The organism is Spirulina subsalsa FACHB-351 (assembly GCF_026130165.1).
Classification (GTDB): domain Bacteria; phylum Cyanobacteriota; class Cyanobacteriia; order Cyanobacteriales; family Spirulinaceae; genus Spirulina_A; species Spirulina_A subsalsa_A.
The window spans coordinates 1-48,257 of the sequence record NZ_JAIHOM010000030.1 but is presented as its reverse complement, the minus strand read 5'-3'; the positions used below and the strand labels follow the sequence as shown (position 1 = coordinate 48,257).

Annotated in this window: 31 protein-coding genes and 1 pseudogene; 18 read left to right on the top strand and 14 right to left on the bottom strand. The window is 46.6% G+C overall.

Features of this window, described 5'->3' with window-relative positions:
- Positions 1-150: 150 nt before the first annotated feature.
- The 3 genes from K4A83_RS08000 to K4A83_RS07990 all read right to left on the bottom strand — a co-directional run bounded on the left by K4A83_RS08000 (position 151) and on the right by K4A83_RS07990 (position 3,268).
- The gene (locus K4A83_RS08000) at positions 151-651 is read right to left on the bottom strand and encodes a hypothetical protein (RefSeq protein WP_265263952.1); all 501 of its coding nucleotides are present in this window, start codon (positions 649-651) and stop codon (positions 151-153) included.
- Entirely contained in the window at positions 564-2,573 is a 2,010-nt protein-coding gene (locus tag K4A83_RS07995; RefSeq protein ID WP_265263951.1) for a GAF domain-containing protein, read from the bottom strand. Before K4A83_RS07995 ends, K4A83_RS08000 begins: the two co-directional genes overlap by 88 nt.
- Positions 2,574-2,692: 119 nt before the next feature.
- The gene (locus K4A83_RS07990; protein ID WP_265263950.1) at positions 2,693-3,268 is read right to left on the bottom strand and encodes a DUF4126 domain-containing protein; all 576 of its coding nucleotides are present in this window, start codon (positions 3,266-3,268) and stop codon (positions 2,693-2,695) included.
- 679 nt (positions 3,269-3,947) lie between these two features.
- On the opposite strand from K4A83_RS07990, the gene K4A83_RS07985 reads away from it, so the two are divergent.
- The 4 genes from K4A83_RS07985 to K4A83_RS07970 all read left to right on the top strand — a co-directional run bounded on the left by K4A83_RS07985 (position 3,948) and on the right by K4A83_RS07970 (position 10,265).
- Positions 3,948-5,267, top strand: coding sequence for a Glu/Leu/Phe/Val family dehydrogenase (locus K4A83_RS07985; RefSeq protein ID WP_265263949.1), 1,320 nt, complete (start codon positions 3,948-3,950; stop codon positions 5,265-5,267).
- 662 nt (positions 5,268-5,929) lie between these two features.
- Positions 5,930-8,473 carry an ATP-binding protein gene (locus K4A83_RS07980; protein WP_265263948.1) on the top strand — a complete coding sequence of 848 codons (2,544 nt, stop codon included), beginning with the start codon at positions 5,930-5,932 and terminating at the stop codon, positions 8,471-8,473.
- A 4-nt stretch (positions 8,474-8,477) separates the two neighbouring features.
- Positions 8,478-9,848 (top strand): hybrid sensor histidine kinase/response regulator, encoded by a 1,371-nt coding sequence (locus K4A83_RS07975; RefSeq protein ID WP_265263947.1) that lies wholly within the window; start codon positions 8,478-8,480, stop codon positions 9,846-9,848.
- A gap of 15 nt (positions 9,849-9,863) precedes the next feature.
- Positions 9,864-10,265, top strand: a complete 402-nt coding sequence (locus tag K4A83_RS07970) for a response regulator (protein WP_265263946.1) — start codon at positions 9,864-9,866, stop codon at positions 10,263-10,265.
- Here K4A83_RS07970 and K4A83_RS07965 read toward each other — a convergent pair.
- The gene (locus tag K4A83_RS07965) at positions 10,235-12,265 is read right to left on the bottom strand and encodes a diguanylate cyclase (RefSeq protein WP_265263945.1); all 2,031 of its coding nucleotides are present in this window, start codon (positions 12,263-12,265) and stop codon (positions 10,235-10,237) included. The two genes, K4A83_RS07970 and K4A83_RS07965, sit on opposite strands and share 31 nt — an antisense overlap.
- Before the next feature lie 50 nt (positions 12,266-12,315).
- Positions 12,316-12,591 carry a DUF7219 family protein gene (locus tag K4A83_RS07960; protein ID WP_265263944.1) on the bottom strand — a complete coding sequence of 92 codons (276 nt, stop codon included), beginning with the start codon at positions 12,589-12,591 and terminating at the stop codon, positions 12,316-12,318.
- A gap of 397 nt (positions 12,592-12,988) precedes the next feature.
- Between K4A83_RS07960 and purC the strand changes: the two genes are divergently transcribed.
- The 6 genes from purC (at position 12,989) to lpxB (ending at position 19,820) form a co-directional block, all read left to right on the top strand.
- Positions 12,989-13,735 (top strand): phosphoribosylaminoimidazolesuccinocarboxamide synthase, encoded by a 747-nt coding sequence (purC, locus tag K4A83_RS07955; RefSeq protein ID WP_265263943.1) that lies wholly within the window; start codon positions 12,989-12,991, stop codon positions 13,733-13,735.
- 54 nt (positions 13,736-13,789) lie between these two features.
- Positions 13,790-16,204: a BamA/TamA family outer membrane protein gene (locus tag K4A83_RS07950; RefSeq protein ID WP_407809946.1), complete on the top strand. Its 2,415-nt coding sequence runs from the start codon at positions 13,790-13,792 to the stop codon at positions 16,202-16,204.
- A complete protein-coding gene (lpxC, locus tag K4A83_RS07945; RefSeq protein ID WP_265263941.1) occupies positions 16,204-17,031 on the top strand; it encodes a UDP-3-O-acyl-N-acetylglucosamine deacetylase in 828 nt (275 codons plus the stop codon). The genes K4A83_RS07950 and lpxC overlap by 1 nt, the downstream gene beginning before the upstream one ends.
- Before the next feature lie 32 nt (positions 17,032-17,063).
- Positions 17,064-17,576 carry a 3-hydroxyacyl-ACP dehydratase FabZ gene (gene fabZ, locus K4A83_RS07940; protein WP_265263940.1) on the top strand — a complete coding sequence of 171 codons (513 nt, stop codon included), beginning with the start codon at positions 17,064-17,066 and terminating at the stop codon, positions 17,574-17,576.
- Positions 17,577-17,828: 252 nt separating this feature from the next.
- Positions 17,829-18,650: an acyl-ACP--UDP-N-acetylglucosamine O-acyltransferase gene (gene lpxA, locus K4A83_RS07935; protein WP_265263939.1), complete on the top strand. Its 822-nt coding sequence runs from the start codon at positions 17,829-17,831 to the stop codon at positions 18,648-18,650.
- A 6-nt stretch (positions 18,651-18,656) separates the two neighbouring features.
- The gene (gene lpxB, locus K4A83_RS07930) at positions 18,657-19,820 is read left to right on the top strand and encodes a lipid-A-disaccharide synthase (RefSeq protein WP_265263938.1); all 1,164 of its coding nucleotides are present in this window, start codon (positions 18,657-18,659) and stop codon (positions 19,818-19,820) included.
- 82 nt (positions 19,821-19,902) lie between these two features.
- On the opposite strand, the gene K4A83_RS07925 is transcribed toward lpxB, so the two are convergent.
- Together K4A83_RS07925 and K4A83_RS07920 are read right to left on the bottom strand one after the other, a co-directional pair.
- The gene (locus K4A83_RS07925) at positions 19,903-23,007 is read right to left on the bottom strand and encodes an efflux RND transporter permease subunit (RefSeq protein ID WP_265263937.1); all 3,105 of its coding nucleotides are present in this window, start codon (positions 23,005-23,007) and stop codon (positions 19,903-19,905) included.
- 20 nt (positions 23,008-23,027) lie between these two features.
- Positions 23,028-23,660 (bottom strand): efflux RND transporter periplasmic adaptor subunit, encoded by a 633-nt coding sequence (locus K4A83_RS07920; RefSeq protein ID WP_265263936.1) that lies wholly within the window; start codon positions 23,658-23,660, stop codon positions 23,028-23,030.
- A 147-nt stretch (positions 23,661-23,807) separates the two neighbouring features.
- On the opposite strand from K4A83_RS07920, the gene rppA reads away from it, so the two are divergent.
- The 3 genes from rppA (at position 23,808) to K4A83_RS07905 (ending at position 27,338) form a co-directional block, all read left to right on the top strand.
- Positions 23,808-24,500, top strand: a complete 693-nt coding sequence (gene rppA / locus K4A83_RS07915) for a two-component system response regulator RppA (protein ID WP_265263935.1) — start codon at positions 23,808-23,810, stop codon at positions 24,498-24,500.
- A complete protein-coding gene (rppB, locus tag K4A83_RS07910) occupies positions 24,500-25,930 on the top strand; it encodes a two-component system sensor histidine kinase RppB (protein WP_265263953.1) in 1,431 nt (476 codons plus the stop codon). Before rppA ends, rppB begins: the two co-directional genes overlap by 1 nt.
- A gap of 175 nt (positions 25,931-26,105) precedes the next feature.
- A complete protein-coding gene (locus K4A83_RS07905; RefSeq protein WP_265263934.1) occupies positions 26,106-27,338 on the top strand; it encodes an acyltransferase family protein in 1,233 nt (410 codons plus the stop codon).
- Between the two features lie 175 nt (positions 27,339-27,513).
- On the opposite strand, the gene K4A83_RS07900 is transcribed toward K4A83_RS07905, so the two are convergent.
- Positions 27,514-29,937 carry an ATP-binding cassette domain-containing protein gene (locus tag K4A83_RS07900; protein WP_265263933.1) on the bottom strand — a complete coding sequence of 808 codons (2,424 nt, stop codon included), beginning with the start codon at positions 29,935-29,937 and terminating at the stop codon, positions 27,514-27,516.
- A gap of 234 nt (positions 29,938-30,171) precedes the next feature.
- Here K4A83_RS07900 and K4A83_RS07895 point away from each other — a divergent pair, with 234 nt between their 5' ends.
- The 5 genes from K4A83_RS07895 to K4A83_RS07875 all read left to right on the top strand — a co-directional run bounded on the left by K4A83_RS07895 (position 30,172) and on the right by K4A83_RS07875 (position 39,482).
- Entirely contained in the window at positions 30,172-31,380 is a 1,209-nt protein-coding gene (locus tag K4A83_RS07895; protein WP_265263931.1) for an RNA-guided endonuclease InsQ/TnpB family protein, read from the top strand.
- 123 nt (positions 31,381-31,503) lie between these two features.
- Entirely contained in the window at positions 31,504-33,138 is a 1,635-nt protein-coding gene (locus K4A83_RS07890) for an ABC transporter substrate-binding protein (RefSeq protein ID WP_265263930.1), read from the top strand.
- 78 nt (positions 33,139-33,216) lie between these two features.
- On the top strand, positions 33,217-34,134 hold the full coding sequence (locus tag K4A83_RS07885; RefSeq protein ID WP_265263929.1) for a VWA domain-containing protein: 918 nt from the start codon (positions 33,217-33,219) through the stop codon (positions 34,132-34,134).
- Positions 34,135-34,328: 194 nt separating this feature from the next.
- Entirely contained in the window at positions 34,329-37,604 is a 3,276-nt protein-coding gene (locus tag K4A83_RS07880) for a tubulin-like doman-containing protein (protein WP_265263927.1), read from the top strand.
- Between the two features lie 117 nt (positions 37,605-37,721).
- Complete coding sequence (locus K4A83_RS07875) at positions 37,722-39,482, top strand: serine/threonine-protein kinase (RefSeq protein WP_265263926.1); 1,761 nt, start codon at positions 37,722-37,724, stop codon at positions 39,480-39,482.
- Positions 39,483-39,506: 24 nt separating this feature from the next.
- On the opposite strand, the gene K4A83_RS07870 is transcribed toward K4A83_RS07875, so the two are convergent.
- The 6 genes and pseudogenes from K4A83_RS07870 to K4A83_RS07845 form a co-directional block, all read right to left on the bottom strand.
- Positions 39,507-40,943 (bottom strand): serine hydrolase, encoded by a 1,437-nt coding sequence (locus K4A83_RS07870; RefSeq protein ID WP_265263924.1) that lies wholly within the window; start codon positions 40,941-40,943, stop codon positions 39,507-39,509.
- Positions 40,944-41,027: 84 nt separating this feature from the next.
- The gene (locus tag K4A83_RS07865) at positions 41,028-42,653 is read right to left on the bottom strand and encodes a protein kinase domain-containing protein (RefSeq protein ID WP_265263923.1); all 1,626 of its coding nucleotides are present in this window, start codon (positions 42,651-42,653) and stop codon (positions 41,028-41,030) included.
- Between the two features lie 264 nt (positions 42,654-42,917).
- Positions 42,918-45,998, bottom strand: coding sequence for a tetratricopeptide repeat protein (locus tag K4A83_RS07860; protein ID WP_265263922.1), 3,081 nt, complete (start codon positions 45,996-45,998; stop codon positions 42,918-42,920).
- Between the two features lie 2 nt (positions 45,999-46,000).
- On the bottom strand, positions 46,001-47,347 hold the full coding sequence (locus K4A83_RS07855; RefSeq protein ID WP_265263920.1) for a hypothetical protein: 1,347 nt from the start codon (positions 47,345-47,347) through the stop codon (positions 46,001-46,003).
- Between the two features lie 2 nt (positions 47,348-47,349).
- Positions 47,350-47,538, bottom strand: a pseudogene (locus tag K4A83_RS07850) (RNA-guided endonuclease TnpB family protein); the annotation flags it as partial.
- A 254-nt stretch (positions 47,539-47,792) separates the two neighbouring features.
- Complete coding sequence (locus K4A83_RS07845) at positions 47,793-48,095, bottom strand: 30S ribosomal protein PSRP-3 (RefSeq protein WP_017303187.1); 303 nt, start codon at positions 48,093-48,095, stop codon at positions 47,793-47,795.
- Positions 48,096-48,257 lie beyond the last annotated feature (162 nt).

Below are 48,257 nucleotides of genomic sequence, written 5' to 3'. Positions count from 1 at the left end.
CATTATAACACACTTAATAAAACTGGCAAGGCTCATTAAGTGCTGACGCTTCGCGGGTTACATACTGTTTTTCTTTTCATCCCCGTCCTAAAGTATCGGGGCTTTCAAGAAAACATGATCGGTAAAATGTGAGGTTCTCCCCCGCTAACCCTACGGGTATAACGGGCGACCCCTGCTGACTTTAGGTTGGGTTATGTTGAGGAGAATTCCACTCTTTTCTTGACTCAATAAGAAACCCATTCGCTGCCAGCGTTCTTGATGGTATTGGGGGAGGTTTAATTCAGCCTGAAGTTCTTGTTTTTGCCGAGGTGTCAGGTAGCCTGTCATTTGTTCGGCGATCGCTAAAACCGGATGAGGAGTCCACTGCATTAAGGCTAACAGATCGGTCATAATCGCGATCAAGCGGGGTAAGTCCTGGAATCGCTCCCCCTGCTGTTTATAGCGTGTTATCCCAGTGATGTGATAAAAGGACTCTTGGGGCAGAAATCCGGTTAAAACTTGCCTGAATTGGTGATGACAACACTCCCGGATCAGTTGCTGGTAGTAGGTTAAACTCCAACCTTTTAAAAAGACTTGGATGGCAAATAATAACAGGGGTTGCTCTTCTTGTCGGATCTTATTTTGCAGGAAACGAAACCAGAGATATTCCATTCCCAGACATTCGGGAGGATGAAAAAATTTCCGCAGTTGGGTGAGGTGGTAGGTTTCATCGGCACAAAATAGGGTATATTGTACCCGCTCATCACAGTTGGGGGACAGTTGCGCCATTTTCCCCATATATTCCCGGCCGATTTGTTTAAGACAATAGATTTCTGTGAGTCACAATCACAGAGGGCCCGCAGTTGCTCGTAGCGTAAACTGTGCAGGTGGAAGGGAGAAAACCCCTCATGAATACTCGATCCCACATACACCATGTGATCAATGCCATCACTGACTTGTAAATCGCAGTAGTGGGGGAAAATGTCCTGCATTCGGCTTTGCCATTTGTCCCAAGTTTCCCGTAGGTGGTGGTTGAGTTGATTAATCTGTTGGTCGTAGCGATCGCGGGAGGTATAAATACAATGGTGTTCATTCCCGCAAGCCTCCAGATACTCCCTCACTTGGCGTTCTGTCTTTTCCCCACATTGGCGGAAATAATCAAAATAAACCTCAATATGTTGGCGCAAATACTGTAAGGCCGTGGTTTCATCCTCTACTTGGATTCCCCCTTGAAGCCGTTCCAGATAAGCCAACAAATCCAGCTTTAATTGTTCTAAAAAGGCGATCGCCTTAAACTCCAGTGCCGACTCCACCAACTCCAGCGCCGACTGAAATTGAGCCACTAAATCCTCTTGAATCGCTCGATTGCGTTCCTGAGAAGATCCCCGAATATCCGACATCCCATACAAAGGATACACCTGAGCAAAAACAATCGGTTCTGAAGCCATGCCTAAACTCCGGCGTTCCGCTTCCTGACGAAACCGCCATTCTACCGAAGGATGAACACGAGCCAATTTCTCTCCCGTCGCCTCACGCAGGGCCATCCGCAAGGCAGGAATCAACTCCTCCGCATGACAAGCGTCAATTTGCTCAAAATTATTAGCGCGTTGACTTCCCATCGCCACCACCCCTAATAATTGTCCCGCTTTCCCCTCCTCCATCTCCGACAAGGGTAAACGCAGGGGAATGAGCAACAAGGAACCACATCCCTTGTCTAGTAAATATTCCTCTAATACAGTGGGATGATCTTGCTCCAAATTAGGGACATTCCACACCCGATTCCCTTCTGCTGCGCGCAGAAAATGGGAGCCGGGGAAATCATCCAAACTGTCGAAATCATGGGTATCCAGTTGCTTCCGATTACAGATCAAAAACTGCACTTGTCCCTGTTGTAGACTCAAAATTGCCAAGGTTTCCGCGTGGAAGAGCGATCGCATTTGATCCCCAAAGGCACAAAATGTATCCTGTTCAAACATCGACTCACAGGAGATCAACAAATCCATTAACCGCCTAATCGTTTCCTGACGGGTAATCTCAAACCCTTCCCACAACAATTGTCCCCGCACCCGATAATTAGACCATTGAATCCGTTCTTCTAACAACTGAGACGGCAAAGAAACCTGATTTTCCCAGTCAATTTCCCCAAACTCATCCAACTCCGGATCAATCCGTTCAACCCGTAAATGTTCCGAACGCAACCAAAACTGAATATAGTGCTTTTCCTCCGTCACCTCATTGTAAAACGTCACCACATGAGGCTCATCCGATAATCGCCATTGAGGGGGTTCAATGCCATAAATATCCCGCAAAATTAAGGGGAAAATATGACGACGGTATAATGCTTGTTGGGTTTCTATCTCAAAATCCGCAAACAAATCAAACAGGCAAAAGTCTTGATCTCGAAAATCCCCCCCCTCCTCCGCGATGCCACTCCAATAACAGAATTGATCATTCGCGTAAAGAATCTTAAAATTGTGGGGATCGAGAACCGCTTGTAAAAGCTTGCTTTGTTGTTCCGTCTCAGTTAGCCAATATTCCATAATTGCATCGGGGGATTTCTCTAGCTTAGGGAGAAAATGCTGTATACTCGCCATAATAGTTGATTTTTTGCCTTAAAACAATTAATACACTGACCCAAGTCAGATCATCCATCATCTTGTTATTGCCACAAATTGTAATCTAAATTTCTCCCCACCTTCTGCTATTTGATGAACTAAGGTAACGGTCGCTCTTCTCCCTGACTACGATACCAACGATACCAAGTGCTAGAACTTCGCACACATAACCACAAGAGAAACATAGCAATTAATCCCCCTTGTTGGGGTGCATTCAGCGCAAAAATAACCAAAAAAATCGATAATAAATCCTCTAATAGTGCCACCCACACAGGCAAACCCCGCAGACGGAAAAACCAACCCACTTGGACTAATTTCAACACAAAGGCAAATAATCCGCCCAAAATCCCAATCAACCATAAGATATCAACATCTAAGGGGGTTAACTTCATAACCGTCACCGCCATCAATCCCCCAACAATAGGACTAAATCCCAGTTGAATGAGTTGTAAGACCCGTTGTCCGAGCAGTTTTTTCGACCCGAATAATTCAAATAAAGACCAACTGGTTAAGACCCCAAACACAACCGCCGGGTCAATCGCCGATAAAATGGGCATATTGTCCCAAAGTTCCTCGGTGCGCAATAAACCAATTAGCAGTAAAGGCAGACCAATTCTGAGTCCGGCGGCCGCGGCGGCCGAAAGCGCGGCTAAAACTCCGATAAATATAACCATCGTGCGGATAACCTAATGCAACGGTTAATGCACCCCGATATTCTGAGATAAGATTAAGCATTTCTACTTAGCTTGAATCCAGAAAGCGGTTCAGAAAAAGATGTCACCAACTCGGTTGCTTTTTTCTATTCTCACCTTATTCTTGGGCAAAAGGACTAGGGGACAGAAAAATTTCCGTTCCTTGGCAAATTGTAAATAAATATTAAGATGTAGCCAATTATACTGTTTTATTGTGTTTTACTAAAAAGTAGGCAGCACAACAGATTTTCAGTTCTTTGAGATGCAGATGGGAGGTCGGCAATCACTGCACCCCAACCAATGCACCCGTAGCAGAATTGGGAGAACGAATAATTAATAATTATTAAGTATTCCTGACTCCCCTACAAGCAAACTTTCTCAGCAAGCCCTAGGGATTGCAAGAGATATCCTTGCACTATAGCAACTTGCTGAGGTGAGTGGCGAGGGTGTGTCATGGTGTTTTTTATTACATCATTTAGTCAATAGAAAATAGGTAAGGAATGCTACATTGTAGTTAAGAAAAGACTAAAGAATTCGTAACCTTGATTAGACTGCTTTTAATATTAGGTAATTATCCTAATTGTTGGGGAGAAAATACGTGATATCTATTTGTTACAAAAGTATAGACATTTGATATTGACATTTACAAATAGAGGTAGTTATGACCATTGAATTAGCAACGAATAAACCTATAGTATCCCTCTTGGCAGATGCTAGTAGCCGCTTAGAAGAAGCATTAAAATATGTCACAGTTTCCGAAGATGCACTCTGCCGCTTAAAATCCCCTAAAGCGAGCTTAAGTGTGTCGATTCCGGTACGAATGGATAATGGGTCTTTGCGCGTGTTCCAAGGCTACCGGGTGCGCTATGATGACACTCGCGGCCCCGGTAAGGGGGGAGTGCGTTTCCATCCCAATGTGTCCCTTGATGAAGTGCAATCTTTAGCCTTTTGGATGACCTTTAAGTGCGCATTGTTAAATTTACCTTTTGGGGGGGCTAAGGGAGGGGTGACACTAAATCCCAAGGAGTTATCCCGTCATGAGTTGGAACGTTTGAGTCGGGGATATATTGATGCGATCGCCGATTTTATTGGCCCCGACATTGACATTCTCGCCCCCGACGTTTACACCAACTCCATGATCATGGGGTGGATGATGGATCAATACTCCATTATTAAACGCCAAGTTTGCCCCGCCGTCGTCACCGGAAAACCCCTCATGATGGGAGGCAGTCAGGGCCGAGAAAGTGCCACCGCTTTAGGTGCCTTTTATAGCATTCAAACCATCCTACCTAAATTCGATCAAGTCCCCAGTAATACCACCGTCGCCGTTCAAGGATTTGGCAACGTCGGGGGAATTCTAGCCGAATTATTAGCCAAAGCAGGCTACAAAGTCGTTGCCGTCAGTGACTCCCAAGGGGGAATGTATCGCCAAAAAGGCTTAGATATTCCCACCATTCGCCGCTATAAAGAAGATCATCAAAGTCTCACGAATTTTTATTGTCAAGATACCGTCTGTAGTATCGATGAACACGCCGCCATCACCAACGAGGAACTCTTAACCCTTAATGTTGATGTCTTAATTCCAGCCGCCTTAGAAAACCAAATCACCGCCGCCAACGCCGAGCAAATTCAGGCTAAATATATCTTTGAAGTCGCCAATGGCCCGACGACTTCCGCCGCCGATCAAATTCTGGCACAAAAAGGAATTCAAGTCTTCCCGGATATTTTAGTCAATGCTGGAGGCGTGACGGTGAGTTACTTCGAGTGGGTGCAAAACCGCAGTGGCTTATATTGGTCAGCGACGGAAGTTCAAGAACGTCTGAAAGAAAAAATGATCGAAGAAACCGAAGCCACTTGGCAAATTTGCCAAGAATTAGGGACTTCTATGCGCACCGCTGCCTATGTTCACGCCATTAACCGCTTAGGAGAAGCCTTAGATGCCAAAGGGACACGGGATTATTATGTCAATGGCAAACATTAATCACTAATTTTTCTCAAGATTAATCCCTATAGAAACCCAGTTTCTCTCCTCATACTAGGAGATAGGGAAATTGGGTTTCTGCCTAGAATCCCTTAGATTCCTTTGTTCAAGAAGTTGTACAAATCCGCCATAGCCAATCATCAATATTCTTTGAATTTATTTTATTAATTTTTGTTTCAAATTATAAATATTTAGTAACATATCAGTTGACAACTATCTCAGTTTAATACTAGGATCGGGTGTTGTCCTCCGGAAAGAATTTGGGATTAACCCCAAGATAGAATCAAGAAAAGATTAATTTAAAAATGTGGCACAGAAAAAGGTGATACAATAAGCTGATATTCTCAGTTTATTTGTCCCTAATTTGTCCCTAAGTTTTACGACAGTCTGGAGCAGCTGACTTCCGGGGAGCTTTTTTGCATTAATCTGAAGTAAATCTCAAGGGTTTTCTCTGAAAAGATGAAATTAAAGATAGATTCCAAATGTTGATCTATTAGCGCATCAAGCTTTGTTATTTTCATCCTTTAAGGACATTTTTGTGAGCGATAACTTCAGTTTTTTAGAGATCAACTGGCTATTATTGTTAGAATCAAAGGCAACCAATTTTACTCAGGGGCATCTAGGTTTAGTTAGTCTTAATTCGTTCAAAAATAAGTTAAGTGATGAACAACAAAACTTTTCGCCCAAGTTTTAAATCCATTTTCCCCAAGCCTTATTTACTGCCTATTTTATTTCTGTTGACCTTGGCAGCATACTTAGGCAATGATTTATTAAAAATTAACTTATTTTTAAGCATTGATTTTCTTTTCGGAAGTGTTGCCGTTTGGCTGATTATTTGGCTGTTTGGATTACCCATTGGGGGAGTGGTTGGCTTTCTTGTGAGTCTCAAAACATGGGTCGCGTGGGGTCATCCCTACGCGGTGATTATTTTCACGTTAGAAACGGTGATAGTGGGTTACTTTTGGCAGCGCAATAAACAGAACCTACTCACATTAACGGGTTTGTACTGGCTGTTGATCGGGATGCCCTTAGTGTGGTTATTTTACCGCATTGTAATGGGTCTGGGGACGATTTCCGCTTTGATGATTTTGTTCAAACAACCGCTTAATGGGATATTTAATGCTTTAGTTGCCATTTTTATTATTAATGCCATTGAAGCACTGGATAAGAAAAAGATTGTCTCTTCGGGCAGATATGACTTATCGTTCCAGAACGTCCTGTTTAATTTGTTATTCGCGTTTGTGGTTGTTCCCGCCTTACTGTTAATCACTTGGACAGCCGATAATACTTACCAATCTATGCAGGAAAATGTTCAAGATCGAATTGATACCCAAAAGGTCGTGATCTCGAACTTGATTTTTGATTGGTATGAGACAAAATCAGAAATTTTAGGGGTTGTGTTAAACAATGCTGAAAATGGGGCAAGTTCTGATCTCACTAGCCCTTATTATGCCGACTTTAAAGCCATTGAAGTGGTCAATAATGGGGAAGGAGCTTTAAATTGTGCCACGTTACCCAATATTCGATTTAACCCAGATACTTTGGAATTGTTCATCAAGGTAGCTCATCAGGGATCAGCCGCGAATTCCTGTGTAGTAGGGATTGTTGACCAAGAAACCCTAGGGGAACAACTGAATAGTGTCTTAGCGAGTGATGTGATTCAGTTTATTTTGCGTAAACCGACGGGAGAAGTGATTGCTTCTTACCCCGAAGATGAGACATTAGTGGCACTAGATGAGGGGGAAATTATTAGCTTAGAGTCTGGACTCTCCCAGTGGTTAACAAAACAACAGTTACCCATTATGGCGCGGAATGCTCAGTCCTTTTATTTCAAACGAATGCAAATCCGGGAAGATATTCCTTGGACGTTGTTTACCTTTGTCCCAGCGCGCAGTTATATTGATGGGTTGCAATACCAGTATCTGGTAAGTTTGGGCGTGTTGTTGGGCATTTTTGCGATCGCCCTACTCATGTCCGCCCTCGTCAGTCGCACCCTAGTTAAGCCCCTCAGCCATCTCGCCACCGAAACATCTAACCTCCCCGACAAACTCGCCTCGAATCAAGGTTTCAGCTTACCTCAAAGTCCTGTAGTGGAAATTGCCTCCTTGGGGACAAACTTCCAAGACATGGCCGATAAACTCGCCCAACAGTTTCAAGATTTGCGACAAGTCAACCAACAACTAGGCGAACAAAAAGAAGAACTGAGTATTACCTTAACCAACCTGCAAAACACGCAAGCCCAACTGGTTCAATCAGAAAAAATGGCCGCATTGGGTCAATTAGTCGCTGGGATTGCCCATGAGATTAATACCCCCCTTGGTGCCATTCGTTCCTCCATTGAAAACATTGATGATTTCCTCAAAACTCACCTACTAGACATTCCCCAATTTTTCCAAAACTTGAGTCCAGATCATCAAAAACAGTTTTTACAACTCCTCGAACAAACCACTCAACAACCTCTTGCCATCACCAGTAAAGAAAAACGCCAAATCCGACGTAAACTGATGGCACAACTGGACGAGCATAATATTCCCAACAGTGATAGTATTTCTGACACTTTAGTAGATATTGGGATTTACGAAAATATCGACCCCTTCATTGAGATGTTGAAAGATCCCCAACAGGATCATCTCCTGCAAATGTCCTATCAATTTTCGAGCTTACAACGCAGCACCCAAACCATTGTCACGGCAACCGAACGGGCGGCTAAAATCGTTTTTGCTCTCAAAACCTATGCCCGCCATGACTATAAAGGGGAACTGCTAAAAGCCAATATTATTGATGGTTTAGATACCGTCCTCACCCTTTATCACAATCAGTTAAAACATGGGGTGGAAGTCGTGCAGAAATACGAACAAGTTCCCGAGATTCTCTGTTATCCCGACGAATTGAATCAAGTCTGGACTAACCTGATTCACAATGCCCTGCAAGCGATGGGGTATAAGGGAATCCTGACCCTAGAGGTAGGAGTGCGCGATCGCCATATTCAAGTCAACATTACCGACAACGGCCAAGGCATCCCCCCAGAAATCCAAGAGAAAATCTTCCAGCCCTTTTTCACCACCAAATCCTCCGGAGAAGGCAGTGGATTAGGCTTAGACATTGTTAAAAAGATCATAGACAAACACCAAGGAATGATTAAAGTCACCTCAGTTCCGGGAAACACCACATTTCAAGTGATGATTCCCCTTGAGCCAGGAGAATAATCCTATGCCTAAACCTGTAATCCTCTGTATTGATGATGATCACACTATTGTAGATAGTTTAAGGATTCAACTCAAGAAGTCACTCAATCAGGATTACTTCATTGAAACGGCTGAATCCGGGACAGAAGCCCTTGAAGTAGTCACAGAACTACTAGAGGATAAACATACCATTCCTCTCGTGATTTGTGACTACACCATGCCCGATATTACCGGGGATAAACTCCTCCATAAAATCCATGATTTATCCCCCCGCACCCGCAAAATTATGTTAACAGGTCAAGCAAATCTAGAAGGAGTTGCCTATGCCATTCAGTATGCCAATTTATATCGCTATATGTCCAAACCGTGGGAAACCGCCGACCTAATTCTCACCGTACAAGAAGCCCTTAGTCGATACTGGCAAGATGAAAAGCTGATTCAGCAAAACCAGCAACTGACCAAAATGAATCAAACCTTAGAAAAACTGAACGGCGAACAAGCTTATTTAATTGAAAAACTACAAGAAAAAGAGAAAATTTTAACCACCACCCAAGTCCAACTCATTCAACAGGAAAAAATGTCCAGTCTGGGGCAATTAGTCGCCGGAGTTGCCCATGAAATTAATAATCCCATTTCCAGTATTACTGGCAATTTATTTTATATCAAAAACTATTGTTCTGATTTACTAGCTCTCTTTCAACTTTATCAAAAAAATTACCCAGACCCCATTTCTGAAATTCGGGATTATATTGAAGAAATTGACTTAGATTATATTAGTGAAGATTTACCAGAACTGATTCACTCCATGCAGCAAGGAGCGAAACTGCTCGAACATATTAGTTCTTCTATGCGCATTTTTTCCCGTTCAGATTATAAACAGCAAAAAGTAAAATTTGATGTTAATAAAGGGCTAGATAGTACGCTTTCTATCCTAAAGAATAGAATTAAAGGCACTCCAAAACGTCCAGAAATTTTGATTACTCAAAATCTTTGCGAGAACGCTAGTATTAGTTGCTTTCCCAGTCAAATTAATCAAGTCTTTATGAACTTACTCGCCAACGCGATTGATGCCTTTGACGAACGCAATCAGAACAAAACATCCGGGGAATACACTGCTAGTCAGGACGAAATCCTGATCAGCACAGCTTTACATCCTGACACCAGCCTACTGGAGATCCGGATTAAGGACAATGCGGGGGGAATGTCCGAGGAAGTGCAGCAAAAAGCGTTAGAATATTTATTCACCACCAAGCCTTTAGGGAAAGGGACAGGGATTGGTTTGTCCATCGTCAAACAAATTATTGAGGACAATCATCACGGACACCTGAGTTTTGTTTCCAACCTAGGGGAGGGTACGGAGTTTATTATTACCTTGCCGATTCACGCTGATTCCTAGGGAGTGTTCCTGCTCATGACTAAACCGATTATTCTATGTGTTGATGACGAAGCTGTTGTTTTAAACAGTTTAAAAATCCAACTCAAAAGTGCTTTTCAAGATCGTTACCTATACGAAATGGCGGAGAGTGCGAACGAAGCCTTAGAAATCATAGAAGAATATCGTAGTGACGGAGTAGATGTTATTGTAATTGTTTCTGATTGGCTAATGCCCGGGATTAAAGGGGATGAATTCTTGATTCAAGTTCATGAAAAGTATCCCAAAGTCGTTAAAATTTTACTCACAGGGCAAGCCGATCAAAGTGCCATTGAACGGGCCTGTGAACAAGCAGAATTACACTCCTACCTTGCGAAACCCTGGAATAGTGAGGATCTGATTACGGCCATTCAATCTGGACTCTCCACTCGCGATAATTGAACCACACAATTCCGCCCTGAGTTTTTGGCTTCATACAAAGCCAGATCCGCTCCTTTAAAGAGTTTGCGAATATCTAAATCGTGAGGAGAAGTCGTAGCCACTCCAATACTCACCGTAATCTGGATAGAATTACAATGTACTGAAATTTTTTCTTGGGCAATGATCTCACAAATATTTTTAGCCCGATAGGTCGCCTCTTGTAGTCTAGTGTGTGGCAGTAAAAGGGCAAATTCTTCCCCCCCTAATCTGCCTAAAAGATCATAAGGTGTGGCTTGAGATTTGAGCAACTCAGCCACAGATTGTAAGACTAAATCGCCGACATCATGACCAAAAGTGTCATTGACTTTTTTGAAAAAGTCAATATCTATTACGAGGAGAGAGACATCATCAACGGCATTATTCAGTTCTTCTCTACCCCGTTGGAAAAAATAGCGACGGTTATAAAGTCCAGTCAGTTCATCTGTCATGGCGAGTCGCGATAATTGTTCCTCTAGTTGCTTGCGTTGGGTAATATCAATTAAGGTAATAAAAAGGCAAAGATTGCCATCAAAATTGATTAAAGTGCCTGATATATTTGCCCAAAAAAATTTTCTTTTTGAGTCGAATAGCTTTGTTTCAAAATCTTGTATAAATCCCTGCTTTTTTAAACTTTTAAGGATGCAATTTCGGTCTTCAGGGTAGACATAGAAATTTTGTGTTAAATGACCAATAGCTCGATTAGGTTTGACTTTAAAAGTTTGAGCAGCTTTAGGATTAATATAACAAATTTTCCCGGTTTCAAACTCAGAAATCACAATGGGGAAAGGAGAACTTTCAACCAAGAAACGATATCTTTTTTCTAAAGCGCGTAAACTACGCTCCGTTTCCATTCGTTCGTTTACTTCCTGTCGAATGCGATTGTTGAGTTGATAGAAGCGTAGGGCAATCCAAGAAACAAAACCTAAAATGCTCAAAATAGTAATGAAAACTAAATAAACCCAGGTGAGATTCGGTTGAGGATAGCGTTCATAGATAAATCCGGCGAGTGAGCTATAGCCCTTGCCAAATCCGAGATCATGATAAACTTTCAGGATATAGTGCCAGCGTCCGGGGTTCATATAGCCAATTTCTACGACATCGGAGAGGATAAGGCGCTTACTTGCTTCAGCTTCATACCTCAAATGCGCTCGACTGTGGCGGGGACTATATTCTGTATAGATTAACTCAATAATTTCCTCGGGGTGTTCGAGGGCATATTCCCAGCCTTTTAAAGAAGCATTCAGGAAGGCTTTCACGCGCTGGGGATAGCGTTTAATTTGGGCTTCCGTGGTAAATAAGGTATCACCATAAAAGTCAATTCCTCCCACCCGAGGATTAAAGATAATGTGGGGGATATTTACTTGGTTTAAAAAAAAAGGTTCATCAGTAGACGACCCGGACATAGCATCGACGCGCCTGTTAATTAAGGAAAGGGGGGTGAAACTATGGGGAACTTGAATGAGTTGGTCTAGTGCAATCCCTTCAGATTTTAAATAGGCGATGAGTTCGGCGGCATGATCCTCAATCATGACTCGTTTTTCGACGAGATCATGAATATGATCTAAGTTGGGTTGACGACGGGCAATGATTACGGAGGGGGAATGTTGGTAAATGGCGGCGAGGGCGACAACGGGATGGCCTTGATTGCGTAGGAGGACTAAATCAGAGCCAGCTACGCCGAATTCTGCCTCTCCTTTTAGGACGGCTTCGACGGGGGAGCCATTCTCCGGGATTTCTCGCATCTGGACATCTAGCCCCGCTTGTTCATAATAGCCTTGGGCTTTGGCGGCGTAGTAGCCCGCAAACTGGAACTGATGCCGCCATTTGAGTTGGAGGGTGACGGTTTCTAGGGGGGAAGGGGAGGGGCTTTTGGCGAGGGTAGGCTGAGGACTCCAAGGCAAGGAGAGAGGCAGAGACAAGGTAGCTGCTACCCCAAAGGCGATCGCACAGGATAAAAACAGAACAAAGCAATATTTCAGCACGTTGACACTCCCACCGTTAAGCTTCCATCACAGTCAGCGTTGGGAGGAGGTCAGGAATTATCACCAATCCCTAACTCCCGTTTACTTTGCCGCAGTTCCTTCCATAAATCCTTAATCCGTTGATAGGCTTCCTCGGTCGAAATCTTACCCGCCGTTTCCAGATTGCAAATAAAATTCACCCGTTGGGCAAACTCCTGCAAATTCGCATTAAACACTAACCGTTCCGGTGTAAACTTGCCATGATAAGAACTCCGAGGATATAAAAACTGCTCTTTATTCGTAGGTTGATCAGGATTTGAGGGATTAGGAGGATGGGAATTAGACATTGCGCTACCACTTATAGACCATTGGGGAACATTCAGCACTACTTAGGGCTTGCTGAATAACTCGGGAGTCGGGAATCCGGGGATTTGCGGGAGTCGGGAGTCGGGCATCGGGGAATCAAGAATTATTCCCTATTACCTATTCCCTATTCCCTATTCCCTTGTTGAGTCTAGCGTTGGGCTTATTCAGCAGACCCTACTTACTCATTGTATCGACAAACTTCCAGTTGATTCTGTTTCCCGGTTGTGGGAGAAGTCCCCTCTGTCTTGACACGATCTTCCGATAAATCTATGTTTAGAGGGGATTCAATTCGGGGAATCCACCGAACCCAGTTGCTACCCAGCAAAAACCGAAGTTCCCTAACCCAGATTCCCCATCTGCCATGAGCGAGGAGAAACTATGTCTCAAGCCCCTAAAGAACAACTGTATGAAGGGAAAGCCAAAATCCTCTATCCCACCGACGACCCCAATATCCTTATCTCCTACTTCAAAGATGATGCCACCGCCTTTAACGCCCAAAAACGGGGGCAAATCCTCGGCAAAGGAGAAATCAACTGCACCGTATCCGCCGCCCTCTTCCAATACCTAGAAAGCAAAGGGATTGCCACCCACTACATCGACCAGCCCACCCCCAATCAGATGCGCGTGCGGGCGGTTAAAATTCTCCCCCTTGAAGTAGTCGTCCGCAACATCGCCGCCGGGAGTTTGTGTAAACAAACCGGACTCCCCCTCGGCAAGATTCTCCCCACCCCCTTGGTGGAATTTTATTATAAGAAAGATGAACTCGGGGACCCTCTACTCACCCTAGAACGTCTGCAAGTGATGGAACTGGCTACACCCGAACAGGTGGAACAATTGATTGACAAAGCGTTACAAGTCAATGAACACTTAACTCAGTTCTTTAAGGGTTGTCGAATTCAGCTAGTTGACTTCAAACTAGAGTTTGGACTCGATTCTACCGATCAATTGTTGCTGGCCGATGAAATCAGCCCAGATACTTGTCGTTTATGGGATCAACAAGAAACCGACCCCAATAAACGGGTGATGGATAAAGATCGATTCCGTCACGATCTCGGGCAAGTGGAAGCGGCCTATCAACAAATTCAGGAACGGGTGCTAGCGGCCGTTCAAGCCAATTGTCCGTAAATCTTGCAAAATCACGTTAGTTGGTGTGTGGAAGTGCTGAAAACATTTAAAAATATGCGCTTATCTCCTCTTTTAGTTGTTTTTCTAACAACGTCAGCCCCCTTGGGTTTAGCGCGTACTGCTTTGGGGGAAGTAGCCACTTGGACCGAGGGGAATCCAGATTCCCTGACCCAAGCCGATAGTCCCTCAATGGTTGCCCTAGAGTCCTTGGATTGGTCATCCCTCGTTTCCGTGGCTTCGCCCCTCACCGATGTCAATGGGGCCCCTCTGAGTGAAACCCCAAACTGGGGGAATCCAGAGCAGTCTGTGGGCATCTGGGATGAGCTTCTATCTCATCAGTTGCTCTCTCAGGAGTCCCCCGAGGAAACCCCCCTCTCGGTTGCTGCCGCCACCCTACCGATTCCGGCTTCCCTCGCCAACAACCGCGCCCCCCAGGGTTTGGAACAAGACAACGGGGAGCTAGCCCAAACGGAAGTCAGTGAGCAACCGGGGGAACCCCAGAGTTCCGAGACCAGGGTACAGGGGGAGATGTCCCCCACCGAGGACCGTGGGGAAACCATCATAGCCGGGGAGATGATGATTCCCCCCGCCGCCGTGACAGCACCCACCGCCTTGGACTTAGCCCAATTACCCCCTTCTCCCCTCGACCAACCACCTCCAGCCGCCCCCCCGGCTGAAGGAGAACCGAGGGTATTAGTGGCGGAGGTGGTAGTCGCGGGGGATAACCTGACCCCTGAACTGGAAGATGTGGTGTATAACGCCATTCGCACCCAGCCCGGTCGAACTACGACCCGTTCTCAACTGCAAGAAGATGTGAACGCGGTCTTTGCCACGGGGTTTTTCGCCAATGTGACTCAGGTTCCTGAAGATACGCCCCTAGGGGTACGGATTACCTTTCAGGTGGACGTGAACCCAGTCTTGCGGCAAGTGGTGTTACAAACCCTACCAGAAGGGGCCCAACAGCGAGCGGTTCCCCCAGAGGTGGTTGATGAGATTTTTGGCGGTCAGTATGGGGAGACTCTCAATCTGCGCACCTTGCAAGAAAATGTGATGGCACTGAATCAGTGGTATCAAAGCAATGGTTATGATTTGGCCCAAGTGTTGGGCAGTCCCCAAGTGTCTCGTGATGGGGTGGTGACATTGCAGGTGGCTGAAGGGCTGATTGAAGATGTACAAGTTCGGTTTTTGAACGAGGAAGGGGAAGAGGTGAGCGGCCGGACTCGTCCCTTTATTGTCACCCGAGAAATGCAGATGGCCGCTGGGGGGATCTTCCAGCGTGATATGGCTCAGGCGGATTTACAACGGGTGTTTGGCTTGGGCTTATTCCAAGATGCGCGCTTGAATTTTGAGCCGGGGACTGATCCGAGTCAGGTGATTGTCAATGTGGAAGTGCAAGAAGGTAATACCGGATCTGTGGCGGCTGGGGTGGGGATTAGTTCCGCCAGTGGCTTCTTCGGGACGGGGAGTTATCAACAGCGCAATGTGGGGGGCAATAATCAAGATTTAACGGCGGAGTTGCAAATTGGGACGCGGGAGTTCTTGTTTGATGTGGCTTTTACGGATCCGTGGATTGCGGGGGATCCTTATCGCACGTCTTACACGGTGAATGCGTTCCGTCGGCGGACGATTTCCTTGATTTTTGATGGGGGAGATCCCGAAATTCGTTTACCGAACAATGACCGCCCTCGGGTGGTACGGACGGGGGGCGGGGTGAATTTTGTTCGTCCTTTGGCTCCGGATCCTTTTACTCGGGCGGACTGGACGCTTTCGGCGGGTTTCCAATATCAGGCGGTTTCTATCCAAGATGGCAATGCGGATATCAGTCCGGTGGATAGTTTGGGTAATTTGTTGTCCTTCTCGCCGAGTGGTCGGGATACGATTGTGGCGTTGCAGTTGGGGGCAATTTATGACCGCCGGAATAATCCCTTACAGCCGACTTCGGGGAGTTTGATTCGTTTAGGGATGGATCAAACGATTCCTATTGGGTCGGGTCAGATTTTCTTTAATCGTTTACGAGGAAGTTATAGCCGCTATATCCCGGTGGATTGGTTTAATTTAAGCCGAGATCCTGATGCACCCCAAACGTTGGCTTTTAATATCCAAGCGGGAACGGTTTTAGGGGATTTACCGCCCTATGAGGCCTTTAGTATTGGGGGGGCGAATTCGGTCCGGGGTTATGAAGAGGGCAATGTGGGCAGTGGTCGCTCTTATTTGCAGTTGACGGCGGAGTATCGTTTCCCCATTTTGTCGTTTATTGGGGGGACGTTGTTTGTGGACTATGGGACGGATTTGGGCAGTGGGTCGTCTGTTCCGGGGAATCCGGCACGGGTGCGCAATAAGCCGGGGAGTGGTTTGGGGTATGGGGTCGGGGTGCGGATTCAATCGCCTCTGGGTCCGATTCGGGTGGATTATGGGTTTAATGATCAGGGGGATAGTCGTTTGCATTTCGGTATTGGGGAACGGTTCTAATGGTTCAAAGGACGATTCGAGAGGCTTTCTCCTGTGGGGGGGTGGGTCTGCACAGTGGTCAAAGGATTGGGGTGCGGGTCTGTCCGGCTCAAAGGGGGGGGCGGTATTTTGTGCGGGTGGATCTGCCGGAACAGCCTGTGATTCGGGCTACGGTGGGGGCAGTGTGTCAAACGAGTCTCTCGACGGAGTTGGGTCAAGGGATGGCGAAGGTGCGGACGGTGGAGCATCTCTTGGCGGCTTTGGCGGGCTGTGGGGTGGATCACGCACGGATTGAGATCGATGGGGGGGAGGTGCCGTTATTGGATGGGTCGGCGGGGGAGTGGGTCAAGGCGATCGCACAAGTGGGATTACAGGAGTTACCGGAAGCGGAAACCCCCAGCCCCCTAGTGGTGAAGCAACCCATTACGGTACAAGAAGGGGAGGCCTTTGTCACGGCACTCCCGGCCCCCCGTTTGCGCTTGACCTATGGGATTGATTTCACCTACTCGGCCATTGGCAATCAATGGTATAGCTGGAGTCCGGAGCAAGAACGGTTTGAGGAGGCGATCGCACCGGCCCGGACTTTTGGCTTTGCCGATCAGGTGGAACAATTGCGCCAAGCCGGATTAATCAAAGGGGGTACTTTAGAAAATGCCCTCGTTTGTGACGAAACAGGCTGGTTAAATCCCCCCTTACGATTTGCAAATGAACCCGCACGTCATAAACTTTTAGATTTAGTGGGAGACTTAAGTTTATTGGGCTTATTTCCCCAAGCTCATATTTTGGCTTATAAGGCAAGTCATAAATTGCATATTCAACTGGCTCAAGCCCTCCTCGCCGAGGGCTGAAGGCTTTACCGATTACCTATTCACAATTACCCATGACCATCCTAACCACCGAAGAAAAGAAAACTGCTCCTATTCCTGCTGTGGAAACCGCCCCGGTTGAAGATCCAACCCCTACCACCATCGAAGTGGAAGAAATTCGCCAACTCCTGCCCCATCGTTACCCCTTCGCCTTGGTGGATCGCATTATTGAGTATATCCCCGGCAAACAAGCCATCGGGATTAAGAACGTTAGTATTAATGAACCCCACTTTCAAGGTCACTTCCCCGATCGTCCAATTATGCCGGGGGTGTTGATTGTCGAAGCCATGGCTCAAGTGGGGGGCGTAGTATTAACCCAACTGCCCAGTCATCCGGGGGGCTTATTTGTGTTCGCGGGCATGGATAAAGTCCGTTTTCGCCGTCCGGTGGTCCCCGGCGATCAATTAGTGATGACTGTGGAACTCTTGCGCGTCCGAGGGGGTCGTTTTGGCAAAATGTACGGCCGGGCCGAAGTAGAAGGTCAGGTTTGTGCGGAAGCGGAGATGATGTTCTCCTTAATTGATTAAGACCCAAGGGCGCAAGCCTTACCCAAGGGCGCAAGCCTTACCCAAGGGCGCAAGCCTTACCCAAGGGCGCAAGCCTTACCCAAGGGCGCAAGCCTTACCCAAGGGCGCAAGCGTTGCGCCCCTACAATCTGGGAAAATTTTCTCAATTTCCCGCTTTTGTTGCCCGGCTTGTGTCAAGATATCTTCATAATTTGTATAATTTGTCATTTCTCCTAAATCATTTGGTGACGTGAGATTGCCGGAGTTGTCCCGTTGAAAACACTAATTCATCCCACTGCTGTTATTCATCCCCAAGCAGAACTGCATCCTACCGTTCGAGTTGGTCCCTATGCCGTGATTGGGGAACAGGTGACGATTGGCGCACATACCCACATCGGCGCTCATGTGGTGATTGAAGGCCCCACAAACATCGGCGTAGATAATCGGATTTTTCCGGGAGCCGCCATCGGATTAGAACCCCAAGATTTAAAGTATAAGGGAGCCGCCAGTCGTGTTCGCATTGGCGACGGCAACCAAATCCGGGAGTATGTCACGATTAATCGAGCGACCGACGAGGGCGAGGAAACGATTCTGGGTAATAATAATTTACTGATGGCCTATGTTCATGTTGCCCATAACTGTGTGTTGGGGGACAATGTTGTGATTGCCAATGGGGTAGCTTTGGCGGGTCATGTGGAAATTGAATCTCGGGTCGTGGTGGGGGGTGTGTTAGGCATCCACCAATTTGTTCATATTGGGCGATTGGCTATGTTGGGGGGGATGAGTCGAGTAGACCGGGATGTGCCGCCCTATATGCTGATTGAGGGGAATCCGTCTCGGGTGCGATCGCTTAATTTAATTGGTCTGAAACGGGCGGGCATGAACAAAGATGAGATTGCCTTACTCAAGAAAGCTTTCCGGGTGCTTTATCGTTCCTCCTTGCCCTTGACCGAAGCCCTTGAGCAACTGGATTTACTGGGAGATGACGAACATCTCCAACATTTACGGCGTTTTCTCCACCTCTCCACAGGTGCCAAGCGTCGAGGCCCCATTCCGGGGCGGTCTAAAGGTCGGCACTCTGTTGAGAGTGAATAAAAAAGAATGCGTATTTTTATTAGTACCGGGGAAGTCTCAGGGGACTTACAAGGTGCTTTACTCGTCGAAGCCCTGTATAAACAAGCCCAGCACCGAGGTTTGGATTTAGAAATTGTGGCCTTGGGAGGCGATCGCATGGCCGAAGCAGGAGCCGAGATTATCGCCAATACAGCCCAAATCGGCTCCATTGGGTTATTCGAGTCCATCCCCTTCGTTTTACCCACCTTACAGGCGCAAAAACGGGCTAGACAGGTCTTCCGAAAACAGCCCCCGGATGTCCTAGTTTTGATTGATTACCACGATCCCAATATTGCCCTCGCCCGTGTTGCCCGGAAACAACTGCCCAATCTCCCTATTTTTTACTACATTGCCCCCCAGAGTTGGGTCTGGGCGCCTACGCTGCGTTCTACTCAAGAAATTGTCACCTTAACCGATCGGATTCTGGCCATATTTCCCCAAGAAGCCGACTTTTTTAGGGAACAGGGGGCAAATGTCCAATGGGTCGGTCATCCCATTGTAGACCGAATGCAGCAAGCCCCCAGTCGGGAAGAAGCCCGCCAACGCTTTGGTTTTACACCAGAGCAAAAAGTGGTGACGCTCCTCCCAGCCTCCCGTTGGCAAGAAATCAAGTTTTTGCTTCCCCCGATGTTAGAGGCCGCCCAACACCTTCAGGAGAAAATCCCCGATCTGCAATTTTTACTGCCCCTGTCGTTGAATATTTATGAGGGGAAAATCGGCGAAATCTTGGCAAAATATGACCTAAACTTGAAAGTTTTGCAAAATCAGACCTTAGATGCGATCGCCGCCTCCGATCTCGCCATTACCAAATCCGGCACCGTGAACTTAGAGATTGCCCTCCTACAAGTTCCCCAAGTGGTGATTTATCGGCTGCATTGGTTTACCATGTGGCTAGCGCGTACCTTTTTCCGTTTTTCCATTCCCTTCATGTCCCCCACCAATTTGGTATTAATGCGGGAAATTGTGCCGGAATTATTACAAGAAGAAGCCACTTCAGAGCGCATAGTTCAAGAGTCGTTGGATTTCTTACTCAACGACCAACGACGGGCTAAAGTGGTGCAAGACTATCAAGAAATGACCGCCGCACTGGGAGGAGTTGGGGCTTGTGAGCGGGCAGCTGAGAATATTTTAGGGGAGTTTAATAGGGAATAGGGAAGCAGGGGAGAGGATTCCCGACACCCGACACCTGATTCCCGACACCCAATTCCCTATTCCCCAAGTTATTCAGCAAGCCCTAGGTGGGGGATTTTCGGGGGATTAACCACTTCCCAAACTGGGCATATAAGGCTGGAATCACTAATAATGTCAAAGCCGTAGAGGTAAATAGTCCTCCTAATACGACGATGGCAAGGGGTTGTAGAACTTCATTCCCGGCCCCCTGTGCGATCGCTAACGGTAACATTCCCAGAGCAGATGTTAAAGCAGTCATCAGGATAGCGTGCAGACGTTCTAGAGAGCCTTGAGCGATCACTTCTTTTAAGCGCATCCCTTGCGCGAACTTCTGGTTATAGTTATCCACCAAAAGTAAACCATTGCGGACAGCCACCCCAAACAGTGTAATAAACCCGATCAGAGAAGCGATAGAGATCACCCCCCCTGTTAAGAGAATCGAGACAATGCCACCCACTAAGGCCAAGGGAAGATTGAGCATAATGGCCAGAGTTGCCGGGAGAGACTTAACCGAGAAGAACATCAAAATAGCAATTATAATCGCTGCCAGAATGCTATACCAGACCAGGTTATTGGTGGCTTTTTGTTCCGCTTCAAACTGTCCGCCATATTGAATGAAGTAGCCACCGGGTAATTGAACATTGTGGTCAATGGTCGCTTGAATATCCCCGACAACGCTGCCTAAGTCTCGTTGGGCAACATTAGCGGACACTACAATTAAACGAGACACATTTTCCCGATTCACCACATTAGCCCCCATACCATACTCAACTCTAGCCACAGCACTGAGGGGAATCATTTGTCCCGTGGGGGTAGACAGGGGAATCGCCCCAATGGCATCTAAATTATTCCGCGAGGCTTCAGGCAAACCGACGGTAATATTAATCAGTTGTTGATTTTCCGGGACTTGGGACACCACTTGACCATTGAGGGCGGTTTCCACCACCTCAGAAATGGCAGCCATGGTTAAACCATAACCAGCCGCCGCCTCGCGGTCATAATTAATTTGAACTTGGCGGATAGGTAATTGAGGTTCTAATTGTAAGTCCACAACTCCTGCAATAGGTTTGATGAGATCGCGGACTTGTTCCCCAACTTGACGCAACTGGACTAAATCGGGGCCAAAAATTTTGACCGCGATCGCACTTCTGACCCCCGACAAAACTTCATCCATGCGGTGAGAAATAAAACCGCCAATATTAGGCGCGACACCCGGCAATTGCAGAAATTTGTCCCGGAGTTGTTGAACAGCCCCCTCTCGGTCTTGTAGGGCAAGATCACTCAATTCCACATCCACATGAGCCATGTTGACCCCAGCCCCATCAGCATCCCCCGGAGCGCGTCCAGCGCGGACTTGTACCCATTCATAGAGGGGATTATCTTGCAGGGACTGAGCCAGAGTCATTCCCGCCCGATTGGTCATCTCCAAAGAGACACCCGGAAATAAAACCATAGAGTTCACCATAGATTTTTCCTGAAATTCCGGGAGGAAAACCCGTCCCAAGTAAGGCACAACGGCTAGAGTAGCCACTAAGGAGGCTAAGGCTAATCCTAAAATCAGTTGGGGAGTTCTTAGAGACAAATTGAGCAGAGGGCGATACAAACTTTCTGCCCAGCGTGAAATAAAAGTGCCTTCTTGGGGGAGTTTATGATGAGCCAATAAAATGGCACAGAGGGCGGGAGAAAGGGTCATGGCGACCAGGGTAGAGGCGGCAATAGAGAGCAAATAAGCCCAACCCATCGGGGCGAAAATTCTCCCTTCTACCCCCGTTAAACTAAAAATGGGGGCAAAGACGACGATGATAATAACTGTGGAAAAAATGACGGCTAAACGTACTTGAACCGAAGTGTCATAAACCACTTGAAAGGGGGGTTTTGGGTTTTCTTGGATTTGATTCTGTCGTAAACCGCGATAACAGTTTTCCATATCCACAATGGCATCATCGACGACTGACCCAATCGCCACCACTAAGCCCCCCAAGGTCATGGTATTAATCCCTAAACCGAAGGCTTTCATGAACATTAAGCCAATCAAGAGGGATAAGGGAATAGCACTCAGGGTAATGATAGCGGTGCGCCAATTCATTAAAAAAAGCAACATAATTACCGACACGATGATGATGCCTTGCATCAGGGATCCGCTAACGTTGCCAATGGCAGAATCAATAAAGTTTGACTGGCGGAAGGTGCGTTGAACTTGAACATCGACGGGAAAGGTAGACTGTAGGGAGTTCATCACCGCTTCCACGGCTTGGGTGACGGTGGGAGTATCTACATCCGGTTGCTTGTTAATCATCAACACAACGGCAGGCTGTACATTCAAGCTGGCATCTCCCCGTTTAAGTGCCGCCCCCGTTTTGACTTCGGCCACATCTTGGAGCAAAATCGGTTCGCCATCTTGAACTTTCACCACCGACTGCTGCAAGTCTTCTAGGGTGTTCATCTGTCCGATGCCTCGAACGAGTAACTCTTGGCCTCCACCAATGAGGAAACCGCCCGGAGCGTTGGAATTAGCTTTCCTTGCTGCTGCCGTGACTTCATTGAGGGAGACTTGACGCGATCGCAACAGTTGCGGATCCACTAACACCTGTTCTTCCCGTTCATCCCCCCCGTAAATAGTCACTTGAGACACACCCGGCACGGCGAGAATCTGATTTCTGAGGGTAACATCCACCAAACGGCGTAAATCCATCAGAGAGGTTTCCCCCTGACCATTCACCGTAAAGGCATATTGCAGAATCGTTCCCAAAGGAGAGACTAAGGGGGAAATTTCCGGCGGATGAATCCCTTGGGGAAGTTGACTCATCACCTGTTGGAGTCGTTCCGTTACAGCCTGCCGCGCTTGGTAAATATCAGCCTCTTGGTTAAAGACAACATGAACCATGGAGAGTCCAATCTTGGAGGAAGAACGCACGAGGGTGACACCGGGTAAGCCATTGACCACACTTTCAATAGGAACCGTAATCTGAGCCTCCACTTCCTCGGGAGCCAAACCAACGGCCTCAGTTTGGATGTCTACTTGAGGCGGAGCAAAGGGGGGGAAAACATCCAAGGGCATTTGAGTGATCGTCAAAAAGCCCCAGATGGTGATAACCAGAGATCCAATCACCATTAACCACCGTTGAGCAATGGAATTTTTTAGGGTCTGATTCAGAATGGTGTTAAACATCGATTAACAATAATCCTTACTTATTTGTCAGAGAAGAGATTTTTGTTCCGACGACTCCCTGTCCAGAAGAACATCCCACCGCAGATGATCAAAACTCCTCCCCCAACGGCGGCTAGTTTTCCGATCGGAAAGCTTGAAGTGGCAGTTAAATTGTCCTCGGTAGGATCTTCTTGGGGAAGGTTTTGGGTTTGAACGTCATCAGTGGGAGTCGTGGCGGTTTCCGGACTGGGTGCAGTGGTGGCGGTTTGGGTTTTACGGGATTCAGCATAGAGGGACAAACTGCCCTGAGTCACCAGTTGTTCCCCAAGGGATAACCCGTCAGTGACTTCGACCCATTCCCCTTCTGTTGCTCCGATTTGCACGGGAACGGGTTCATAAAAATTACCATACAAGACAAAGGCTAACTGTTTACCATCGGCATCGACTAAGGCAGTCATGGGAACAAGAACGCGAGAACTCCCATCAAAGGCCGGGGCAATGGGGGCAACCTCAATCCCGAGGAGGGAATCGGTTTCTGAGTTGACGGGAACTCGATCAATACCGCCTTCGGCCTGAAACTCATCCCCATGTCCAACATGAGCTAGGGTGAGGGTAGGTGTACCGAAAATTAAGCCGATCGCGAACATTGAGCCAATAATAGAAGTTGTGTTCATTAGACCTCCTCATCAAAGCATGGGGTTTTTTGCCAAATCTTCCCCACTGTGCCAAAGAGGAGATGAAATCTAGGTGAAATCTCACCCCTTTGTCTCTTCCTTTCTGCTAACCTCGATCCAAGTAGTCTCCCCCTTGCCATTCTCACGATGCGAATCCTGTTGGTCGAAGATGAAGCGGAATTAGGATTGGCCATTAAGCAAGTTTTGGTCAATGAAAAATATATTGTCGATTGGGTGACGGATGGAATTCAGGCTTGGCATTATTTAGAAAGTCAGTGGACCGATTACACTGTGGCGATTCTAGATTGGCTCGTGCCGAAGTTGTCGGGTTTGGAGTTATGCCAACGCATTCGCTCTTACCAGAACTCTCTTCCCATTTTGATGTTAACGGCTCTGGGACAACCGGAAAATCGAATTGCTGGACTTGATGCAGGGGCTGATGATTATTTAGTAAAGCCTTTTGTGATGGCGGAATTATTGGCTCGATTGCGCGCACTTCAAAGGCGATCGCCCACCCTCCAACCCCAAATCCTGACTGTAGGCGCATTCATGCTAGATTACGCTAACAATACCATCTGTAATCGACTCACCCAGCCCGCAAAAAGGATTCCCTTAACAGTTAAAGAATTTCAGATTTTTGCCTATTTAATGCAAAATCCCGATCGTATTATTCCGGGGAGTAAAATCCGCTATCAACTCTGGGATTTAGAGGAAGACCCTATTAGTAATGTAGTGGCGGCACAAATGCGCTTATTGCGGCGTAAACTAGCTAATTATGGCTGTGAATGCCCCATTGAAACCATTCGCGGTCAAGGCTATCGTTTTAATACCTCCCCGTGATGAATAGCTATCAACTGTTTCGCCATAGCAGAATCCGCCTTGCGCTTTGGTATGCGTTGGTGATGGGTGGGATTTTGGGTTTATCGGGGTTTGGGGTGTATCGCTCCCTGATTCAGTCCAATTGGACGGCAATGGAACGGGAAATGGAATCGATTGCCGGGACACTTCATGATAGCTTAGAACCGATGCTCCCTCAATCTGGAGATCCAACGGGTGTCCTACGACAGATTTTTCCCGACTTATGCCTACAAGGACAACCTTGTAACCATCATCCCACGTTGATTCAACGTCATACCATTGGCATTAGCGATCGCAGTACCTATTATATTCGGGTGTTCAATCATCGGGGTGAACTCTTAGCCTTTTCGCCCAACCATCCTCTCCCTTTACCTCAAACCTTAAACCCTACACCATGGCAAACTTTTCGCAGTGCGAGAGGGACGCGCTATCATCAATTCACTACCATTCTCCACAGTGGCAAGGTTAATCCTCAAACACCAATGCACTTGGATGACTCTTGGGGGTATATCCAAATTGGACGCACTTTAGCCACGTTTGATGCAGAAGTTAACCGCATGAGGTGGATTTTAGGTTTAGGGTTTCCCTTGGCGTTAGGTTTAGTCGTGCTGGCAGGTTGGTGGCTTTCTGGATTAGCGATGCAACCTATTTACCAATCCTATCAAAAACAGCAACAATTTACGGCGAATGCGGCCCATGAACTTCGCTCTCCCCTAGCGACTCTTTTGGCGACCATTGAGGCTATTTTACGGGTTCCCCCATCCCATCCTCACCAAATGCAGATGGTACTACAAACCCTTGAACGACAGGGACGACGTTTAAGCCATTTAATTGCCGATTTATTATTTCTCAGTACGTTGGAACATCAATCCTCCAGCCAAACGTTTGAACCCTGTTGTTTAAATGATTTAATTAATGATTTAACTGAAGAATATGCTGAACTGGCCACTGTGGGAGAAATTAATCTAATCCACCAAGTTCCCCCGGTCGAAATTTACGTTTTAGGTCATGAATCTCAACTTTATCGTTTAGTGTCAAATTTAATGGCTAATGCTATTCAATATACGCCTAAAGCGGGGGAAGTGGTTGTGAGGTTAATGGTGCGCGATCGCACAGTTTTGATTACTGTCCAAGACACCGGAATTGGCATTGCTCCGGCTGAACAAACTCGAATTTTTGAGCGATTTTATCGGGTGGATGGCGATCGCTCTCGCCAAACTGGGGGAACGGGATTAGGACTAGCCATGGCACAGGCGATCGCCCATCATCATCAAGGTTCTCTGACGGTCAAAAGTGAACTGGGAAAAGGGAGTATATTCACTCTGCAATTGCCTTTTTTCAATGGTTTGACCAGAAGAAGTGTGAACAAACCCACCCACAAGGGGATAGACAATTCCCAAGAATTTTTTTAACAAAATGTTGCGGAATTCCCCTTCCTCGCTTGCAGGGAGCAGGGTGGGGTAGTTCACAGGATTTATCGTACTAACAGTGAGGTAAAACGCCCTTGATATTCGGGAGTCCCAGTCGTTTCAGCGCTGAGAGGCAAAACCCCATACAATATCGACAACTGTTTACGGTTCACAGATTATGGGTCAACGCTTAACCAGTTTGGATGTGCTGCGCGGGATGGCTATTGCCGGGATGATTCTCGCCAATAATCCCGGTAGTTGGGCTTTTGTCTATCCTCCCCTTCTCCATGCGGAATGGCACGGTTTCACCCCCACCGATTGGGTTTTTCCCGCCTTTTTATTCATCTCCGGCACAGCAATGGCCTTTTCCCTCGCTAAGTATCAAAAACCCTCCAGCGAGATCCCCCCCTTCCCAAGGGAGCCTATGAACGAGATCCCCCCCTTCCCAAGGGGGGCTAGGGGGGATAATGCCCCCCAATCTCCCACCCCCTCGGTTTACTGGCAACTGGGGCGGCGCTGCCTGGTTTTATTCCTGCTGGGCTTATTTCTAAACGGTTTAAGTATCTTTCTGACGGGATTTCCCAACTTTGATTTTAGTCAGATTCGGATTTTGGGCGTATTGCAACGGATTAGTCTAGCCTATTTTGTGGGTGCGATCGCCGTCTTAAACCTGAAACGCCGAGGACTCTGGATTTTCTCCGCCCTGGTCTTGTTGGTCTATTGGGCGGTAATGACCTTAATTCCCGTCCCCGGTTTCGGTGCAGGCAATCTCTCCCCAGAGGGCAACGTTGCCGCCTATATTGACCGTTTAATCCTCACCACAGACCATCTTTATCTACAGGGGCAATTTGACCCGGAAGGGCTTTTAAGCACTGTCCCGGCTGTTATAACCCTCATTCTGGGCTATTTAACTGGGGATTGGTTGCGCCAACAAAAACCCCCAGAAAACCCCCCCCAAATGCTCTCAGCCCCCAGTTTAGGGTTAGTGCAGTTTGGTTTAATGGGGATTGTCTCCGGGGCGCTGTGGGGGGTCATTTTCCCCATTAATAAGCAACTGTGGACAAGTTCCTATGTTTTGTATAGTGCGGGGTGGACCTTATTAATTTTTGCCCTCTGTTACGAGTTGATTGAGGTGCGGAAAATCCGGCGCTGGAGTTTTCCCTTTCAGGTGATGGGACTCAATGCGCTGTTTGTGTTTGTGGCCTCGGGGGTGATTGTGCGGATTCTCTACCGGACAAAGATCGGCACGGGAGAAAATGCGGTGAGTACCTATGCTTGGTTATATAAGAATTTGTTTGAACCTTGGGCGGGATCTTGGAATGGGTCGCTGTTTTTTGCGATCGCCAATCTCCTGATCTGGTGGTTAATTCTTTACCTGATGTACCGTCAACGCTGGTTTATTAAACTTTAAACCCCAAAACAACCCATTCGTAGGTTGGGTGAAGCGACAGCGCAACCCAACAAAATCGGGAGTTGGGAGAGAGCAGGGAATTGATAATTGATAATTGATAATTGATAATTGATAATTGATAATTATCACCTATTACCTAGCCCCACGAGTAGAGTTATTCAGCAGAGCCTAATTCTCAATTCTTAAACAGAGCCTTAACCGACTGACTCCACTTGCCAACCCACTGATTTAAAACCGTTTGATACTTCAAAAACAGACAACAAACGAGCCAATAAACAATCGTATGTAGCCCTAAAACTCCCCAATTGAGCAGTAAATTATCCCAAGTCGCCTCATAGACCGGAGTGATTTCAAAAGGTTGGGGTAACATACTACCATCGGGTAACTGCATTGGTTCAGGCACCATGCCGTTAACATTAACTAAAATGCCATAAGCCCCCACAGACCAACGACTGAGCATCAACCAGGATAAATAACGCCCAATGCCTTCCATTTTAAACAACACCCCAGAAAAGATAATTTGGGGAAGCAATAAAAGGGGTAAAGCACTGTTGGCTTGAGAACTATTTTTTACCACAGCTGAAATGGTTAAGCCTAAACTAATACAGCAAAACAACGTGAGAAAGGTGGTAATTCCTAACCCTAAAATCCAAGGTAAAAGTTCCGGTGCAGGGGATTTAAACCCGATGAGAATGGTTAGGGTAATGAGTACAGTTTGAACAAGGGCTAAACCGCCTAATACTAAATTTTTTGAGCCTAAATAGGTGAGAATTTCTAAATTAACTAACCGTTCACGGGCATAAATGGCCGCTTCTTTGACAATTTCTTGTAGGGAACTCGATAAACCGACCCAGAGGGAGGCACAGGTGAAGACAAAGAGAACGCGCAAGGCCAAGGGGGCAAGGGTGGAATCCGGTTCTGGGGGCAGAATGAGGGGGTTTTGATCGCGTAGGGCGACGGTGATTAAACTAATGCCGATGGGGGCGGTAAGGAGGGCAAGGACAAGGTTAATGCGATCGCGCAAAATCAATTGTCGATAACGCTGGGTCAGGACGGCCAACTGTTCTAGGGGGGAACGACGCACCTTTTGGGGGGCTGTCCCTCCGGTGAGACGACTGCCCCCACTCAGGCGCGTCTCAATGTATTCTGGGTAATAGGAAGACCGCCGATAACGGGAGCTTTCTGCAATGACAGTCTGTTCATCTTCGAGATGGTTATAAATATCTGCAAAGTCTTGGGAGGTCTGAAAAAAGGACAAGGCCTGATCCGGAGGCCCAAAATAACACAAGCGCCCCCCCATCCCTAAAAAGACAATGCGATCGCACAATTTAATATTCGCCGTGGCATGGGTTACTAACACAATAGTTCGCCCTTGATCAGCTAATTTCCGCAGCAAAACCATCATCTTTTGATCCAATCCCGGATCTAACCCAGAGGTCGGTTCATCTAAGAAAAATAATTTCGGATCAGCTAACAATTCCACCCCAATACTCACCCGTTTTCGTTGTCCTCCACTCAATTGACTCACTAAAATATCTTGGCGATGAGCCATTTCGATTTGTTCTAGGGCTTGTTGCACAATTTGGGCAATATCGGCATCGGGAGGTAGTCGCAGTTTAGCCGCATAGGTCAAAACTTCTTTCACCGTTAATTCCCGATGAATAATATCATCTTGGGGAACATAACCGATTTGAGTTCGATAAATATTAAAATTGGTTTGTAAATGTTCTCCATTGAGAAAAACATTCCCCTCGGTAGTCGTTTGAATCCCTAATAAAGTTCTCATTAAGGTCGATTTACCCGCCCCACTTCCTCCCACTAATGCCACTAATTGACCCGGCTCAATGGGTAAGGAAATGTCCTCTAACAGGCGTTTCTTTTTGCCCTTTTGGTCTTGGACTTCTAAGGTAACATTATAGGCATCTAACCGGAGATGATTTCCCTGATCACTTAAGAGTAATTCATCGCCCTGCAAAACAAGTGTATAGGGACCAATTCGTAAGGTACTCCCAGAGCTTAAAACCGCAGTCACTTTGACCTTTTGACCGTCTAAAAATACCCCATTACTGCTATAATCTCGCAAGACGTAGCGACCCGCAGAATCGGTGTCAATAATGGCATGAGTGCGGGAAATGGTCGGGGCATCTAATACTAAAGTCGCGTTGGGATCTCGTCCAATTAAGACCGAACGATTTTTGAGAGAAATCGACTGTTTTTTTGGCGCGGAAACCCCTTGACTATTGGGGTCAAAATAGGTCAGAATAACCAAGTTTTTCGGGTTTTGACCAATCCGAAGTTCCATCCCATCATGCAATTGACAGCCTTGGGTGGGTGTGATGCGGGTATGGTTTAGGAGTAATCCATTGGTACTATGGTGCTGGCCATCTCCATCGTAAATAAAATAGTCCTGACCAACACGACGGAAGACGGCATGACGACTAGAAACCACGCCCCAATCATCAGGCACGCGCAAATCAACCTGCGGATCTCGTCCTAATTGGTGGAAATCCCCCGTGAGATTGAATTGCTGGGTTTGTCCTTGATTGTTCAGGACAATATAGGGGACAGCGACAACAGTACGCTTGCCTTGAGTATTCATGGGAATTTTAAACTTAAAGGCAGTACAGAGGTTTCTAGGAAGCGGCTTCAATGGGTCAGGCTATTATTCTAAGACGGGGAGCGCGGGAGAATAGGGGTTTTCACCCCTTTATTTAAGATTTATTTTCCGGGGAACGATTGCCCCTTTTTAACAAAATGTTGCGGAATTCCCCTTCCTCGCTTGCAGGGAGCGGATGAGCAGCTACAATGTTATCGGCAACAGCAAATCAAGATAATGTATAAGGCGTACAAGTATCGCATCTACCCAACCGACGACCAAAAAGCGTCTCTCGCCAAGGCCTTTGGATGCTGTCGTTGGTATTGGAATTTTGCACTCAACCTATGCCAACAAACATATCTCAAGACAGGCAAAGGATTATCTCGTGGATATATCCAGAGTCTGTTACCAGGGTTAAAAAAGGAATACCCTTGGCTAAGGGATGCCTATTCCCAGTCCTTGCAAGTTGTTGCTCTCAATCTTTCCACTGCCTACAAAAACTGCTTTGAGAAGCGGGCGCAATTGCCCCGTTTCAAGTCAAAGCATGGTCGGCAGTCATTAAGTTATCCCGCCAACGTTAAGTTTGAGGGAGACTCTATCAAACTACCTGGGAAGATTGGGCTAGTCTACTGCCATCGTCATCGAGAATTTGAAGGGACAATCAAAACTGTGACTGTCTCCCAGAATTCTGATGGACAATACTATGCTTCGGTATTGGTGGAGGATGGGAAAGAAACTCCCAGTCAGTCTACCGAAGGTAAAGCGGTTGGCATTGACGTTGGATTGACTCATTTCGCCATTACCAGTGATGGGTCAAAGTATGATAATCCCCGTCATTTCGCCAAACATCACCGTAACCTTAAACGCAAACAACAAAAACTATCCCGCAAGCAAAAGGGGAGTCAGAATAGAACTAAAGCCCAACAAAAAGTAGCTAAGGTTTATGGCAAGACTGCCCGTTGCCGTGAGGACTTTCTACACAAACTATCCCGCAAGATAGTCAACGAAAACCAAGTTATTGCTGTAGAGAATCTGAATGTAAAAGGGATGGTACGAAACCCCAAACTAGCCAAGGCGATTAGTGATGTAGGCTGGGGAATGTTTACCACAATGCTAAAATATAAAGCGGAGTGGGAAGGAAAAACCTATATTGAGGTTGACCGTTTCTTTGCATCCTCTAAAACCTGCCACGTTTGCCTCAACCGAGTAGATAGTTGGTCGTTAGATATTCGTCAATGGCAATGTCAACATTGTGGGACTTGCCATGATCGAGATATCAATGCGGCACAAAACATTAGAAATGAAGCCTTGCGGATATTGTCGTTGGGAACCAGCGATACTGCCTGGGGAGGGAGTGTAAGACAACCTGGCAAAACATCGGTTTTGTTAGATGCAGTTCCCGTTGAATCAGGAAGCCCCATCCTCGCCAACGGCAGGGTGGGGTAGTTCACCTTCATGATTTGTAAGAAAAGAGTGAAGCAAATCTGTAATCTGGGTGGGTTTGCCTCAAAATCCCTCTAATCTGAAGAGATAAGATTAAAGTCAGTCTCAAAATGGGGGAGGAGTGGCGTGAGTCCTCAAGGCGAATGGCAATGTGATGGCATACCCAAGAATAATGACCCCTCCTATCAAGGGTCTGGTGAGCATGAACCCTATGTGAATAATGGTCCGTTTTGTTTAATTTGCGGCTTGCCCAAAGAGGCTATGTCTGCGGGGAAAACGAAAATCCAAGGAAGTAGCCCGACCTCGACGACGACTGTTTCTCCACCCCCTACTCCAAACTCTCCCCAAAATAAGATCCTCCCTCTGGTGATTGCCCTTTTGGGGGTCTTACTATTGACCGGAGGGGGTTTTCTGGGCTATCAGGTCTTGACCCGAGAGAGAACACCTGTTGCGAATTCTGAGAACGGTGAGGCGGATTCCTTCATCAGTCAACAAGCGCGTAATGCCCAAGGGATTAGTCAAGGGGAAAAGATTCTGCTCAATTCTACCCCAACCAAGGAAAGTGCAGCCCAAGCGTTTGCGGCTAAAGATTGGGAGGGAGCCATTGAACAGTACGAACAGGCCGCCCAAGAACAAGCCCATGATCCTGAAAGTAAAATTTATCTCAATAATGCTCGGGCGAGAAAAGCGGGAAATCCCCTCACCTTAACGGTGGTGATTCCCTTGGGGAGCAATCCGAACGCGGCCCTGGAAGTGTTACGGGGGGTAGGTTTAGCTCAGGAGGAGTATAATCAAAATCCCCAATTGCCGGGACGATTGTTGGAAATTGCGATCGCCAACGAATCCAGTAGTTCACCCACGACGACCTTAGCCGATGATTTGATTCAAGCCCCCTCTGTGTTAGGGGTTTTAGGGCATGGGGTGGGGCCGGAAACGGAAGCGGCGATTCAGCGTTATGCTAGCGCGCCCATGCCTGTCATTGCCCCCATTAATGCCGATGTTACCGAAAGTGCCGGGCGATCGCTCCTGAAAACCATTCCCTTAGATCAAGGCAATGAAAACCTACTCAAAAGTTACTTAAAAGCCCTAGCCACTACCCTCACCCAATATACTCAGAGTGAGGTGGATTCCCTCGCTGGGGTGATTTTTTATAACGGAGATAGTCGCTATGGCATGGGGGTGCAACAAGCCCTAACGACGGCCATTCAACTGAATAATGGTCGTCTGGTGCAAGCGGTGGACGTGGCACAACCGGGATTTGAGGTGGAAACTGCCTTAGCCCAAGCCCAAGATCAAGGAGCCAACGCCATTTTTCTCGCCCTCAGTAAAGACTATTTAGACCTCGCCACTGAATTAATTCAAGCCAACGCTGCCCAAAACAACCCCTTAACCATTGTGGGAGGCGATGAACTCTATAGTCCTAACATTTTAGTAAACAGTGGGGAAGCCGTTGCTGGATTAGTTTTAGCGGTTCCTTGGAGTTTCCAAAGTGCCGATAGTTTTTCCCAAAAAGCCTATCAAATGTGGAAAGGTCGAGTCAGTTGGCGCACCGCGGCCGCCTATGATGCCACCCAAGCTTTAATCTCCGCCGTTGTCGCCAATCCCAATCGAGTCGCCATCCAACAAAAATTAGAACAAGGAGTCATGATTGTAGGCACGAATACAGACTTTAGTATTTTCCAAGCAGTCCCCCTAGTCATTGCCGTTGAAGGTCCCCAAGGCCCCCCCGGCAGTAATTATCAATTTGATCCGTTACCTTAGTTCACAGGGGAGAAATTCCCCGGATCAACCCATTGCCCTCCCCCTAAAATTCGCCCTATTTAAACCCCATTTAATCTCGTGAGTTTTTCTCGTCGTCCGTTGTGGCAATATCCCCTTTTTCAAATCCCCTTGCTCTTTCTGGGAGGATTTCTGGTTTTAGCTGCCCTATTTTGGTTATTCGGTTTAGGTCGTCCCCAAGTCAATGTAGCCATTGCCTTGGACTTAAGTTACAGCACCTACAGCTCAGAATTTAACGAACCGGGTAGTATTATGAATCAAGAAGTCCAAGCAGTAGAGGCTTATCTTGAACAAAATGCCTCGGGGATCTTGCGTCGTCCCAATCAAGTTCAAGTCTTTGGCTTTGGCGGATTACTAAAACCTTTAACGGGGTCTTTTAATGGCAATAGTCAGCAAGTCAAACAAGAGTTAAATCAAGCCTTAAAGACCCCCGGTATTGATCAGCAAATTCTCCCCAATAGTACCAATTTAAGTTTAGCCATTCAAGGCACCACAGAGCGATTAGCCCAAATTGAACAAGGCTGTCGAGAATTGTTATTAGTCACCGATGGACAAGGGGAGGTGAGTCCTAGTGCCGTGGGGGAAGCCCTGCGCCATAATGTGAGAATTAACGCCGTTGTCGTGGGGGCAGAAGCACCCGCCTTACAAGCTGCCAGTTTAGTGACACGGGGCATTTACTTGGGACAAGGGGAAGCCAGCCAACTGGATCTGTTATTTCGCGATCGCCTCTTTGCCCATATTAATACGAATCTCAAGTGGATTTTACTCTGGCTGGCTTGTGCTTGGGTCGCCTTAATGTGGCTCCTAGTCATGCCCTTAGACCGTTGGATATTTCAGGATTTGTTCAAATTTAAAATGAATACTTCCGGTCAATTAGCCTTGGGAAATGCCTTCTTTTGGACGGCTGCCACTCCCGGAATTTTGTGGAAAATTTCTAATCTTTTAGACCTCGCTTTGCCTTTCTTTTCAGGGTGTTAAATTGAATCGTTTTATAGCGTTTCCATGTGAGTTTTGTCGTCCATAAGGGAAAGCCAAGGGAACAGGGAATAGGGAAAGCAAAGAAAACAGTATACAAGGGTCACAAGGAGATTGAAGTATTAGGAGAAACTTCTTTGAGAGTTGATCAATGATTTGGAAACGCTATATACCCTCTAATTCAACAGGAGAATCCTATGGTCGCAGTTGAAGAAAAATCAATGGTTCCCACCGTCATTATTGGCATTGGGGGAACTGGGGCAGAAGTAGCCGCCAGAGTCCGCCGTTTAGTTGAAGAAACCTACGGCAACCTAAAAAACTTTCCCATTATTAGTTTCCTCTTAGTAGACACCGATAAAGATTATAAAATCACCGAACCAGAAGCCGCCGGAAGCCCCTTTAAAGACAACGAAAAACACTGGGCGCGAGTCAGTGGAAAAGTCGTCCGAGATATCGTATCAGATATGAGTAATTTCCCTTGGATTAACTCCTGGTTTCCCTCCGAATTAGAACGAAATATTAGTTCCCTAGAAGCAGGTGCGGGACAAATTCGCGCCTGTGGTCGTTTTGCGTTATTTTGCAATTATGCCGAAATTCAAAGCAAGTTTTTAGAGGCAGTACGACGCACAAAAGGCCATGAAAACTTTATGCAAGATCGTTACGGCATTAAAGTCAATACCAGTGGGATTAATGTATTTCTCACCGGGTCTTTATCCGGGGGAACAGGGAGCGGTATGATTCTGGATCTGGGCTATTGTATCCGCAATTGGCTCAAAGGGGAAAGTAGCCCCATTGTCACGGCTATTGTTCCCATGCCCAGTGCCTTTGCCGGAATTAGTGTTGGCGATCGCGTTTTAGCCAATGGGTACGCTGCGATGATGGAATTTAGCTATTTTGCCGACTATCGCACCGAGTATGTCGCCCAATTTAGTCGCCAACTTAGTGATGAAGTGCGTAGTAAATTACCCCCCTTTGATTTTACCTACTTAGTGGGAACAAAAAACGGAGAAAGTGATTTTAAACTGGCTCAAATTCGAGAAATTATTGCCCAAAATATCTTCTTAGATTTAACCAGTGAATTCTCCCCCCACAAGCGCTCAATTCGGGATAACATTAAAGGGGCTTGGGCGCAAGCGGATCCGGGAGGGCGGGGCTATCCGAAAAACTTTATGAGTTTTGGACTGTCTACTATTGAAATTCCCATTGCTCATATTCGCGGGTCTTTATCCTCTCGTTTAGCTCAAGACTTTATCGGCTGGTGGCAGAATGAACAAGCCCTTTTACCTCCCCAAATGTTAGACTTTGTACGAGGGGATATCCTTAAACGTTTGCGCCTCAGTGAGATTGAATTAATCACCGATTTATCCGCCGCCCAAGATCGCCCCTACCTAACTGTTATTGCAGAATGGATCAATCAAATTCGTCAAGAAATTATTAACGAAAACTGGCTACAATGTACCCAGCAAGGGGTCAATGTTTTAGCGGCGGAACGGGGTAAAATTTTAAACTTTTTAAATGGTTATTTAAAGCCCAAAGTGGACGAATATGAGCGAGATCATTTCCGGGAATTAAGCCCAGATGAACGCTTACATGGGGACTTTTGGGGACGAATGTATGATAACCGAGATCAAGCCATTGTACGCGGTCGCCAAGTGTTAGAAGAGGAACTATATCGCATTTTAGAAGACCGCACCCAAGGGCCTAAATTTGCGGAATCGTTCCTTTTGACCACCCGCCAAATTTTTACAGATTTAAGCGAAAAATTCCGCAACCAAGAGGAGCGAATTTGGCAGCCCAATGAGATTAAAAGTCAACAGCAGTATGAAAAAGCCCTCGCCGATCTTAACGAATTTAAAGATAAATTTGGCATCTCCAAACAAAGCAAAATGGAGGAATTTTGTCAAGGGGCTTTAACGGGATTAGAGGGGTATTTTGTGGCAAAAATTCAACGAAAAACAAGGGCATTAGCGCGGGAAGTGCTGGCTCGTTTGCAAGACCATTTAACGGGATTAGAACGTCGTTTTAATCGTTTGCAACAGCGTTTAACCACCCTGCGGGACTTTTTCCAAGAAGAGGCTGATCGGCAAGCGGATCGTGCTGATGCCCTACAAATTAACGGGATTAAACTCTTTGATCGTCAGGAATTAAACGGACTCTATCAGGACTTTATTGAACGCCATGCGGGGGCTACTCAAGGGAGCAAAACGGCCTATGAATTGGGGATGGATGGGTTATGTAGTACCCTTTCGGGGGATATTTTACAACAGTTAAGCCCCCTGTGGAAGGCAACCCGTCGGGCGGATGAAATTATGCGTTTGTTGGATTTAATCGAGATTCCCGATGTGCAAGATGAGGATATTCGGGAAATGATTGGCGATCGCACCAAACAGGTGATTCTGAACGCCCCAGCGGGGAGTAAAATGCAGCAAGACTTAGCCGCGTGCGATCGCCTGTTGAAAAAATACAACGATGACCAAGAAATCATCAACAATATTCGCATAGCTTACAACAAATCGAAGCCCCTAATTTTGATGGATAAAGCCGTTTTAGGGGGACAAGATGCCGGATTTACCCCTGCCCTCAATACCAACGTTGCCCTACTCGGAGGACGGAACACCCCTGATCCAGCTGCCCAAAAACTGTTACCTAAAATTAAAGAATTTGTGGGCAATGATGATGATATCAAACCCCTCGGAGACGTTGAACGCCATCGCATTGTTTTTGTCCAAGAAACTGGCGGTTTTTCTCTGCGTTGTATTGATGGAATGAAAGAATTGCGCCAGTCTTACCAAGACTGGAAAAGTGAATTTATTCTGGCAAAACGCGCTCAACAACGGGGGGAATATAAAGACTTACCCATTCCCGTTCATATTCAAAAAGAACCGCCATTTTGGGATATTTTTCCTGAAGATGTGAAAATCTATGAATTAGTAGTAGAAGCCCGATCTTTAGGGATTTTACGCTTAGAAACAAATCGCACCACGGGGGAAAATGTGGTTCGTTATACGAAACAAACAGCCATCGGAGCAGAAAATGTTGACATTGCCTCCAGTTGGGCAGAAGCGCCCCAAGTTTTGGAAGTTAAAGCTTGTCGCGACGATCGGGAAGCCATTCAAACTCAAGTCAATAGTCGTCTGGTGGGTGCAGAAACGGACAATCAAAAACAGGCTTTATTTAGTCAACTGACAGACTATTTAGAACAACGGGCGATTGAGTTGGATAAGGACGGAGGAAAGGACAGTCCAGAATATAAACGGGAGTCGTTCATTATCTTGAATTTAATTCAAACCTACAAATTAAATCCCGGCCTTTCAGCAGGAGAAGTGATAGATCCCCCAGCGCCACCCATTGAGACAGCCCCCATTCAAGATACACCTAAATCCCTCATTCACGTTTTTTGTACTCAGTGTGGGGCGCAAAATCCCCTTGAGTCTAATTTCTGTTTTAAGTGTGGGGGAAAGTTAACAAAGTAGTGGTAAATAAACCCGGTTTTTCGTGTTTTGGGTGATTACGGGTTACTTGTTGGGTTGCGCTGTCGCTTCACCCAACCTACGAATTACTGGGTTAGTAATTATTGGTAAATTATGGATATGACTCCTCCGTTTTGTTTAGATAATCGCTATCAAATTGAGAGAACATTAGGTCGGGGTGGTTTTGGTGAAACGTTTTTAGCCAAAGATACTAAAATGCCATCCCAACCCATTTGTGTCGTCAAACAACTTAAACCTCTCATTCATCAATCCCAAGTTTATCAACTGGTGCAAGACCGTTTTCAAAAAGAGGCGGCTATTTTAGAAAAACTGGGGAAGGAACACCGCCAAATTCCTCAACTCTATGCCTATTTTGAGCAAGAGAGTCAGTTTTATCTGGTGCAGGAGTATATTGAAGGAACTCCACTCAATCAGTTGGTCAAAACAACGGAGGGGGAAGCGCGTCAAATCTTATTGGATTTACTCCCAGTTCTCACTTATATTCACAATCAAGGGATTATTCATCGGGATATTAAACCGGATAATATTATTTTGCGGCAGTCTGACCAAAAACCCGTTTTAATTGACTTTGGCGCAGTCCGAGAGACTATGGGGCTAGATATTAACTCTAGAGGAAGTACAACCTCCTCGATTGTGATTGGGACTCCGGGCTTTATGCCGTCGGAACAAGCGGCGGGACGACCGATCTTTTCCAGTGATTTATATAGTTTAGCCCTGACGATTGTTTGTTTATTAACGGGGAAATTGCCGCCCGATTTAACGGATCCTCAAACCAGTGAGATTGTTTGGCGAACTTATGTACCAAATATTGATCCTCATTTTGCGAATGTTTTGGATCGCGCTTTACAGTATCTGCCTCGCGATCGCTTTAAACTGGCTTCTGAGATGCAACAAGCCCTACAAACCGTTTCCCCGACCATTCCCTCTAGTCCCCCCACTGTCCCCTCTATCCCCCCCTCTATCCCGTCCCAGTCCCCAACTGAGGTGATCTCTTCTCCCCCGTCGCGTCAAGGGGCGGGGTGGCAGTCTGCGGTGATCACGGGGGGTATTGTGGGAATCTGTGCTGTTTTAGGTTTTGTTTTGGTGAGTCCCCCTCGCACCCCAGACCCCCCACCACCGACACCCCCAGAAACGGTTACGAATCCCACTCCCTCACCGGAAACGACTCCGAATCCCACTCCTCCACCGGAAACGGTTACAACTCCACCGACTCCACAAGTTTCTACCTTCTACTTTTTAGCCGATTCTGCCTATCGTGAACAGAGCAACATGGCACAACGTCTGAGGGAATTGAGAAGTGCCGGATATAATGGTGCGGGGCAGTTTTGGATTCCTGACTATAGCAACTTATCGGGTCAGCCCTATTATCAAGTGTATGTGGCGAAATTTGAGGGGCGCGATCGCTGTGTTGAGTTATTGCGACAATATGGACAACAACAGCCCGATGCCTACTGTGCCTTAGCGAGTCCCAATCCGGGGGATTCCATGAATCAGATCACGGCCCAAGAAGTCCGACCGAATCCTAGTGCTAGGATTTCGCCGGATGAGGGGGTACGTGATCACTACGCCCAAGTTAATCGTCGCAATTACAGTGAGGGGTGGTCTAGGCTATCCTCGAATTTCCGGCAGCAACACCTGCAAAATGATTATAGTGCTTATACAAACTGGTGGGACACAGTAGCTCATGTGGCGGTTGAACGGACTCAAGTTGTCCAAAATAGTGGCGACCAAGCCACTGTGATCACACAGCTTCGCTACGATATGAAAAATGGTAATACTGGGCGCGATCGCCTGCGGTTGTACTTACAATGGGATAATAGCCGGAACGTCTGGATTGTGCGCGATCGCGACAAACTCTAACCCTAACAAACATTCCCTTTCATTTCAATTGAGTTGATTCATGCGTTGGAAAACCAGACGGGAAATTTCAGGAAATATTTTTTCATCCTGAGAATAAGCACTATTCTCCCCAAAAACTGCCAAAATATAACTTGTTCTGCCATTACTAACATAGGCAACCTCTTTTCTTGTCCCAGAAGTCCAACCCGCTTTAGACAAAAATATAATATTATTTCCCGTATATAATCCCTCCCCGAAAAAAGCGCGAATCGGGTTAAAATGTCCCTGATGGGGATCAATCGATTGCCATTTACGGGGATCTAAATCTTGTTCAAGCCACCCCTTCATGTCACGACTATATTCTCGTGAAATCGCCTGCTCGGTCACAATTTCATACATCAATCGTGCGGCTTGCTCGGTGGAAATGCTATTCCGAATAGGACGTTCAGGACTAGGACCACGTATTTGTAAATCGCGACCCTGTGGTTCAGAATATTGTAAATAGGGAAGAGGAAATGTTTTCTGGCTTATGTTAATTCCCTGATACCCAGCAGATTGAAAAAACTGATTGAGAGAGAAACGCTTGTCTTCCCATTTTTTATAATTCTCACCGATCAATTCTACACCTGATTGTGTACCAGTAATTAAATCAACAATACGACTGGCTGCTTCATTATCAGATTGACGGATCATTTTTTCTAAGTCTGGAACATATTGACCTGCATCAGGAATTTGACCATTAGCTACTTGACTATAAAAGGCAGTCAGCCAAAATAACTTGACAATACTAGCCGGATATCTTAATTGGTTTGGATTATAACCAGCAACTGCCGATTTCTCAACGTCAATCAGTGTAATTGATAAATCTTGGGTGGGTAACCCTTTCTGATCTACTAATGTTTGGATATCTCGAACAATCGCTGTCAGTTGATTATTAGAAGTCAATTGTGGCGGTCTTCTTACATTATAAACCCACGGACGATTTTGACGATTCAATGGATTATAAGGAAGGGTGGGAATTGCCGAATTGGAACGATTATCGGATGGGGAAGTTAAATCATTCCCTAATGAATCCGATGATATACCAGATTCAGATTCTGGGGGCGGGGTCGAAGAATCTGGACGAGTCAAATAGAAACCAATGATCGAACAAATTGCCACAATCAAGGAGACAATTCCTATAAATTGCAGCTTAGATTTAAGCATTTTTCCATAATGAGAATCAGAATAAATCTGATTCCTATTCGGAACACTATATTGACTCTGATCAGGTCGATCTTGATATTTCTGGCTGCCAATATGACTTAAATTTCCAACAGAATCACGAACAAAACCGGGAGAAGCACGACTAATTTGTTGTCGAAGCTCCTCATTCTCACGTTTTAGTCGTCTAATCGTCTGATCCGCTCTGTTTAGCTGGTATTCCAACTGAGCAATCCGACGGTGAGGATCATGTCCTTGAGACTGGTATTGTCGATCCAAAATTCCCTCATTAAGAATAATTCAAAGTGAAAATCAAAGTGAATCTATCTAATCTATCATTAATAGATTAGATTCATAGGGTAATTATCGTCGTTGTAAGACACTCAATGTCCGGTAGTCAGCAATTTTGACCCTTCCGCCAACTCGTTCTAAATTATACTCAACTAGGCGTGTATCAAAAGCACTTTCTTGGTCACTCCTTCTACCATCTTTGTATAACGCTCGTTGTTCTGTCACCACAACATGAAGTGTTGCGTTATTTCCACTGGACATAAAATCCTTAACTTCTCCGATGTCTTGCACCCCATAAGAATAGTAGGCGTTGTTGTTTTGCAACCAATCTACTGAACTTTCTGTCCCATCCGTTTGTTGGATGTTGCTGCGAAACGCCTGACCTGTTAAAATTTCTTCTCCTAGAGAACGTCTATAGGGAGGAGCGAAAATCTCTCGTTTGTATTGTTGCCATTGACGAATGACGCTCAACGCTTCATTTTGAGAAATAGCAGATGTATTTTGAACGGGATTGTTCCCTGCATATTGTTGCTGAGAAGGGGGGGATGATTCAGCAGAAGAATCATCCGGGTTTCCTGTGCTACTTGATGTTTCTTCCGGTGTATTAGAATTCGTCCCAACGGGTGCAGGTTGAGGTCGTGTCATCACAATGGCACCAATCACAAATAAACCAATGACACTACCTGTAATTAAGGCCTTTTGCCACTCAGACCACCCGGAAGGAGGAGGTGGAGAAGGTGTGTGATTAGAAACCACAGTCGGTGCTTGTGCTGGATAAGTCGGGGGAGGAGAAGGATAGGGGGCTGGAGAGGGTGTCGGATAAGTAGTGGGAGCATTGGACTGAACGGTAGGCATCACAACAGGAGCAGTAACTTGTCCTTGATTCAACTCAGCCAACATTTCCCGTGCTGTACGATAACGCTCACCTGGACTGGTTTGAATGGCCTTGTCCAGAATCCCGGCGAGGGTAGGAGACACCTTGGGAGCGTAATGTTGCCAGATAATATCTCCGGTGCTGGGGTCTGTTTCCAATTCTTGGGGGTCTTTCCCCGTTAGTCCATAAATAGCTGTTAACCCCAAACTGTATAAATCACTGGCAAAAACGGGTCGTCCTGCGGTTTGTTCCGAAGGCATATAACCGGGGGTTCCAATGACAATAGAACGGCTACTATTGCCAGAAGGGCTGATCACCGTTCCCATAGTTTCTTTCACTGCGCCAAAATCAATGAGAACGGGTTTGTTATCCGCCCCCCGCAAAATAATATTATCGGGTTTGATATCTCGGTGGACAATGCGCTTGCTGTGAACATATTCCAACACAGGCAAGAGATCCAACAGCAGGGTTTTAATCTCACTTTCGTTGAAGGGGCCGAACTCTTGAACTTTTTGCCGTAAGGTTTGACCGACAATCCATTCCTGTACTAGGCAAAACTCACTATCCGCCTCAAAATAACCATACAATTCGGGAATTTGAGCGTGATTTTTGCCCAAATCTTCTAAAATAGCCGCTTCTCGACTAAAACGCTCCTGTACTAATTGATAAATCTTGGGGTCATCGGTCATCGGGTTCAGTTTTTTTAAGACACACTGACGACCGGAAGGCATATCTTGATCAATGACAATAAACGTTTCACCAAAACCACCGCTACTTAAAGGTCGGATGATTTGGTAGCGATTTTTAATAACGGTTTGACTCATCGCTTTTCCAGACCTAGGAATTCTTTTTTCAAAATAGCATTGGATTTCAGTGGATAACTATTTAAACATCTTTTTTTTATTGTTGTTACAAATATTCACTGAATACTAACTAATTATTCCCGACTCCCGACGCTTATTGCTTCGTACCGTCCTTTCCTGCGGAACGCTGCGCGTTCGCGAAGCGTTCCGCAGGGAAACGCAATGACATTACTCCCTACTCCCCCTATCCCCTATTCTCAGGATTAGAGCCTTATTCAGCAAGCCCTAACTAACACTACGAGAGCGTAACACTTTGTGCTGAATTAAACCTAATAACGCTTCCCATAAACCACTGAAGAAAGACGGTTGTAGATACTTCTGTAACTCCTGATATCCTTGCAGTTCAGGCAGTTCTAAATCAGTAGCAATCGTAATCGCTTGTTGACAATACTCCCGCGCTTGTTCTAAGTTGCCTGTTTTTTGACTCAGTTGGGCTAAGTTTTTGAGAACTTCGGCCTCCCAATGTCGGGTTTGGATAGCACGGACTACTTTCAGGGCTTCTTGCAAGTAGTCCCGCGCTGGGGAGTATTCTTGCAGGTGAAGATGGCTTTCTCCGAGGTGACAGAGGGTTTCTCCTTGGGACAGGCGATCGCCGATTTCCTTGGCGACCTCTAAATGTTGTTGCAGATGCTTAATCGCTTGGGTGTAGTTGCCCAATAAACAGTAAGTCCAGCCCATATTCCCTAAAGCTGCCCCGATGGCCGCTGTATCTTGGGTTTCGCGGGCAATGTTTAACTGTTGTTGATAGAGAGACATGGCGCGGTCGTAGTCCCCCGTTGCGTGGTAGGTGCGGCCTAAACTGCCGAGGGTTTGGCTTTCTAAAATGCGATCGCCCATTTGTCGGCACAGACGCAGGGCTTTATGACCCACAGACAGCGCTTTGTGATGATTGCCTAACCCTAAATAAGCATTAGCTAAGTAGTGTAAAGCCGCCCCCTTGCCTAACCAATCACTGAGAGCCTCGGTAATCACTAAATAGCGTTTTAAGTATTCAATCGCCGTTCCATAACGCCCAATGATAAAGTAGGCTTTCCCTACACTAATTAAGGTTTGACCTTCCCGCACGGGATCATCAAACAGTTGAGTTAAGGGCAATAAGTCCTGATAACCGCGAATCGCCCGATTCATGTCCCCTAAGCGTTGACAAGCTTCCGCTAAGGTCATTATCCCTTGATGGAGTTGATGCCAACTTTCCAGTTTGAACATTTTTAAGGTTTCTGGAGGCAGAGGAAGGGATGTCTCCGATTTTCCGCCTTCGGGGTTTTCGTTTTTTTTCTGGAGGACAAGATACTGATCTAACAGGGATTGAACGGCGGGACGGCTTAATTTAACGTACTGTTGGAGATAGTCCACGGACTGACTGTAATCTTGCAGCAGAAAATAGGACTGTCCGAGGTCAAAGAGGGTCGTCGCTAAGGCCATCGGTGCAATTTTACTCCCCGTGACGGTGAGATATTGCTGTAAATAGTCAATCGTAGCGGAGGGATCTCCTAAAGCAAAGTAAGCTGTTCCCAAGTAGAACAACGTCATGCCCCATTCTGTATTAGGACTCTGTTCACTCTTCGGCAGTGATTCAGTCCCATTTAGGGTGAGGTACTGTTGCAGGTAAGTAATAGCGGGTTCATAGTCTTGGAGGAAATAATGGGCTTTCCCCAAGGCGAAGAGGGTAGCACATAGGTTGCTGGGATTGTCTTGGGTTTCTACTAAGGAGAGATATTGGCGTAGATATTCAATGGCGGCCGAGTAGTTTTCTAAGGCATAGTGGGCGGTGCCGAGTTGTAGGTAGGGGATGGCTAAGTCTGGACTTTCGTTGTCCTGTGCGATCTGTTCTAGATATTGTTGCAGTGTCTCGATGGTTTCGGGATAGTGTTGGAGTTCATAGTAGGCTTCCCCTAGGCACAGGAGGGCTTTTTCTCGGCGCGGGGTGGGGGTTTGAGCGGTGACTTTTAGATATTGTTGAAAGTAGCGAATGGTGTTGGTATGGTCGCCGAGGGTATAGTAGGCCGTGCTGATATAAAACAGACTATTTTCTAGCTTAGACACATCCCGAGATTGAACCGCTTGCGTGAGATATTGCCGCAGGGCCTCAATACTTTGGGGATAGTCACTGAGGGCATAATGAGCATGACCGAGGAGGTAGAATACTTGATGGGGCGGAGTTAGCTCTAGGGAGGGGGCGAGTTCTAAATACTGTTCGAGGGCGTGAATGGTGTCGGGGTAGGCATTTTGGGCGTAATGGGCGCGACCAAGGGTTAGCCAAGCTTGGGCATTGGTTTCCGGATTTTGGGGGGCGGCGTTATGATAGCGGGTGAGGTAATCAATGGCTTGAGGGTATTGGCTAATGGCGCTATAGGCCTGACCCAAATAATACAGAGTTTCGAGGGTTTCTGGTTCGTCTCCTTGGACTCCCGGCAGGTATTTTTCAAATTGTGCGATCGCCTCTTCATACCGTTGACTCTGATAGTAGGCATAGGCCAAGCGATAGAGGGTTTTTTCCATCCCCTCGGGAATCACCTGCACTAAAGGCAAATCCAGACACTGTTCTAATGCGCTAATGGTGTTTTCATAATTCCCCAAGGCATAGTAAGCATTCCCTAAATACAAATGAATTGTTGTTAAAGAGCTATCGGGGACATCGGCAACCGTCGCTAAATAGCGTTGAAAATAGGTGATCGACTGGTCATAATCTTGTAGAGCATAATAGGCCTGACCTAAGCCTTGTAAACAGACCGGATTCACCATGGGCGCATCTTCTAAATGCTCTAAGACCGTTTGGTAAAGGTGAATGACTTCCGGTAAATATCCCCACCTCAACAACAGACGATGTAACTCTTCCGGGCGGTCATCGGTTTCACTTGAAATCGGCAGAAAGAGAATCTCGCTGGCTTCTTCCCAAGCTTCTAATGCGCAGAGATGATCAAAAGCCTCTAAATACCCCTCAACTTGGGTTAACGGACTGTCACCTTTTATCGGTTGATGAAGTTGTAAATAATAAAACGCCCAACGAATATGGGCAATTTCCGTTAAATTCAAATCCTTAAGGATTTCATGGAGAGTAGGCGGGTTTTGGTCATGAAGCCCTGCATTCTCTCTCAACCCTGCCCAATATTTGACACATTCAAGGAAGCGCAACACTTGGGGGCGTTCTCCCTCCGAGGGAGAAGCTTGATCCCGTCTCCCCGTAGACCCATCCCTAGACTCAGAACTTGGTAAAATTAGCTGGCCAGACGTAGGGTTATAACGTACTTTTAAGGCATCAGCTTCAGAAAGAATACGAAGTTGGATTTTGGGATTCGAGCCAGTCACTACTACACTCCCTTTTGCTTGTGGTCAGGTATAGTTAATCCTACAACGTGCCGCAAAAATTTGTGTAAACTGTAACGCACTTGGGGATCATTGATTTCGGCTTCTAACAAAAAACGTTGTTTTAGGCTTAAAATGGCCGCTTCTTGTTCAACAAGGGGGAAATCTCCGATTAAAAACTGCCATCCTCGTAAATCAGCCCCTTGAGGATTCATTGCCCCTAAACATAACAACTCATAGGCTAAGGGAGCCAGACGGCCTAGACGTTGCAAGACGCGCTCTAAAGCCCGGATTAGGGGCGGGGAGGAATCCATTGTATCTGGGGTTTCAACGAGGGCTAGTTCATAATCGTAGCCGTAATCATGCCAGTAGGCGCGCAGATTGCCATAGTAGGGGGCGGAACGGATTTCTCCGGCTAAAATCTTGAGGGTTAAAGGATGGCCGTCATAGACGCGCATCATCTCCCGTAAGCTCTCTTGGCTGGCCTCATCGTCTAAGGGAATGCCCCAGTGGTAAAATAAGCGGGTTAGGGCGGCCTCATCTAGACCTTCTAACTCCCATTGGGGAAGAGATACAGGCAAGGGGGAGGAGGAGACGACCATCACCCGGGAGGGGCATTCTGTTTGAGTGAGTAATCCTTCTAGAAAGGGCTGTAATCCATTGTCCTGAAAGATCCCCTGTTCCGGGTTTAACCAAGCTTCCACCCCATCCAAAATGATCAACTGGGGGGTGGTTTGCAGGGCGCTCAGGAGATGGTGGACTTGTTGCTCTAAGGGGCATTGGGTAGGCAGTTTGAGGGCGATTTCTTCCCCGAGAATGTGCCGTAACAGGGAGGGAAAGGGGAAACGAGTGCGATCGCCATCAATCCAGATCACCCGCTCAAACCCCTCCCCCACCTCCTGCACCCCCTGACGGAGTAAGGTCGTTTTCCCCACCCCAGAAATTCCCGTCAACAGTCGCACGCAATCATTAGACTCTAATTCAACCTTCAGGCGCTCCAGCCACCCTTCTCGTCCCTCATAGCCCGGACTCAGGACACAATCTGCCGGAGGTTCAACCCTCCCCACTTCCTCCTCTGTGCGGATTACCTCATAGTCCTGCCGTTGCAAGCGCACACCAAAAGCCCGATAAAGGGATTGAATGGCCTTGAGGTCACTTTTCCCCTGACGGTAGAGAATCTGAATCGCCACTTCAACGGGAATCCCCGCTTGTTGAGCAATTTTGCCATAACTGGGGGGAAATTTTTGGCTTTCATTGGCTTGTTGGATTGCCTGTTCCAACTTTTCACAACCCGTTGCCGTTAAAATCCCACCCTTTTGAGGTTTTGTAGTTGATGGCTTGACTACTCCCACCGTTAAGCTCCTCTCGTCGCTATAACGGGGGATTCTTTGTTCACCGAGGTGACTTGCTTAGACAGGATTTCTCCTGAAAAAGTAGAGGTATCCTCTCCCAAAGCGTTTAGGCTATCTTGTAGCCAAGTTCCCGAATGCCCTGCGGTACTTAATCCCAGTTTTAAGATGTTGCCTGCGGCGTTTTCGTCTCTTATGGCTGTATATTGATGCTTTTTAGCCCTAACCTTAAACTCTAAGACTAACATTTGTGCCAACCTCACTAGCCTAAATATAGTTTAGCACACAACAGACTCAACAAGGGAGTAGGGAATTGATAATTGATAATTATTCCCGACTCCCCCGCGAATAGAGAAGTGAGAATAGAGAATGATGACGGACTCCTGACTCTCCCTCTCTCCTCTCTCCTCTCTCTTCTTCCCCTGCTCCCCGAGTTATTCAGCAGACTCTAATTACTGCCCGTAAACACCACATCCGGAAACTTGTCTTGGGCGGTTCCCATCGGGGTGCGCTTGCCTTCTTCTTGCCAGTAATTAATGACTTCCGTTGCGCGGTTGAGGAGGCTAATCCGTTCAGCTTCGCTAATCCAGTGTTTCGCTTCTAACTCCTCTTTGAGTTGTTCCCAAGCGTCATTACGGGGCCAGAAGAAATAGGCGGTTAAAGGACTGGTGCCTTTACCCACGACTTGATCCACTGCGATCGCAACATTTTCATCTAACCAAAGAACTTTTAAAATAAATCTAGAGTCCAAAGATACCTCCGAGCAACTGTATATTTTAGGCCAACGTTTGACACTCCCATCGCTAAAAGCGAGGGATTCTTGGTTCAACGAGTTTCCTTAACTTGGCAGGACGTATCCAACCAAGCCAGAGGGAATCTCTCCCCAAGCGTGAGTTCCGGTATGCCCTACCGT

Excerpts from the sequence above, each read along its gene's own strand:
- K4A83_RS07880 (WP_265263927.1), top strand. The coding sequence starts at position 34,329 with ATGGTCGCAGTTGAAGAAAAATCAATGGTTCCCACCGTCATTATTGGC.
- purC (WP_265263943.1), top strand. The coding sequence starts at position 12,989 with ATGTCTCAAGCCCCTAAAGAACAACTGTATGAAGGGAAAGCCAAAATC.
- K4A83_RS07865 (WP_265263923.1), bottom strand. The coding sequence starts at position 42,653 with ATGAGTCAAACCGTTATTAAAAATCGCTACCAAATCATCCGACCTTTA.
- K4A83_RS07900 (WP_265263933.1), bottom strand. The coding sequence starts at position 29,937 with ATGAATACTCAAGGCAAGCGTACTGTTGTCGCTGTCCCCTATATTGTC.
- K4A83_RS07905 (WP_265263934.1), top strand. The coding sequence starts at position 26,106 with ATGGGTCAACGCTTAACCAGTTTGGATGTGCTGCGCGGGATGGCTATT.
- K4A83_RS07875 (WP_265263926.1), top strand. The coding sequence starts at position 37,722 with ATGACTCCTCCGTTTTGTTTAGATAATCGCTATCAAATTGAGAGAACA.
- K4A83_RS07970 (WP_265263946.1), top strand. The coding sequence starts at position 9,864 with ATGACTAAACCGATTATTCTATGTGTTGATGACGAAGCTGTTGTTTTA.
- K4A83_RS07995 (WP_265263951.1), bottom strand. The coding sequence starts at position 2,573 with ATGGCGAGTATACAGCATTTTCTCCCTAAGCTAGAGAAATCCCCCGAT.
- K4A83_RS07950 (WP_407809946.1), top strand. The coding sequence starts at position 13,790 with ATGCGCTTATCTCCTCTTTTAGTTGTTTTTCTAACAACGTCAGCCCCC.
- K4A83_RS07895 (WP_265263931.1), top strand. The coding sequence starts at position 30,172 with ATGTATAAGGCGTACAAGTATCGCATCTACCCAACCGACGACCAAAAA.
- lpxC (WP_265263941.1), top strand. The coding sequence starts at position 16,204 with ATGGTTCAAAGGACGATTCGAGAGGCTTTCTCCTGTGGGGGGGTGGGT.
- lpxB (WP_265263938.1), top strand. The coding sequence starts at position 18,657 with ATGCGTATTTTTATTAGTACCGGGGAAGTCTCAGGGGACTTACAAGGT.
- K4A83_RS07975 (WP_265263947.1), top strand. The coding sequence starts at position 8,478 with ATGCCTAAACCTGTAATCCTCTGTATTGATGATGATCACACTATTGTA.
- rppB (WP_265263953.1), top strand. The coding sequence starts at position 24,500 with ATGAATAGCTATCAACTGTTTCGCCATAGCAGAATCCGCCTTGCGCTT.
- rppA (WP_265263935.1), top strand. The coding sequence starts at position 23,808 with ATGCGAATCCTGTTGGTCGAAGATGAAGCGGAATTAGGATTGGCCATT.
- K4A83_RS07920 (WP_265263936.1), bottom strand. The coding sequence starts at position 23,660 with ATGAACACAACTTCTATTATTGGCTCAATGTTCGCGATCGGCTTAATT.
- K4A83_RS08000 (WP_265263952.1), bottom strand. The coding sequence starts at position 651 with ATGGAATATCTCTGGTTTCGTTTCCTGCAAAATAAGATCCGACAAGAA.
- fabZ (WP_265263940.1), top strand. The coding sequence starts at position 17,064 with ATGACCATCCTAACCACCGAAGAAAAGAAAACTGCTCCTATTCCTGCT.
- K4A83_RS07980 (WP_265263948.1), top strand. The coding sequence starts at position 5,930 with ATGAACAACAAAACTTTTCGCCCAAGTTTTAAATCCATTTTCCCCAAG.
- K4A83_RS07925 (WP_265263937.1), bottom strand. The coding sequence starts at position 23,007 with ATGTTTAACACCATTCTGAATCAGACCCTAAAAAATTCCATTGCTCAA.
- K4A83_RS07960 (WP_265263944.1), bottom strand. The coding sequence starts at position 12,591 with ATGTCTAATTCCCATCCTCCTAATCCCTCAAATCCTGATCAACCTACG.
- K4A83_RS07990 (WP_265263950.1), bottom strand. The coding sequence starts at position 3,268 with ATGGTTATATTTATCGGAGTTTTAGCCGCGCTTTCGGCCGCCGCGGCC.
- K4A83_RS07985 (WP_265263949.1), top strand. The coding sequence starts at position 3,948 with ATGACCATTGAATTAGCAACGAATAAACCTATAGTATCCCTCTTGGCA.